The sequence below is a fragment of the Streptomyces sp. NPDC015661 genome (assembly GCF_043077765.1).
Lineage (GTDB): Bacteria > Actinomycetota > Actinomycetes > Streptomycetales > Streptomycetaceae > Streptomyces.
Window position 1 is genome coordinate 1 of sequence record NZ_JBIBST010000025.1, and the last position, 55075, is coordinate 55075.

The following is a 55075-nucleotide window of genomic DNA, read 5'->3' on the forward strand; positions in this document are numbered from 1 at the left end:
GCCGAACGCCTTCACGTCCCGCTTCCCCTCGACCGCGCCGAACGCCTTCACGTCCCGCTTCCCCTCGACCGCGCCGAACGCCTTCACGTCCCGCTTCCCCTCGACCGCGCCGAACGCCTTCACGTCCCGCTCCCCGTCGACCGCGCCGAACGCCTTCACGTCCCGCTCCCCCGCGGCCGCGCCGGGCCGACGCGCTGTACGCCTTCGAAGACCGCCTCGACGAGGAGGGCGAGCGCGGCGACGAGGAAGGCTCCGGCGACGACCTGCGGGGTGGACGCGAGGTTGAATCCGGCGGTGATGATCCGGCCGAGCCCGCCACCGCCGGCGAGCGCGGCCACGGTCGCGGTGGCGACGAGCTGGACGGCGGCGATCCGTACGCCGGTGAGGATCATCGGCAGGGCCAGCGGCAGTTCGGCCCGGGCCAGGGTCTGGCGGCCCGTCATGCCCATGCCCCGGGCGGCCCGTACGACGTCGGCGTCGACGCCCCGCATCCCGACGTAGGCGTTGGTGAGGAGCGGGGGCACGGCGAACAGGACCAGGGCGATGATCGTCGGCCACTGCCCGTACGGGCCGAGCGGGCTGAGCAGCAGCAGGACGAGGACGGCGAAGGTGGGGATCGCCCGGCCCGCGTTGGCGAGGTTCACGGCGAGCGCGCCGCCCTTGCCGAGGTGCCCCAGGACGAGGGCGACGGGCAGGGCGATCAGGCCGCTGAGGGCGAGACAGACGCCGGTGAGGAAGAGGTGCTCGCCGAGCCGGTGCAGGACGCCGTTCTCGCCGGACCAGTTCGCGGCGGTGGTGAGCCAGGACCACGCGTCGGCGAGGGTGCTCACGCACGCCCCCGGGTCCAGGGGGTGAGGAGCCGCTGCGTGCCGAGGAGGAGCAGGTCGGCGGCGACGGCGATGACGACGCAGAGCACGGAGGCGGTGAGGACCTGGGCCTTGAAGTAGGTGTTCATGCCCGCGTAGATGAGGTTGCCGAGGCCGCCGTGGCCGACGATCGCGCCGATGGTGACGAGGGAGACGGCGGAGACGGTGGCGAGCCGCAGGCCCGCCATGGCGGCGGGCAGCGCGAGGGGCAGTTCGACGGCGAGGAGCAGCCGGACCGGGCCGTATCCGAGGCCGCGCGCGGCCTGCCGGGTCTCCTCGGGGACGGCACGGAGCCCGGCCAGGACGTTCCGTACGAGGAGGGTCAGGGAGTACAGGACGAGCCCGGCCACCACGAGGGTGGCGGACAGCCCGTACACCGGCAGGAGCAGCGAGAACATCGCGAGCGCCGGGATCGTGTACAGGAGCGTGGTGAGCCCGAGGACGGGTCCGGCCGCCCACCGCCAGCGGCGCGCGGCCACCGCGAGGGGCAGGGCGACCAGCACGGCGAGGGCGAGCGCGGCGCCGGCCAGCTGGAGGTGCTGGACGACGGCGTCGCCGAGGATCTCGCGCCGGGTGGAGAGGTAGTCGCCGCAGATCCACTCGTTGCGGGCGAGGCAGTCGTCGGGCGGCGCGGTCACGCCCCCATTCGAGACCGTGGGCGGCCCCCGCGCACCCCGGCCGGGCCGTTCGGGGACGGGAACGCCGTACCGGTCAGCCGTTCGAGAGGACCGCGATGACGTTGCCGGCCGGGTCGGTGAACCAGGCGATGGCGGGGCCGTGCGTGTCGCGCACGATGCCCTTCTCGTCGGCCTCGAAGCCCTCGTAGCGTTCGAACGTCACCCCGCGCCCCACCAGCTCGTCGACGGCGCGGTCGATGTCGTCGACCTCGAAGTTGAGGATCGTGTAGGAGGCGGGGGTGTGGTTCTCCTTGGGATAGACGAAGATCCGCGCCCCGCCGGGCAGGACGAGGTTCAGCATCCGCATCTCCTCGGGGCCGGTCTCCTCCGCCCGCAGGCCGAGGACGTCGCCGTAGAAGCGGCGCGCGGCGTCGAGGTCGTCGACCGAGAAGCCGCTGTACGCCGTGGTCTCGCCGAACATGGCGTGCTCCCTTCCGGGGGCCCGTGCCCGGGCACCCCTTCCAGGATCCTCCGGCTGCGCCCGCCCGTCCGCTCAGGGGGCGATCGGCAGCTGCCGCTTGTGCTCGGTGAGCTCGTAGCGGCGGACGATCGTGGCGTACGCGGCCTCCGCGACCGGCTTCCCCTCCAGGAAGTCGTCGATGTCGTCGTAGGTGACGCCCAGCGCGTCCTCGTCGGCCTTGCCCGGGTCGAGGGTCTCCAGGTCGGCCGTGGGGGTCTTCCACACCAGCGAGGCCGGGGCGCCGAGCTCGTCGGCGATCGCGCGGACGCGCCGCTTGGTGAGGCCGGTCAGCGGGACGACGTCGGCGGCGCCGTCGCCGAACTTGGTGAAGAAGCCGGAGACGGCCTCTGCGGCGTGGTCGGTGCCGACGACGAGCCCGTCGTGGGCGCCGGCGACCGCGTACTGGGCGATCATCCGCTGCCGGGCCTTGATGTTGCCCTGCACGAAGTCCTGGTGGTGGGCGTCGCGGAAGGTCGTCCCGCCGGCGAGGCAGGCCTCCAGGGCCGCGTCGCTGGCCGCCTTGACGTCCACGGTGAGGACCCGGTCGGCGCGGATGAAGCCGAGGGCGGTCTGCGCGTCCTGCTCGTCGGCCTGGACGCCGTACGGCAGGCGCATCGCGTAGAAGGTGGCTTCGTGGCCGGCGGCGCGGGCCCGCTCCACGGCGAGCTGGCAGAGCCGGCCGGCGGTCGTGGAGTCGACGCCGCCGCTGATGCCGAGGACGAGGGAGCGAAGCCCGGTGGAGGTGAGCCGCTCGGTGAGGAAGGCCACCCGGCGCTCGATCTCGGCCTTCGGGTCGAAGGTCTCGGCGACCTGGAGGTCCCGGGCGATCTGCAGCTGGAGGGCGGTGGACGCCGGGTCGGTCACGAAGGTCTCCTCGTCAGGGTCGGTCGGCTGTGTACCCGCTGGTACGGGGTGCACAGGGGTCGACTCTACGCGTCGCCCGACCCGGCGACGGACGCCTCGGGGGTGCACAGCACCTCGACCCGCTGGACGAGGTTGTTCGCGAAGCCGCCGCGGTTCCACGGCGCGGTGAGCGGCTGCACGTTCCCCTCGGCGTCGGTGGCCCGCACGGTCAGGTGGCGCAGTCCCGGGGTCGCCGTCCAGGTGGCGCGCCAGGCGGACCAGGCCCAGGGGTGAGCGGGGTCCCGTTCGACCTCGGCGTCGGTCCAGGCCGCCCCGCCGTCCTCGCTGACCTCGACGCGGGTGACCGGGCCGTGCCCGGACCAGGCGCGCCCGGCGAGCGCCACGGGCCCGGGGCGCACGACGCGGGTCCTGGACATGAAGTCGGGGAAGCCCGGCGGCACCATCAGGGCCCGGGGCGCGATGAGGGTGACGGGCTCTCCCGGTTCGTCGGCCTCCCGGCGCAGGCGGTAGGACACGCTCTGCTGGAAGCCGGTGTACGGGGTGTCGTCGAGCGTGATGTCGTGGAGCCACTTCACGTGCGCCATGCCGTACCAGCCGGGGACGACGAGCCGGAGCGGGCTGCCGTGCTGGGGCGGCAGGGGCGCCCCGTTCATGGCGTACGCGACGAGGACGTCCCGCGCCGGGTCGGCGGCGGTCGTCAGGGGCAGGCTGCGGCGGTAGTCCTGCTCGACGCCCCGCTCGACCCCGTGGTCGGCGCCGGTGAACACGGCCTCGGCCGCGTCCTCGGCGATGCCGGCCTCCGCGAGGAGGGCGGCCAGCGGGACGCCGGTCCAGTCGGCGGTGCCGACGGCCTCGACCAGCCAGGGCTGGCTGACGGGCCGGGGGGCGAGCCGGGCCCGGCCGTTGCCCGCGCACTCCAGGGTGACCCGGCGGGTGACGGCGGGCCGGTCGCGGAGCGCCGCCATGTCGAGGGCGAGCGGCTTCAGGACCCGGCCGCCGACGGTGAGCCGCCAGCCCTCCGCGTCGGTGGCGGGGATGTCGTAGTGGACGAGGACGTAGTGGAGTCCGGGCGGGGTGACCTCGTACCGCAGGGCCTCCAGGGGCAGCCCGTGGTTGCGGGTGGCGAGGGCGAGCTCCTGCCCGGTGACGCCCTCGTCGGGGCCGGCCACGCGCCCCGGTGTGCTGATGTCGCTCAGACCACTCAGGGAACCGTGCATGTCCTCATCGTCCGCCCGGGCGCCGGGCCCGGCACGTCGGGCTCCGCCGGGCCCCGGGCCGCGCGCCGCGCGGCCGGTTCCGTCAGGTCTGCCGGGGGCCGCGCAGGGCCCGGTCGAGGCCGTCCTGCGGGGGGCCGGTGAGGGCCCGTACGAAGATCTCCTCGTAGGCGGGTTCGCCGATGGTCGCGCGGGCCGTGTCGGTGTACTTCTCGTGCAGGGCCCGCAGACCGGGCAGGCCGCGCCGGGGCTGGCCGGTGGAGCGCCAGTACGCCTCGCCCGTGCCGCTCACGTCGGCCGCGCGCTCGCCGTCCCCGGCGGCCGCGAGGGCGGTCGCGAGGACGTCGAGGCCGAGGGCGACGCCGAGGCTCGCGCCGAGGCCGCGGGTGCCTTCGAGCATGGCGCGGGCGTGGCGGGAGGCGGCCGCCGGGTCGCCTTCCAGGAGTCCGGTGAGGGCGAGCTGGTAGGCGAGGGCGGTGCGGGTCCAGTGTTCGTCGAGCTCCTCGCAGAGGGCGCGGAGGTGCAGCGCCCGTTCCCGGGCCTCGGCGAGCCGGCCGAGGCCGGTGAGGGCGAAGACCCGGACGAGGTGGCAGCGGAGCCGGGCGGCGGAGTCGGCGGGGCCGCCGGGGGCGGCGTCGAGGACGTGGCCCACGAGGACGTACGCGGCCATCGGCCGGCCGGTGGTCAGGGCGAGGAGCCCGGCGAGGGCGGCGGCGTCGAGGGTGAGGTCGCCGGGCCGGTCCCGGCCACCACGAGGGGCGTCCTCGTGCTCGGTGTACTCCGTGAAGCGGGCCTCGCGGGCGCAGCGCTCGCTGACCTCCTGGGCCGGGCCGAACTCGCCCTGGAGGACCAGGGTGACGCCGAGGGCCCACAGCGCGCGGGCCCGGACGCGGCCGCGGGCCTCGCCGAGGAGGAGGGCCTGTTCGAGGCCGTCGCGGGCCTCGCGGAGCCGGCCGCGGCAGGACCAGGCGAAGGCGACGGAGCCCACGAGGTCGAGGGCGGCGTCGGGGTCGGTGCGCAGCAGCCGGTCCAGGGCGGTGCGCAGGTCGGTGTGGTGGGCGTCGACGGTCCGGTACCAGCGCAGCTGGCGGGCGCCGTGCCATTCGGTCTCCGCCCGGCGGGCCAGGGCCCGGAAGTGGGCGGCGTGCCGGTCGGCGACCGTTCCGGTCTCGCCTGTCCGGTCCAGCCAGGTCGCCCCGTACTCGCGGATGGTGTCGAGCATGCGGTGGCGTCCGGCGGCGTCGGGCGGACGGACCACGGAGGAGCGGACGAGTCCGTCGAGCGCGCCGGGCAGGGTCGCGCGGTCCAGGGGGCCGCCGGCACAGACGGCGGTCGCGGAGGCGAGGTCGAAGGGGCCGCGGAAGACGGAGAGCCGGGCCCAGAGGAGGCGTTCGAGGGGGGTGCTGAGCTCGTGGCTCCAGCCGATGGCGGCGCGCAGGGTCCGGTGGCGGCTGGGCCAGACCCGCTCGGGGTGGGCCAGCAGGTCGAAGCGGGCTTCCGGCGGGGCGTCGAGACGGGTGCCGAGCTGGTCGCGGACGGCTTCGGCGCCCTGGAGGCGGATCTGCGCGGCGGCGAGTTCCAGGGCGAGCGGGATGCCCTCCAGGCGCACGCAGATCTCGCCGGCGGGCCCGGCGGCGGGGAAGTCCTCCCCCGCGGCCCGGCGGAGCAGTTCCAGGGCGTCGCCGCCGGCGGGCGGCAGCGGGTCGAGGGCGACGATCCGCTCCCCCGCGACGCCGAGGGGGCGCCGGCTGGTGGCGAGGACGGTGAGTCCGGGGGCGGCGGCGAGGAGTTCGGTGACGAGCCGGGCGCAGGGTTCCGCGAGGTGCTCGCAGGAGTCGAGGACGAGGAGCAGCCGGTCCTCGGCGAGCCGGCGGCAGAGTCCGGTGGTGGCCATGCCGGGGGTGTGGTCGGCGAGGTCGACGGAGTCGGCGACGAGCGCGACGAGGAGCCGGTCGCCGTCGAGCTGGCTCAGGTCGGTCCACCAGGCGCCGTCCGGGTGGCGGTCGGCGGCGCGGTGCGCGGCGCGCAGCGCGAGCCGGGTCTTCCCGACTCCCCCGACGCCGGTCACGGTGACGAGGCGGTGCTCCGCCAACGCGGCGGATATGCGCTCCAGTTCCGTGCGGCGTCCCACGAAACCGGGGTTCTCGTCCGGCAGATGTCCACGCACGGGAGCAGTCTCCCTCATGCCCGCCCCGAACGGACCTGCGGAACCGGTTCGTTACGCGGCCGAGGGAATCCCGGGGCGGGGGCGCGGCCGTAATTCGTTTGACCCGGTCACGGACCGGCGCTGCACTGTGCCGGGGCGCCACGGACGGTGGTGCCCGTACGAACGGGGAGGCAGCAGTACCGATGGAGATCCGTCCCACCACCGACCAGGACCTCGGCGTCTTCGTCGACACGCTCCACACCGCGTTCGGGCGCTTCCCGGAAACCCCGGCCGAGGACGGCAGCGGGGTCTGGTGGTCGGCGATCGAGATGGACCGGGGTCTGCTCGCCGTGGCGGAGGACGGGAAGCCCGTCGGCACCGCCGCCGCGTACTCCTTCGAGCTCACGCTCCCCGGTGAGGCGGTCGTCCCGGTGGGCGGCGTGACCGCCGTCGGCGTGCTGCCCTCGCACCGGCGCCGGGGCGTGCTCAGCGCGATGATGCGGCATCAGCTCACCGAGCTGCGGGCCCGCGGGGAGTTCCTCTCGGTGCTGCTCGCCTCCGAGGCGCCGATCTACGGCAGGTTCGGGTACGGCCCCGCGACCTACACGGGGCGGCTGACGGTGCAGCGTCACCAGGGCGCCCTCGACGTTCCCCGGGCGCCCGGGACGGACGGCGCGGACACCGGCTCGGTCGAGGTGCTGCGGCGCGCCGAGTGCGGCGAGATCCTGGAGGAGGTCTACGACCGGTACCGCCGCGCGCAGCCCGGCGCGCTGTCCCGGCCGCGCGGCTGGTGGGCCCGGGGCGCGGGGCAGCCGCCGGTGGCGCCGGCTCCGCGGTACGTCGCCGTCCACCGGGATGCCGACGGAGTCCCGGACGGGTACGCCACGTACTCGCTCGGCGATGCCGAGACCCTGACGGTCGACGAGACGATCGCCACCGACGACGCCGTCTTCACGGCCCTGGCCCGGTTCCTGCTCGGGCACGACCTGGTCGCCCAGGTCGTGTTCAAGCACGTCCCGTCGGGTCATCCGCTGCGCTGGCGGTTCGCGGACTTCCGTGCCGCTCAGGCGGGCGGCGACACCGACTGGCTCTGGGTGCGGCTGCTCGACGTGCCGGGGGCGCTGACCGCGCGCGGCTGGTGCGCGGACGGCGAGCTCGTCCTCGACGTCGACGACCCGTTCCTCGGCGAGCGCGGCCGTCATCTGCTGACCGTCCGGGACGGCAAGGCCGAGTGCGTGCCGACGGACCGGGAACCGGACCTGTCGCTCGACGTGCGGGACCTGGGCGCGGTCTACCTCGGCGGCACCGCCCCGAGCACGCTCGTGCGCGCCGGGCACGTCCGGGCCCACCGGCCGGGCGCGGCGGTGCTCGCGGACGCCCTCTTCCGCGGCGAGCGCTCCCCGCACTGCCTGCACTGGTTCTGACACCGGTTCCGACCGTGTGCGGAAGGGGGTTCACCCTCCCTTGACGGTCACGTCGACGGAGTGCCACCCCTGGGCCCCGTCGGGCATGGTGCCGGTGCGCTCTTCCGGCTGGGTGGTGCCGGTGCCGTCGGTGGCGCGGACGGTGAGGGTGTGGTCGCCGGGGGTGGCGGACCAGGGGTGGACCCACTGGCGCCAGGTGTCGCCGCCGTCCTCCGCCGCGAGCCGCGCTTCCTGCCACGGTCCGTCGTCGATCCGCACCTCGACCCGGCGGATGCCGCGGTGCTGGGCCCAGGCGACCCCGGCGATCATCACGGTGCCGGCGGCGGGGCGGGCGAAGGCGCGCGGGGTGTCGATGCGGGACTGTGTCTTGACGGGTGCCTGCGCCGCCCAGCCGCGCGGGACCCAGTAGGCGTCGTACGCGTCGAAGGTCGTGAGTTCGATCGACTCGATCCACTTGCAGGCGGAGACGTATCCGTACAGGCCGGGGACGAGCATGCGGACGGGGAAGCCGTGGGTGAAGGGCAGGGGTTCGCCGTTCATCCCGAAGGCGAGGAGGGCGTCGCGGCCGTCCATGACGGTTTCGACGGGGGTGCCGATGGTCATGCCGTCGACGGAGCGGGCGACCAGCTGGTCGGCGGGGCCGCCCTCGGAGGGCGGGCGGACGCCGGCCTCGCGGAGCAGGTCGGCGAGCCGGACACCGAGCCAGCGGGCGTTGCCGATGTACGGGCCGCCGACCGGGTTGGAGACGCAGTTCAGGGTGATGTCCCGTTCCAGCACCGGCCGGGCCATCAGCTCCCGCAGGGTGACGGTGCGCTCCTCGCGGACTCCGCTGCCGTGGATGCGGAGGTGCCAGTGGTCGGCGTCGACCTTGGGGACGACGAGTGCGGTGTCGACGCGGTAGAAGTCGCGGTTCGGGGTGACGAAGGGGCTGATGCCGGGGACGTCGAGCTGCGCTCCGGCGGGCACGGCCGGGGCGGGGGACGTGGGCCGGGGCAGCCGCAGGGCCGCGCGGGAGGTGGCGGCGTTCTCCTGTACGGGGCTGCCGACCGCGCGGCCGAGGGCGGCGGCCCCGGTGGCGGCGAGGCCGGTGGAGGCGGCGACGACGAGGAACCCGCGCCGGTCCGCCCGGGCGACTCCGGGCCCGGGGGCGAGGAGGCGGCCGGTCAGGACGTACAGGAGGAGCGCGCCGGCGGCGCCTCCGACGAGGGAGGGCACGGCGTCCATGGCGGACTCGGAGTCGGGCCGGGTGACGGCGGCGAGGGCCCCGAGGACGCCGAAGGCGGCGACGGCCGCCGCGCCGAGCAGCCGGTGGCGGAGCGCGAGGAGCCCGACGCCGAGGGCGAGGACGGCGAGGATGAGCAGGATGCCGAGCTGGAGGACGGTCTTGTCGCTCTCGCCGAAGACGCGGATGGCCCATTCCTTGATCGCGGCCGGGGTCCGGTCGACGACGGTGCCGCCGACGGCCACGACGGGGCCCGCCTCGGGGCGTACCCAGAAGGAGACGACGTCCGCGACGGCCAGGGAGACGTACGCGGAGACCAGTCCGCCGAGCGCGGCGAGGAGGCGGTCGGTGCGGGTGGGTTCGGGGTGCTGTTCGGGGTGCGGCTCGCGCGTGGCCCTGGTGGCGTTCATGGTGGGTGTTTCGGCACGCCGGGGCGCGCGGATGGGCGCCTTCACCCGGATGGGTCTCAGTGGGTGTCCGGGTGGTCGCCCGGCACCGCCAGTTCCTCCACCGCCTCCACGCCGACGACCGCGCCGGTGGACTTCTTGCCGCGCCGCAGGCGGCGTTCGAGCCAGGAGGCGAAGGTGGTGAGGGCGAAGTTGAGGGCGACGAAGATGACGGCGACGACGGTGAAGCAGGCGATGGTGTTGGCGCCGTAGTTGGCGCTCATGGGGCGGACGGAGGCGAGCAGTTCGGAGAAGCCGAGCATCGCGCCGCCGAGGGCGGTGTCCTTGACGATGACGACGAGCTGGCTGACGAGGGCGGGCAGCATGGCGGTGACGGACTGCGGCAGGAGGACGTACATCATGGTCTGGCCCTTGCGCATGCCGATGGCCTTGGCCGCGTCCGTCTGGCCGGCGGGGAGGGCGAGGATGCCGGCGCGGACGACCTCGGCGAGCACGGAGGCGTTGTAGAGGACGAGGCCGGTGACGACCGCGTAGAGGGGCCGGGTGTCCGGGCTGATCTCGGTGAACTCGGCGTAGGCGGCGTTCGCGAAGAGCATCAGGATCAGGACGGGGATCGCCCGGAAGAACTCGACGACGGATCCGGCCGCGGAGCGGACGGCGAAGTGGTCGGAGAGCCGGAGGATGCCGAGGAACGCGCCGAGCGGCAGGGCGATGACCATGGCGAGTGCGGCGGCGATCACGGTGTTCTTCAGGGCGGGCAGGATGTACGTCTCCCAGACGCGGGGGTCGGTGAAGAAGGGCGCCCACTTGGACCATTCGAGCTGGTTCTTGGCGGCGAGACTCGCCACGACCCACCACACGACGGCGGCGAGCGCGATCACGAAGAGCAGGGTCCACAGGAGGTTGCGCCGTCTGGCGCGTGGGCCGGGGACGTCATAGAGGACGGTGGGCTTGTCCTTCACCGTTTCACCGCCACCTTCTTGGCCACCCAGCCGAAGAAGAGGCCGGTGGGCAGGGTGAGACAAATGAAGCCGAAGGCGAAGATCGTGGAGATGAGGATGAGCTGGGCCTCGTTCTCGATCATCTCGCGCATCAGCAGCGCCGCTTCGGCGACGCCGATGGTGGCGGCCACGGTGGTGTTCTTGGTGAGGGCGATGAGGACGTTGGTGAGCGGGCCGACGACGGAGCGGAAGGCCTGCGGGAGCACGATCAGGCGCAGCACCTGGGGGAAGTTGAGGCCGATGGCGCGGGCGGCCTCGACCTGCCCGAGGGGGACGGTGTTGATGCCGGAGCGGAGGGCCTCGCAGACGAAGGCGCTGGTGTAGGCGGTGAGGCCGAGGATGGCGAGCCGGAAGTTGATCGTGGTGAAGCGGTCGGCGCCGAGGCTGACTCCGAGGGTCTGGAAGAGGCCGAGCGAGGTGAAGACGATGATGACGGTGAGGGGGATGTTGCGGACGATGTTGACGTAGGCGGTGCCGAAGCCCCGCATGAGGGGGACGGGGCTGACGCGCATCGCGGCCAGCAGCGTCCCCCAGACGAGGGAGCCGATCGCGGAGTAGACGGTGAGCTGCACCGTCACCCAGAAGGCTCCGAGCAGGTCGTACCCCTGGAGGAAGTCGAACACGGCGGCCTGCTCACTGAACGATGACGCCGATCTTCGGGGCGGGTTCGTTCTGGTAGCCGGACGGACCGAGGTTCTTGTCGACCGCGGCCTGCCAGGAGCCGTCGGCGACCATCTTCTCCAGGGCCGTGTTGATCTTGGCCTTGAGTTCGCTGCCCTTCTGGACGCCGATGCCGTAGTTCTCGTTGCTCATCTTGAAGCCGCCGAGCTTGAACTTGCCCTTGAACTCGGGCTGCGCGGCGTATCCGGCGAGGATCGCGTCGTCGGTGGTGAGGGCGTCGATGACACCGTTCTCCAGGCCGGTCAGGCACTCGGAGTAGCCGCCGTACTCCTGGAGCTGGGCGTCGGGGGCGATCTTCTCCTTCACGTTCTGCGCGGAGGTGGAGCCGGTGACCGAGCAGAGCTTCTTGTTGTTCAGGTCGGACGGCTTCTTGATCGAGTCGTCATCGGCCCGGATCAGGACGTCCTGGTGGGCGAGGAGGTAGGGACCCGCGAAGTCGACCTTCTCCAACCGCTTGTCGTTGATCGAGTACGAAGCCGCGATGAAGTCCACGTCGCCGCGCTGGAGCAGCGTCTCCCGGTCGGCACTCTTCGCCTCCTTCCAGACGATGTCCTTCGGGTCGTGGCCGAGCTGCTTGGCGATGTACGTCGCCACGGCGACGTCGAAGCCGGTGTAGGTGCCGTCGGGGGTCTTCAGGCCGATGCCGGGCTGGTCGTATTTGATGCCGATGGTGATCTTGTCGCCGTTGTCGCGGAGCGCCCCGCCGGCCGCGCCGTTGGCGAATCCGGCGGAGGTGAAGGAGAGGACGACGGCCGCGGCGGCGGCGACGGTGGCCCTGCTGGTCCTGAGCGTGTTCATGAGGATCACCTCTGAGGGCTGAACAGGTCAGTGGTGGAGGATCTTGGACAGGAAGTCCTTGGCGCGCTCGCTGCGCGGGTTGGTGAAGAACTCGTCCGGGGAGGTCTCCTCGACGATCCGGCCGTCGGCCATGAAGACCACGCGGTTGGCGGCGGAACGGGCGAAGCCCATCTCGTGGGTGACGACCACCATCGTCATGCCGTCCCGGGCCAGTTGCTGCATGACCTCCAGTACCTCGTTGATCATCTCGGGGTCGAGTGCGGAGGTCGGCTCGTCGAAGAGCATCACCTTCGGTTCCATGGCGAGGGCGCGGGCGATCGCCACGCGCTGCTGCTGGCCCCCGGAGAGCTGGGCCGGGTACTTGTCGGCCTGGGAGGCGACGCCGACCCGGTCGAGGAGGGCGCGGGCCCTCTCCTCGGCCTTCTTCCTCTCTTTCTTGCGGACCTTGATCTGCCCGAGGGTCACGTTGTCGAGGACGGTCTTGTGCGCGAAGAGGTTGAAGGACTGGAAGACCATGCCCACATCGGCCCGCAGGGCCGCCAGCTCGCGTCCTTCCGCGGGCAACGGCCGCCCGTCGACGACGATCTCGCCCGCGTCGATGGTCTCCAGGCGGTTGATCGCCCGGCACAGCGTCGACTTCCCCGAGCCGGAGGGCCCGATGACGACGACGACCTCGCCGCGGTGGATCGTGAGGTCGATGGACCGGAGGACGTGCAGGGGGCCGAAGTGCTTGTCGACCCCGCGCAGCACGACGAGCTCGTCGCCGCCGTCCGGGACGGGCATGGCACCCTCCAGGGTCACGCCCCCGCTGGCCCCCTCCTCACGTTCATGCTCCGCCCTCGGCCCGGCGTGCGCATTCCGGACGGAGGGTGTACGGAGGGTGTCGGCGGGTCCACCCTTCGTGTCGGCACCCGGTCGGCGGGTCCGGATCCTGCGTCCGGGGGCGGGCGGGCCCACACTGGGGGTGGGAGCCGAGTGTGCGAGGAGGGTCCGCCATGAGCAGAGCCGCGCCCAAGGTCAGCACGTTGCCCCCGGAGCACCGGGAGCGCCTGATGGCCTTCGCCGAGGACGTGTACTTCGAGTCCGGCCACCGTCTGTTCGAGGAGCAGCAGCACGCCGACCGGTTCTGGATCGTGAAGACGGGCGCGGTGACCCTCGACGCGAAGGTGCCGGGCCGGGGGGCGCCCGTGATCGAGACGCTGCGCCACGGGGAGCTGGTCGGGCTCTCCTGGATGTTCCCGCCGTACCTGTGCCAGTCGGGGGCCGAGGCGATGACGCCGGTCAGGGCGTACGAGTTCGACGCCCCGGCCGTCCGGTCGATGTGCCACTCCGACCCGGAGTTCGGCGCCTCGGTGCTGTTCTGGGTGGGGTCGATCCTCGCCCACCGCCTCCATGTGACCCGGGTCCGTCTCCTCGACCTGTACGCCCCGCACGGCAGCGGCGTCCTGGCCTGACCCCGCCCGTCCCGCGCGCCGTGACCGCGTGCGGGACGGGCCGCGGGCGGCGGCCCGGTGCCCGGGCGGTACGGTGGAGGCGCAGCACCGCACGACCCCGTACGCGCCCGAGCACCATCCCGTACGCACACTCCGGCGAGGAGCGGCGAGGCCCGCATGAGCGACCCGAGGACCGCGCGCGAGGCGATCGCCCTCGTCACCGACGAGTTCAGCGAACTCCCCTTCGCCGAAGGCCCTCTGACCGGCGACGGGCCGATCGGCTGGCCCGGCTACTCGGCCGCGCACGCGCGTGCCGCCGAGCGGACCGGCGAGACCGAGTCGGTGGTGTGCGGAACGGGCGTCGTGGGCGGGGTGACGGCGGTCCTGATCTCCTTCGAGTTCCGGTTCCTCGGCGGGTCCCTCGGGGAGAGGACCGGTGCGCGGGCCGCTGCCGCCCACGCCCTCGCCCGGGAGCGCCGGCTGCCCGTGGTCGTCCTCCCCGCGACCGGCGGCAGCCGGATGCACGAGGGCATGCGCGCCCTCCTCCAACTCCAGTACCTGGCCCGCGAGTCCGAGCTCACCCGGGCCGCGGGGCTGGCGCAGATCGCCGTCCTGCGCGATCCGACCACGGGCGGCGGCTGGGCGACGCTCGGCGCCGGCTCCGATGTCGTCCTGGCCCTGCCCGGCGCCCAGGTCGGCTTCGCCGGTTCGCGGGTACGGCCGCCGGACGCGGACCCCGCCGCGTACACCGCCGAGGCGCAGCTCGCCCACGGTCACCTCGACGCGATCGTGCCGTCCGCCGCGCTGCGCGAGACCCTCGGCCGCTGGCTGTCGCTGCTCGTCCGCCCCGCCGAAGGCCCGGTCCCGCCGCCGTACGCGCTCGGCGCGGGGGCGCCGCCCGCCGCGAGCGGCCGGGAGGCCGTGGCGCGCGCCCGGCACCCCGAGCGGCCCCGGGCCGCCGCGTACCTCGACGCCCACTTCACCCTGCGCGAGGAGATCTCCGGCGACCGCTGCGGGGGCGTCGACCCGGGCATGCGGTGCGGCTTCGGGCGGCTCCCCGACGGCCGTACCGTCGCCTACGCGGCCCAGTGCGGCACCGCCACCCGCCCGGCCGGCTTCCGCACGGCGGCCCGCCTCGTGCGGCTGGCCGGCCGGCTCGGCATTCCGGTGCTCACCCTGATCGACACCCCCGGCGCCGCGAACGACCCGGCGGCGGAACGGGCGGGCGCGGGCCCGGCCATCGCCGAGCTGTTCGGCGCGGTCGCCTCCGCCCGTACCCCGCTCACCTCACTGCTCGTCGGCGAGGGCGGTTCGGGCGGCGCCCTCGCCCTCGCCGCCCCGGGCAACACCTGGGCCACGCCGGACAGCTACTTCTCCGTCATCGCGCCGGAATCGGCAGCCGCCATCCTCAAGCGCGCCCCCGAGGAGTCGGCGACCACCGCCGACCAGCTCCGCCTGCGCCCCCGTGACCTGGTGGACCTGGGCGTCGTCAGGGGCGTCGTGGAAGGAGCACCCGAGGGTTCTCAGTGACCCCCGAGGGCCCGCTTCAGCTCGGCCTTGTCCATCGAGGAGCGGCCGTGGATGTTGCGGCGCCGGGCCTCGGCGTACAGCTGGTCGTAGGTCGGACCCTCCGAGCCGCTGTGCGAACGCTTGCCGCCGCGGCGCGCGGAGGACATGTCCTGCGTGGAACTCCTGCTCGCGGTCTTCGACTCGCCCGCCCGCGCCCGCTCCTTGTTGACCGTGCGCGCGGCGATCTCCTCCGCCCGCTTCCTGCTCTCGCCCCGGTCCAGTGCGCTCTCCTTGATGTGCTCGTACTGCCGCTCCCGCTTGGCGTTCGATCCGCGCGGCATGATCCGCTCCTCTCCGTCCGGAGACGACTGCCCCCACGTGCGGCGGCTGCCCGCCCCGGCCGGATCTAATCCGGTCCGCGCGTCGTCCCGCGGGGCGGGCCGCTGACCTCCAGCCAGACGACCTTGCCCACGGCACCCGGGCCCTTGTCCCGGCTGCCCCAGTCGCCGGCCAGCCGGTCCAGGACCATCAGTCCGTGCCCGCCGGGCAGAGCCGGAGACCGGGCCGCCCGTACGCGCGGATGGTCCGGGCTGGCGTCGGACACCTCCACGCGCAGCCGGCCGTCCCCGTGCCGCAGGACGAACTCCTCCGGTCCTCCGGCGTGCAGACAGGCATTCGTGACCACCTCCGAGACGAGCAGCAGGACGTCCTCGACCCGCTCCTCCGCCTCCTCGCCGTCCGCCGGGAGCCACCCCCAGTCGGCCAGCGCCTGCGCCGTGAAGTCCCGGCACCGCGAGACGACCCCGCGCGTCCCGTGCAGCACGAGCCTGCGGACCTGGTGCGGGGGCAGGGCGTCGCCGTCGTCACCGCCTCCCACTCGCCCACCTCCTCACACCCAGTTTCGGACACCTGGCCACAATCGACCTCCGCTGGGGGCGTGACCAGGGCGTTCATGATCCCGATCGGGTGAACGACGGGCGCGTGCCCCGTCCCGCGGGGCCCGTGGACGGGAGCATACGGGAGACATTTCCACCCCTTCCGGAAAGGCCGCTGCCGTGCGCCGTGCCCTGATCGTCGTCGATGTACAGAAGGACTTCTGCGAGGGCGGCAACGTCCCCGTGAAGGGCGGGGCCGGACGGGCCGTCGCCATCGCCGAACTCGTCCGGGACGCCGACGGGCGGTACGCGCACGTGGTCGCCACCCGCGACCACCACATCGACCCGGGCGGCCACTTCTCCGACGAGCCGGACTTCGAGAACTCCTTCCCGGTGCACTGCGTCGTCGGCTCCGAAGGAGGCGAGTTCCACCCGGACTTCGCCCCCGTCGTCACCGAGGGCAAGGTCGACGAGGTCTTCTTCAAGGGCGCCCGCTCGGCCTCGAAGAGCGGCTTCGAAGGCGCCACCGAACACGGCACACCGCTGGGCACCTGGCTGCGCGAGCGGGAGGTCGGCGGGGTGGACGTGGTCGGCATCGCGACGGACCACTGTGTGAAGGCGACGGCGCTGGACGGCGTGCGGGCGGGGTTCGACGTGGCGGTCCTGCTCGACTACACGGCGGGGGTGTCGGCGGCCACGACGGACGTCGCACTCGACGAACTCCGCACGGCGGGCGTCAAGCTCACGGGCACCCCGGTGGTCCTCGCCTGACATCCGCCCTGCCGATGGGCGCCGCCCCGCCCTGCCGATGGGCGCCGCCCCGCACTCCGCGGGGCGGCACCTGACGACTAGCGGGGCTGGATCCCGCCGGCGTAGACGTGGTCCGGGGTGACGACGGACGTGATCGCCCGGGCGAGCAGCGTCGACGGCTCCTGGCCCTGGCTGGTGATATCCGTGTTGATCATGATGACCAGCGTGGCGTCCCGCTCCGGCAGGTACACCGTCACCGTCTCGTACCCCGGGATCGACCCGTTGTGCCCGATCCAGCCGTTGGCGTCGAAGATGCCGAGGCCGTAGCTGAGGCCGGGGAAGCCCGTGGGGAGCGTCCTGAGGCGCTGCTCCTGCGTCTCGGGGCTCAGCAGCTCCCCGGTGGCGAGGATCTTCGCCCAGCGCCGCAGGTCGTGCTGGTCGGAGATCATCGCCCCGGCCGCCCAGGCCCAGCTGGGGTTCCAGTCCGTGCTGTCCACGACGGCGCCGCTGAGCGTCTGGTTCGTGTAACCGCGGGGGTGCGGTTCGGGGAACTCGGGGCCGGAGGGGAGGAACGTGTGGCGCAGGTGGGCCGGCCGGAGCACGCGGTTGCGGAGGAACTGGTCCAGGGGCTGTCCGCTGACCTTCTCGACCACCAGGCCGAGGAGGACCAGGTTGCTGTTCGAGTACTCGAACTTCGCGCCCGGCTTGAAGGTGTTCTTGTGCTTGAAGCCGTACGCGAGCGCCTCCTCCGGGGTGAAGTACCGCTCCGGCTCGCTGAGCAGGTCGTGGATGAAGTCCGGGTCGGAGGTGTACGGGAAGAGGCCGCTGCGCATCTCGGCGAGGTGGCGCAGGGTGATCCGGCGGCCGTTCGGCACGCCGTGGACGTACCGGGAGATGGGGTCGTCGAGGCGGATCCGGTGGTCGTCGAGGAGCTTCAGGAGCGCGGTGACCGTGAAGGTCTTGGTCTCGCTGCCGATGCGGATGTAGCCGTCGGTGGACATCGGCTCGCCGGTGGACTTGTCGGCGACGCCGGTCGCCCGGACGTAGCTGCCCCGGCCCGGCATCCACAGGCCGACGGCGACGCCGGGGATGCCGGCCTGCTTGCGGACGTCCTCGATGGCCTTGTCGAGCCGGGCGGTGAGCTCGGGGCCGAGTCCGCCCGGCGGGCAGTCGTCCTCGCCGTGCCGCTGCACGCCGGCGACCGCGGCCGCGGCGTGGACGGCGGTGGCCGGCGTCGCCGTCACCGGCGCGAGGACGGACGCGACGAGCAGCGTCGCGGCGAACAGCCGTCGGGTGGGGATACGTCTCATGTGGGGGGCGCCTCTTCCGGGTCACGGGAGCTTCGGGACGGCCACATCACCACCGAGGGCCGGGGCGGCGGCCCTCCCTCCCGTACGGGGGGCCGCGAGTCCACCCGTACGGGGCCACGCGCGTAACCGGGACGGCCCCAGGCGCCGGATAATGACAGCCCCGACGACATGGAGACGAAGGACCGATGACGCTCAACGAGGGTGGGCGCGTGCGCCTGACGGTGGATCTCCGGCTGGCCGGGCAGCTCGTCCCGGCGGGCGAGGCCCCGCCGGAGGCGGGAGCCGGGTTCCTGGCGCTGGCCGCCGGCGTCGAGGGCACGGTCGAGCGGGTGGACGAGGACCGGCCGCAGAGCCAGGAGGTCCGCGAGTACGAGCGCCTCAAGTCCCTCCTGGACGACTTCGGGCACCAGATGCCCCCGGGCAGCAGGCAGCAACTGGAGGAGCAGGTCGGCTCCCTGGAGCCGGCGTGGACCGCGTACCAGGAGCGCGGGCTGCGTCTGACGGTCCGCGTCCGCTTCGACAACGGGTTCGTCATCGACGACGCCCCGGGGGACCTGTTCCTCTCCGTCTGAACCCTCTTTTTGCGGTCTTCGCAAATTTCTTTGCCGATGAACCTCCCCCGGTCCGAGTCTGGGCAGCCTCGGAACTCGTCGAAGGGGGACCTCCTGTGGTCACGACATCCCTGACCGCCCCACCCGCCCCGCTGAGCGCACGCCGGCGCTGGACGGTGCTCGCGGTCTGCGCGCTCAGCATGTTCCTGGTGGGGGTCGACGCCACCATCGTCAATGTGGGACTGCCGGAGATCGGCCGGGGCCTGGACGTGGGCACCCGCGGTCTCGAGTGGGTCGTCGACGCCTACACCGTGGTCATGGCCAGTCTGCTCATCGTCTCCGGCGCCCTGGCCGACCGCCTCGGGCGCCGCCGGGTCTTCCGGACCGGGCTGCTCGTCTTCGGCCTGGCCTCCCTCGTGTGCGCCCTCGCCCCCTCCCTCGGCGTGCTCGTCGCCGCCCGTGCCGTCCAGGGGATCGGGGCCTCGATGCTGAGTCCGGTGGCCCTGGCGATCGTGGTGAACGCGATGCCCGACCCCCGGGAACGGGCCCGCGCGATCGGCGTGTGGGCCTCGGTCTTCGGGCTGAGCATGGCGGCGGGACCGGTCACGGGCGGGGCGCTCATCGCCGCGTTCGGCTGGCGTTCGGTGTTCTGGATCAACGCGCCGGTGGTGGTCCTCGCGCTCGTCCTGGTCGCCCTGTTCGTACCGGAGTCCCGCGGGGAGCGCGCCCGCCGCCTCGACCTGCCGGGGCAGATCCTCCTCACCCTGGTGCTCTGTCTCACCGTCGGTCTCCTGATCGAAGGCCCCCGCATCGGCTGGACCTCGCCCACGGCCGTCTCCGGTTACGTCCTCACCGCTGCGGCGGCCGCCGGCTTCGTACGCGTCGAACTCCGGCGCGACGAGCCGCTGATGGACCTCGGGCTCTTCCGCCGGCCTCCGTTCGTCACGGCGGTGCTCGGCGCGACGGCGGTCTTCGTCGCCCTGAACGTGACCCTGCTGCTCAGCACCCTCTACCTCCAGCACGGCCGCGGCTGGACACCGCTCGCGGCCGGCGCCACGACGCTGCCCATGGCGCTCGGGGCGACCCTGTGCGCGCCCTGGTCCGGCGCCCTGGTGGGCCGGATCGGGCCGCGGCGGCCGCTGATCCTCGCGGGCGGGTTCACCGCCGCCGGCGGTCTGTGCCTGGTGGGACTGGACGCGGACACGAGCGTGGCGCTGATCCTCCTCGCCTTCCTCCTGATCGGCATCGGCTTCGGTTTCGCCAACGCGCCCCTGACCAACACCGCGGTCGGCGGACTGCCGCCGTCCAGGGCCGGAGTCGCCGGGGCGATCACGTCCACCTCGCGCCAGGTCGGCGTGGCGGTCGGCATCGCGCTCGCCGGCGGCCTGGTCACGGGCGCGGGCCCCACGGAGCTCGCCGCGGCGACCCGTCCGGGCTGGCTGATCGTGGCGGCCTGCGGCCTCTTCCTGCTCGTCGCGGCCCGCGCGGCCGCGCCGAAGCCCGCCGGGGCCCGCTAGGTTCCGCCGCGGAGGCGCGGCCAACGGGGTGTCCTTCCCCGGTCCTTCCCCGGTCCTTCCCCAGTCCTTGCCGCGCCCTTGCCGTCCGTTGTACGGGGACTGTACGGGGGTTGTACCGCGCCTCGCGAGAGTGGCCGTACCCGAACGCACCGGCGTCCGGGGGACGTTCACTCGACGCAGGAGTCTCTGATGAAGCGCATGTCCCGTACCCGCGCCACCCTCGCCGGCGGTCTCGCCGTCGCGGCCCTCGGCACCCTCACCGTCGGGGTCGGCGCGGCGCAGGCCGGTGAGAAGGACCACCGGCGCGGCAAGGCCACCGAGCGGGAGATCGCCGGCCTCTTCGACCGGTGGAACGCGGCACTGCGCTCCGGCGACCCGGAGCGGGTCACCGACCTGTACGCCGAGGACGCCGTGCTCCTGCCGACGGCCTCCCCGCGGATCCGCACCGACCACGCCGGGATAGCCGACTACTTCGCGCACTTCCTGCAGAAGAAGCCGAGGGGCGAGAAGATCCGTACGGAGATCAACGTCCTCGACGCGGACTCGGCGATCGACGCCGGTCTCTACCGCTTCCACCTCACCGACCCGAAGACCGGCGTCACCAAGCCGGTCGACGCGCGCTACACCTACGTGTACGAGAAGCGCGACGGCCGGTGGCTGATCGTCAACCACCACTCCTCGGTGCTCCCGGCCGAGGGCTGATCCAGCGGGGCCCCTCGGCCCCGGTCCTCAGCACGATCCGTACGCACAGTCCGCCGTCGGGCGCGTCCTTCAGGGTCACCCCGCCGCCGTCGTCCGTGACCAGCTGCTTGACGATGGCGAGGCCCAGGCCGGAGCCGGAGCGCCCGGTCAGTCCCTGGCCGCGCCAGAACCTGTCGAAGGCACGGGCCTGTTCGGCGGCGGACATGCCGGGGCCCTGGTCGAGGACCTCCAGGACCACGTCCTCCGGGCCGCCGGTCCCGATGCGTACGGTGATCGTCCCCCGGTCCGGGGAGACCTCCAGGGCGTTGGAGAGCACGTTGTCGAGGACCTGGTCGAGGTTGCCGGGCCCGGCGAGCACCCGCGGCAGGTCCTCGGGGGCGCCGGTGAGGACGATGGTCACCCCGCGTTCGTCGGCGGCCGGCCGCCAGACCTTCAGCCGCTCCTCGACCAGCTCGCGCAGCGCCAGCGGTTCGGGCGCGGACACCTTGGCCTCGGCGCGGGCGAGCACGAGGAGGCCGCTGACCAGGCGGCTCATCCGTACGACCTCGGCGGTGGCCTGGTCGACGTCCTCGCGGACGAACTCGTCGTCGACGCCGTCCGCGATGTTGTCGAGCGAGAGGCGCAGCGCCGTCAGCGGGGTCCGCAGCTGGTGCGAGGCGTCCGCGACGAAGATGCGCTGCGAGGCGACGAGGGTGTCGAGGCGTTCGGCTCCCTGGTTGAGCGTCCGGGCCAGGGTCTGCGTCTCGTGCGGGCCGGTGACGGGCGAGCGGGCGGTGAGGTCGCCGTCGCCGAACCGGCTGGCCATGTCGTTGAGCTGGCGCAGCGGCTTGGTGAGCAGCCGGGCGACGATCGCGCCGAGACCGGCGGCGACCGCGAGCACGCCGACGGCGAGGATCGCCCGGAAGCCCCAGATCCGCCACAGCCGGTCGCTCAGGTCGGCGGTGGCGTACCGGATGCGGACGGCGCCGACGATCCGCTGCGCCGGGGCGGACTCCCCCGGTCTGTCGGCCACGGGTGCCGCGCTCCGGGCGTACACGGGCACGGTGACGACCAGTTCGGGTCCCCAGACGAGCCGGGACCCCCAGTCGACGGTGGTCCGGCCCTGCTTCAGTGCCGCGTCGAACGCCGGGTCGTCCGGGTGCGCCGGCAGCGGCAGCGGCTCCATCGCGCTCCGCGTGTCGGCGGCCACCACCTCCACCCTCCCGGGCGTCTCGTCCGCGTACGCCCCGACCATCCGGGCGAGCGCCTGCCGGGCGGGCGCGTCGCCGTCCCCGAGGAGCAGCGCCATGGTGGTGGCCTCGCGGCGTACGGACTCCTCGGTGTCGCCGCGCAGTTGGGCGGTGAGCGTGAACGCGACCGGCACGGTGAAGGCGGCGAGCGCCACGGCGACCAGGGCCACGTAGCTGACGATGAGGCGTCTGATCACGGGCGGCCCACGGGCTCCACGACCAGACGGAAGCCCACGCCGCGGACCGCCTCGACGGTCACGGCCCCGGCGAGCTTGCGGCGCAGCGCCGCCACGTGGACGTCGAGGGTCTTGGTCGGCCCGAACCAGTTGGCGTCCCAGACGGCTTCCATGATCTGTTCGCGGGACATCAGCGCGCCCGGCTCCTCCGTGAGGAACGCGAGCAGGTCGTACTCCTTGGGCGTGAGCGCCACTTCGGAGTCGTCCAGCCAGACGCGCGCCGCCTTGCGGTCGACGGTCAGCCGGGCACCGTACCGCTGGGGTCCGGTGGGCTGCTCCGCCGGCCGTGCCCTGCGCATCACGGCCCTGATCCGGGCGATGACCTCGCGCACCCCGAAGGGCTTGGAGACGTAGTCGTCGGCGCCGATCTCCAGGCCGACGACCCGGTCGGTCTCGTCGCTGCGGGCACTGATCACGATGATCGGCACGTCGCCGCGCCGGCGCAGCGCCCGGCAGACGTCGAGCCCGTCGGTGTCGGGCAGGCCGAGATCGAGCAGGACCAGGTCGTACGGGGTGGTGACGGCGAGCCCGGCCGTCCCCGTGGTGACCCACTCCACCTCGAAGCCGTAGCGCAGCAGCCCGCGCCGCAGGGACTCCGCGACCGGCTCGTCGTCTTCCACCAGCAGTACACGCACGGGGGCAACCCTAGTTCGGGTTCCGTACGCCGGTTCACCATCAGGAGGCTCCCCGGGACTCTCGCAACACCCCTAGTAGTAGTGGCGCATGATCTCGTCGGCCCAGGCGGGCTGGGTGGTCGGTCCCTGGGGGCCGAACTCCGTCATGTACGGCTTGATGTCGAGGACCGGGGTGCCGTCGACCGCGTCGAGGCCCCGGACATGGAGGTCCAGGCCGTCCGTGCGGATCAGGCGGCAGCGGGAGACGCCGAGGCGGTTGGGGCGGTTCTTGCCGCGCTGGGCGAAGATCCCCACCAGCGGCCACTCCTTGTTGCCGCGCGGATGCCGGGCGCCGGTCTGGACGGCGTCGGGGCTCACCCGGTCGAAGTGGTAGACGATCTCCAGGTGCGAGAAGGCGTCGAGTCCGACCAGCGCCTCGGGGCCGAAGGCCTCCGCGTCGAGGCGGACGATCGACTCGACCTCGCCCCACTCGTCGTCCCGCACCTCGCCCCGCCCGCCGACGACATGTCCCACGGGCTGTGAGACGACCGTGCTCGGGGTGGGCTCCTTGTACTCCTGCGCCATGGACTTCCTCGTCTCTCGTGGTCGTGGCCGCACCCCTGGCGGGGCGCGCCCGGGGCACGCTACCCCGGCCGAGGAACCGTCAGATGCCGGGCCCGTAGCCCGGATCCGGCTGCCGCGGGTGCCACCAGGAGGCCAGGCCCCACAGCGCGAGGCCCGCGACGGCGACGCAGACGAGCGCCGCCGTCCAGGGCGGGAGCCGCCGGACGGCCGCCGCCCAGGTCAGCGGCGGGAGGACGAGACCGGCGAAGAGGATGAGCGGCAGCTCGACGAGGATCACGCCCCAGTCGCGGGCGTGTGCCTCGAAGCCGCCTTCGATGCTGTACGCGGCCCGGGGCAGGGCGAAGGCGGCCGCGACCGCGACGCCGGCGACGGCGAGCAGGCAGCCGACGGCGCTCTCGGCCCGGTCCCGCGATTCCTGTGTCGGGTTCTCGCTCATGCCCGGGACGGACGCCGGGCGCCGCCGCCCGGTTCCGCACGCCGGGACGGACGCCGGGCGCCGCCGCCCGGTTCCGCACGCCGGAACGGTCACCGGGGCAGGACGATCGCGGTCAGCACCAGCCCTTCGCGCACGAGCCAGCGTCCGGTGAAGTGGTCGTGCCGTCCCCGGCCGGTCACCGGGCCGGGGACGAGGAGCCGTGCGGTGAAGGTTCCCGTGTGGCGGCCGGGCGGGCCGGGGGCCGGTTCGAAGTCGACCGACGCCTCGTCGAATCCGAGTTCGCTCCGGTTCAGCGGGTACCAGGTCTTGAAGACGCTCTCCTTGGCGCTGAACAGCAGCCGGTCCCAGGGGACGCCCGGCGTGCGGGCGGTCAGGGCGTCCAGGTGGCGCCGCTCCCCGGGCAGGGAGACGCCGTCGAGGACCCCGTCGGGCAGGGGCGCGGCCGGTTCCGCGTCGATGCCGAGCGACAGCACGTCCGCCGTCCTGGCCAGGGCGGCGGCCCGGTATCCGGCGCAGTGGGTCATGCTCCCGGCCACGCCGTGCGGCCAGCGCGGCTCCCCGCGCACACCGGGCGTGAGGGGGGTCTCGGGCAGGCCGAGGCGGCGCAGCGCGAGCCGTGCGCACAGCCGTACGGTGGCGAACTCGCGCTGCCGCCCCACGACGGCGCGCGCGACGGAGGCGGCCTCGTCGGGGAAGAGCGTGACGGGCTCCGCGTCGTCGCTCCGCCAGGCGGAGGCGACCGCGTCCGGGAGCAGTTCGGCGATCATTCGGCGCGCTCCGCGGCTTCCTCGGTGGCGCGCTCCCACGCTCTCCAGACCTCTCTCGGCACCCGGCCGCGGTCCGGCACCTCGAAGCCCTGGGCCCTGGCCCAGACGCGGAGTTCGTTCGTGGGCATCCCTCCGGGGCGCATGACCGGCAGCGCGGGGGCCGCCGGGGGCGGGGTGGTCCGGTCCCGGCGCTCCGTGCCGTGCACGCGCGTCCGGACGCCGCCCTCGGGGGCGAGCGGCAGCCCGGCCCCGTCCTGCTGCGCGCGGGCGGGCCCTTCGGCGTGCGCCTCGCTCCAGGAGGTGTGCGGCGGGACGGTGGGAGTGATCGGTTCGGGCATGGCCGCGACAGTACCCGCCCCGTCCGACAGTGCCGCCGGACGGCCGTCCCGCTCGCCGACGCGGCGGAGGCGGGTGACGATGGCTTACGGGGATCCGCCGGGGGCAAGTCAGCGCTGGAGGCACGCGTGGCGCACCGCACCACCACCGACGTCCTGATCGTGGGCGCGGGCCCGGTCGGCCTGAGCGCGGCCGCCGAACTGCGCCGGCACGGTGTGCACTGCCGGCTGGTCGACCGTCTGCCGGCCCGTCTTCCGTACGCCAAGGCGGTGGGGATCCAGCCGCGCACCCTGGAGCTCTGGGACCGGATGGGCCTGGTCCGGGCCGTCCTGGAGGCCGCGGTGCCGCTGCGCGGCCAGCTGAACTACGTCGACGGCCGCGAGCAGGACCGCATCGAGCTGTCGATGCCGCCCGAGGTGCCCTACGGCTTCGCCGCCCTGCCCCAGTACGAGACGGAACGGCTCCTGGAGGAGTACGTCGCCCGTCTGGGGACGGTCGTCGAGCGCGGCACCGGGCTGGAGTCGTTCACCCAGGACCGGGACGGTGTCACGGCGCGGCTGCGCACGGCCTCCGGGGCCGCCGAGGAGCTGCGGGTGCCGTACCTGATCGGCTGCGACGGCGCGCACAGCGTCGTACGGAAGACGCTGGGCCTGTCGTTCGCGGGCGGCGCGTTCCAGGAGGAGTTCATGCTGGGCGACGTCGTGGCCGACTGGGACATGCCCTCCGGCTACGGGGTCCGTTCGACCCGCCTGGGCGCCGACGGCTCCCCCGGCGATGTGCTGGTGTGCATCCCGCTGCCGGGGGCGGGGCGCTACCGCATGTCGATGAAGCTCCCGCCGGAGCTCTCCCCGTCCCGGGAAGCGGCCGCGCGGGACGGTGTGGCACACGGTCCCGAGGCCGGCCGGGTCCCCTCGCTCGCCGACCTCCAGGCCGTCGTCGACCGTCTCGCGCCGCGCCCGGCGCGGCTCTCGGACCTGCGCTGGTCCTCGGTCTTCCGCATCAGCCACCGCATCGTCGACCGTTACGGCCGGGGCCGGGTCTTCGTGGCGGGCGACGCGGCGCACATCCATCCGCCGACCGGCGCCCAGGGCATGAACACCGGGGTGCAGGACGCCTGCAACCTGGCCTGGAAGCTCGCCCTCGTGGTGCGGGGCGAGGCGGGGCCCGAGCTGCTCGGCACGTACGACGCCGAGCGCCGACCGATCGGCGAGGAGGTCGTCGGCCGGACCGTGCGGCACGCCGTGCGGGGCATCGAGGCCGACCCCGAGGACCGGCGGACGCTGCTCCTGCGCGAGGCGCAGCTCCTGGTGAGCCACCGGGACGGTCCGCTCTCCGGCGTCCGGTACGGCCCCGACGAGGCGCCCCAGCCGGGCGACCGGGCCCCGGACTGCGCGGGCCTCGCCACCCCGATCGCCGCCTATCCCCTGCGTCTTCTCGACGTGCTGCGGGGGCGGCCGGGGCATGTGGTGCTGCTGTACGGCTCCGACGGGGCCGCGCTGGCCGGGGCCGCCGCGGTGGCACGGACGGCCGGCCTCCCGGCCGTGGCGATCCTCGCGGCCGGCGCGGAGGGCGCGGACGGGTCCGCCGGCGGGGGTGCCGCCCCCGGGGCGGGAGCCGGAGCCGCCGGGCCCGCGGACCCGTCCGTGCCCGTGTACCGCGATGCCGCCGGGGAGTTCGCTCGGCTCTATCTCCCCGGCGGCGCGACCGGTTTCGTCGTCCGGCCCGACGGGCAGCTCGGCGCCCGTTTCCCGCTGTCGGGTACCGCCGCCGCCCTGAGCGGTTATCTCAGGGCCCTGTCCGTGCGGCGGGACACCCCGCTACGGGACCCAGTGGTTGCCTGAGGCCGTGATCATGACCTGGAGCTGGATGCTGGCCGAGAAGTAGCTGCTCGTGTCTACGGGGGTCGCCACCATCTTGTTCCACAGGGCGTCCAGCCAGGCCTGGCTGCCCGGGTCGGTCATCGCCGCCACCGCGAAGGGGGCGAAGAAGGCGGCCTCGCTGCCCGAGGAGATCTGGGTGCCGTTGAGCTTGTAGCCGATGGCGATCTTGTTCGGGTCGCCGCCGGTCTTCGTCTTGATCCAGCCGTTGAGCTTCCGGGCGGCGGCGAGGGAGGTGGCGTCACCGCTGGTCACCGCGTCGTCGCCGATGCGCCACGGGGTACGGCAGGCGTTCCACCAGTACGAGCCGTCGTTGGGGTCCTCCAGGACCTGGCCGGGGGCCGGCCTGGGCGTGGTGTTGGTGTCGACGACGAAGTCGGGCAGGAGTCCGGTGCCGGAGGCGTAGGTGGACTGGAGGCGGGAGATCTGCGTCTGGTGGGCGCTGCGCACGGCGTCCCAGGTGGTGTCGCCGGAGGCCGCGCGGAAGGCGCGGAAGTGGTCGGTCATCCAGTCCGACGTACGGGAGATGTAGTAGTACTGGTCGCCCGAGCTGCTCCAGTCGCCCAGCTTCAGGAGCTTGGTCGTCGGGTTGACCTCGTCCTTCTTGATGGCGGCGATGTGTTTGAGCGCGAGGTCCTTGTAGTTGTAGGTGCCGCCGCTGCCCCACTGCCGGTCGGCGAGAAGCAGGCCGTAGGCCACGTCCATGTCGCCGTCGGTGGCGCCGTCGCCGCCGTTGACGCTCTTGCAGGCGGTGTCCTGTTCGGCGGCGAGGAGGTTCGGGTTGACCGAGGACGGGTGGTCGATCTTCCACTTGACGAGGCCGTCGAAGATCTTCTTGGCGTCCGGGTCGGCGCCCGCCATGGTGGCGGTGACCACCATGCCGTAGCCCTGCGCCTCGGCGACGTAGGGGTGGTCGGCGTCGGGCGAGATGATCTGGTACCAGCCGTTGCCGCAGTTCTGCCGGACGAAGGCGGCCTTCCACTTGTTGTAGTAGTCGACGACCTTCTGGTCGAGGGCCGACTGCGTGCCGGAGGGCTTCAGGATGCCGGCGGCGTAGGGCTTGAGGTGGCTGCCGAAGGGGACCGCCGGTCCGCCGCCGCCCCCGCCGGTGCCGGTGGGCGCGCCGTACACCTCGAACTCCCAGAGGGAGTAGCCGTACGGGGTGCCGCGGCCGGTGCCGTACATCCGGACGTAGCGGCCGCTGCCGGAGACGGTGAGGTCGTCGGTCGCCCCGTCACCGGCGGTGGTGGAGTAGACGTCGGTCCAGGTCGACCCGTCGGCGGAGGTCTGGATGCGGTACGTCTTGCCGTACGCGGCCTCCCAGTTGAGCTTCACCCGGGAGATCGTGTGGTTCGCCCCGAGGTCGATCCGTATCCACTGCGGGTCGACCCCTTCGACGCTCGCCCAGCGGGTGGCCGTGCTGCCGTCCACCGCGAGACCGGGGCCGAAGGCCGAGGTCTCGACGGACGAGGCCGTCGCCTGCTTTCCGGCGGACACCAGGCCGTCGGCGGCCTGCGCCTGCGGCATGACCGTCAGGGGCAACGCCAGCAGACCCGCAAGCCCGAGAAGCGAGACGCTTCGTCGACGCATGTCAACTCCCTTTCCCTCCATGGCCAATCGTTAGGAAATATTCCTAACCATTGGTCGGGGAGAGTAGAGAGGCCGCCCGCCCGGCGCAAGACCCCCTGCACCGGGGAAGTCAGGTGCGTGCGGCCCTGAGTGCCGTGTGGACGGACCAGACCACCGAGACCAGAGGGACCGCCACGACCGCGCCCACGACGCCCGCGGCGATGGAACCCGCGACCACCGAGATGGCCACCACCAGCGGGTGGAGCCGCACCGCCCAGCTCATGACGAGGGGGTGCAGCAGATGCCCCTCGATCTGACCGATGATCACGATCAGGGCGACGACGATGCCCGCCACCAGCGGGCCCTTCGAGGCGAGCGCCACGACGGCGGCGATCGCGAGGGCGATCGGCGAGCCGATCAGCGGGATGAAGGCGGCGAGGAATTCCAGGAGGGCGAGCGGTACGGCGAGGGGGACCCCGAGGGCCCAGAGGGCGATGCCGACGAGCACCGCGTTCGTCGCGGCGACCAGGACGATGCCGTGCGTGTAGCCGGTGAAGGTGCTCCAGGCCGCTCGCCCGCCGATGGCGACGCGGTCGCGCACCGAACGCGGGAGCTGCTCCTGGAACCAGGACCAGTGCCGGTCTCCCGAGTGGATGAAGAACACCGCGGAGAACAAGCCGAGGACCAGCGTGGCGAGGACGGTGACGACGCGCCCGGCTCCGCTCACCGCCGTGCTGAGCAGGGCGGATCGGTGACTGGAGAGGTAGTCGCCGATCTTGGACTGCACGCCGGAGAGTGCGTCCGGGGCGAGGCCGAACGGCGGCCCCTGCAGCCAGCGTTCGATCCGTCCGATGCCCTCCCGGAACTCGCGCACCAGTGTCGTCTGCTCCCCCGCGACCGCCTCGCCGACCAGCACGAGCACTCCGAGAACGAGCACGATGCTGACGAGCATGGTGAGGGCGACCGCGAGCGACCGGGGCAGGCCCCGGGCGACCAGGTCGGCGACGGGGCGGAGCAGCGCGGTGATCACCAGGCCGAGGAAGAGGGCCACACCGATCTCGTGGAAGCGGCCGAGCACCGCGAACAGGCTGTAGACGAGGAGGCCCACGGCGAGCAGCCGCCACGCGTAGGCGGCGGCCGTACGGAGGAAGGGGCTGACCGTCGGGGGGGTGGCTGGCTGCATGGCCATCGACGTACCACCGCAGCTTCACGGGGCCACGCCCGCGGCGGCGGATTCGCCCGACCCGGTCCCGCCATTCGGCCGTCCGGTGTGCAGAATGGTCCACGATTCCGGCGTCTTCACTTTCGGGGGAACGTGACGTGTCCAGACTGAACCGGTGGTGCCTCGTCCTCGCCGTGACCGCACCTCTCGCACTCGCCGGCTGCAGCAGCCCACCGCCGCCGCTGGAGTTCGGCTCGGCCCGGCCCTCGGGCCCGAAGCTGGCCGCGCAGCCGGCCGCGAACGGCTCGCTGCCGCTCGCGCAGTGGCCGAACGCCTGCGAGGTGCTGAGCGACACGGAACTCAAGGCGATCCTCCCGCAGGCCGCCGATGTCGAGCGGGACCCGGTGAAGGTGACGATCATCGACTTCAACCCGCTGTCGGAGTCCGATCCCGGCACCACCGGTGACGTCCCGGCGGGCGGCTGCGAGTTCGCGTTCGGACTGCCGTCCGCGTACGAGAGCGAGCACAACAGCAGCGTCAAGGTCACCTTCACCGCGATCGCCGATCCGGCCCTGGTCGAGCGGAACTACGCCGAGGACCTCGCGTCCGCGCGCAAGCGGGCGGGCGAGGGCACGTACAAGAAGGAGTTCCGGGACCTCGGCACCTCGCTCGGAACCGACGGCTGCTTCCTGCCCGACGTCTCCGACGGGCCGACCTGCCACCAGGGCCCGTACCAGTTCGAGGTGAGCGGCATGTCCACCGCGGACGGTGTCGGCGAGTACCCGCAGTCGGAGCGGAACTGGAGCGAGAAGGTGCTCACGCAGGTCGTCCGGACCCTGGGTCCCCGCATGCGATGACGGTCACCGGGCCGGTGCCGGCGACCGCGGCGACGGCCGCCCGGTCGCGGTCGGTCCATTCCAGGAACCGCAGTCCCTCCCGACCGCCGGCCTTGAAGCGGGCCTCTCCGCGCACCCAGAGGCGGAGCAACGCCGCTTCGGGGTCGGGTCCGGCCACCGCCTCCCGCAGCTCGGCCGCGGGCAGGAGCCGGCGGAGTACGGGCAGGGGGCCGGGCCTGCGGGCCGCGGGCTCCACGTCGACGCCGACCGGGCCGGGGCCGACGGCCGCCGCCACGAGACCGTCGGCGTGGCTGAGGCTGACGCCGAGTTCCGGGTGTCCGCTCAGGTACGGGCGGCCGTGCCCGTACCGGCGGCACGCGGGGCAGTACTGCTCCGGTCCCGTCGCCTCCGGAGGGAGCCCGGTGAACCGGGCGGCGCACATCCGGACGAGGAGGCGGGCCGCCAGGACGTCGTCGCGGCGGCCCGGCACGCGTATCCGGTCGAGCCGCCGTCGTTCCCAGGGCGCGAGCAGCCCCTCGTCCAGTGCGGGGTGGTCCAGGACCTCCCGGGTGGTCGCCACGACGGCAAGGAGGGGCGGTCGGTCACGTGGCGGCACTCAGGAAGCGCTCCTGGACGCGGCCGATGGTGCGGAAGTCGTCGATGGTGACCTCCTGGAGGTCGATGGAGCTGCCGGAGAGCTCCTCCAGGAGGTCGATGAACTCCAGGAAGTCCATGGAGTCGATGAGCCGGGCCTCGATGAGGTCCTCGTCGGTGTCGATCGGCCCGTCGAGACCGGGGTTCTTCTCGTGGAGCCACGCGGCGATGGGGTCCATGGGGTGGGTCGCTCCTTGCTGGGCGGAGGGTGCGGGAGTACGGGGACGGCCGGGCCCGACGGGGATGGCCGGACGAACTTGGGGGGCGTCTTGCCGATCAGGCCGGGCTCGCGGCGCGCAGCCGGTCGAGGGCCTGCTCGGGCGTGCCGTGGGCGAGGATCATCGCGTGCACCCAGCGCTCGACGCCGAAGGCGACGCAGGCGCTGTACGCGGGGCCCGCGGAGCCCGCGCGGATGTCGAGGCGCTCGCCGAAGAAGTTGCGGTGGCGGTTCACGGAGGCGATGGCCGTGCCGTCGGGGGCGCTGAACTCGTGCTTGACGGGGTCGAGCGCCATGAGCCGGGCGCGGGAGCCGCCCTTGTCGTAGAAGGGGTCGTCGGCCACGGCCCGGGAGAGGTCGAGTCCGAGGCGTCCGGCGAGGTCGAGGATGAACTCGGCGCCCTGTTCCAGGTGTTCGAGGGAGCCCTGCTTGGTGCCGAGGTAGAGGACTTCGCGCATGTGGAAGCCCCACAGGCGGCGCAGCCCGTCGTAGTGGGTCTCGTTGCGGAAGCAGCGGCCGGCCGCGGAGAGCCGCAGTCCGTCCTCGCCGACGTCCCGGCCCTCCAGGGAGAGCAGCAGGCCGTAGCAGGTGGCGGAGGGCAGGAGGTGGCCGGTCGGCCGGAGCGGCAGTTCGCCGGGCGACTCCCCCGTGGCGAGGCCGTCGAGCGCGTCGGGTGCGAAGCGTCCGGCGGAGACGCCGAGATGGGGGAAGTTGCGGAAGAAGTCGAGGCGCGCGAGGCCCTCGACGGAGAGCAGTGGCGGGCCCACCACCTCGGGTGCGGAGAGCCGGGCGGCGAGGCCGGTGAGCAGCTCGTCCAGGCCGTGGAGCAGGGCGGTGCGGACAGGGTCCAGGGTGATGAGGCCCGGACCCGGGCTCTTCAGTCCGCCGTCCGGCAGGACGGTGGTGCTGGGTGTGCTCATGGAAAACCGCTCCCTCTGGGCGTGGGCGAACAGTCAAGGCGTGGGGTCCTCGTCGACCACGGCACGGCGAAGAAGCCGCCTGATGCTCCATCAGGGACCGGACTGCGCATGGGGACCCTAAGCCAGCCCGCCGATGGTTGTCTAGACCAAAGCCGCCGAGCGGCGGGGGCGATGTCCAGCCGATCGGACCCTTAACTCCTCATATCGAGGAGGCACTTGACAGAAGCGATGGTCTAAACCAATTCTTCTGAACGACGTGGCCGACTGACCTCCGGCCACCGCCTCTGGAGGGACTCCATGACGACACCCGCTCCGCCCCGCACCGTCCGCCGCCCCTATCTGCACCGGGCGGCGTCGGACCTGCCGTACTTCAGCGCGGACGGCGAGTCGTACCTCGCCGCGACCACCCTGCGGGAGCTGAAGAAGTCGCGGCCGCTGCGGGTGCTGTCCGAGGAGGACTTCGCCCACTGGCAGACGTACGGCTACGTCGTCGTCCGCGAGGCGATCCCGGCCGGGGCGGCGCGCCGCCTGCTCGACTTCACCTGGGACTTCCAGGGTCTCGACCCCGACCGCCCGGACAGCTGGTACGAGGACCGGCCGTTCCGCTCCGAGCTGGACCAGCAGCTCCACGTGTACGGCTTCGTGGAGGCGTACCACCACCAGCTCCTCTGGGACAGCCGCCAGGCGCAGCGCGTCTACGACGCCTTCGTGGACGTCTGGGACTGCGAGGAGCTGTGGGTCACCCAGGACCGGCTCAACCTCAACCCGCCCAACGTCCGCAACCGCGACCGCGCCCTGATCGAACCCACCGACCGGGGCTTCGACATCGAGCTGCACTGGGACATCGACACCACGCTCGGCGTGCCTCCGCAGCGGGTGCAGGGGATCATCGCGCTCAACGACACGCGCCCGGAGTCCGGCGGCTTCCAGTGCTGCCCGGAGCTCTTCCGGCGGTTCGAGGAGTGGAAGCTCGGCCAGCCGGCCGACCGGGATCCGATCCGCCCCGCCGTGGACCGGACCGAGTTCCCCGTCGTCCGCCCCGATCTGCGCCCCGGCGACCTGCTGATCTGGAACGGCCTCCTCGCCCACGGCGTCGCCCGCAACAGCTCCGCGGACCAGGTGCGGGCGGTCCAGTACCTGTCGATGATGCCGGCCCTGGAGGAGCACGCGAAGCTGCGGAAGTCCCGCGTCGAGTCCTGGCGGCACCTGCGCACCCCGCGCTGGAACCGCACCCTGGTCGGCGACCCCGTCCTCCACGAGTCCAGGCGCTACCCCACGGCCACCCTGAACGAGCTCGGCAGCCGTCTCCTCGGGCTGACCTCCTGGAGCGACACGGCCACGGACGCGGACGAGGAGCCGGTGTGCGCCGCGTCTGCCTGACCCTGCCCACCCACCGCGCCTGCCCCGACACGATCCGGGCGGTCGCGGAGGAAGCCGCCCACGGCGCCCGTCACTTCGGCGTCGAGGTGCACCTGCTGATCCTGGACTCGTCCGCGCCCCCGGTGCTCGCCGAGCACCGGCAGGCGGTGGCGGCGCTCCCCCGCGTACCCGGCGTGGTCGTCCACCACCTCGACGAGGCCGCGCAGCGGGCCTTCCTGCGCGAGGTCATCACCCGGTCCGGCGGCGCCGAACCGGACCGGATGCTCGGTCTGATGCTGCCGTCCCGGGTGTCCTACGGCGCCTGCACCAACCGCGCCTTCCTCTTCGCGGAGGCGCTCGGCTGCGCGTCCGTGCACCGCAGGGACTCCGACAGCCGCTACCAGCAGCTGGACGGGAAGCCGGTCTTCCCCCTGCACCACGAGCTCACGGCCCTGGGCCGGCCCGCCGCCGAGGTGGCGGGCCTCGTGTCCCGCAGCAGACTCGACCCCGCGTACGCCCACCGGCCGGTGGCACTGGTCGGCGGCTCCTTCGTCGGCGAGATGTCCGTGGACGTCGCGGAGATCCGCCGGCTCGACCCGCTCGTCTACGAGGACGTCATCGGCCTGTCCCTACCGGACGGCTGTCCGGAGATCTGGCGCAGGAACCTGATCGCCGAGTCGTTCCGTGGCGCCGGGACCGCCGCGTACACCGGCGACCTCACCACGCTCACCACCGTCAGCCCCACCCGCGTCGACATGTGCAACATCGCCCTCGCCCGCGAGGTGTACGGCCGGGTGCCGCTGCCACCCGCCACCGACACCATCGGCAGCGACTACTTCCTGCTCCACCTGGTCCACGACGCCCGGCTGCCCGGCGTGCTCCACAACCGGCACATCGTCAACTTCCACACCGGCGAACGGCGTTCCGACAGCGGCTTCCTCGCCTACCAGCTGCGGTTCGCGAAGTTCCTGCTCGCGACCCCGCAGCTGCACTCCGTGTACGCCGGGACGGCGGCGGCCGGCGAGTCGCTGCTCGACACCGGCGGCGGACTCCGCGCCGGCGCCGTCGCCGCCCTCGTCCGGGAGAGCGCGCGCGTCGACCGGGTGGAGAACACCGAGCGCCTCGACGTCGTCGACCGCTCCTACCGCAAGCTCGGCGGCCGCTACGCCGAGGCGGCGGACTTCCTCGCCGCCCGCCGCGAGCGGCTCGTCGACGAAGTCCGGGAGGACATGGCCGAGTTCGCCCTGCTGATCGACGCCTGGGCGGCCCTGGTCCGCGCGACCGCGTCGAAGGGCTTCGCATGACGAAGACGTACACCGTCACCGTCCGCTACGCGGGCGGGGAGCAGCGCCGGGGCCCGGTCACGATGGGCCAGGCCAACATGATCCGCTGCATGCTGCGGGACGAGCCCGAGCACATCAACATCCACGCCGTGTGGCCCGTGCCCGAGGGAACGGGGACGGAGTCGGCGATCGACGCGCTGCGCGCCCTGGTGGTGCGGCACGAGGCACTGCGCACCACCTTCCCCCACGCGCCGGGCGAGGCGCCGCGCGAGCAAGTCGTCGCGTCCGAGGGTGAGTTCACGGTCACGGTCGTCGACCACGAGGAGCGTCCCCCGGAGGGGCACGCCGACGACGTGGCCCGGCGGGACCGCGTGGGCCGCTTCCACCTGGACCGGGACTTCGGCCTGCGGATCTCCCTCGTCGCCGTCGAGGGCGTGCCGCTGTTCCTCGCGCTCGCGGCGAGCCACGCCGTGACGGACATCAGCGCCCTCTCCGTCCTGGAGGAGGACTGGCGCGAGCTGCTCACCGGCCGGACGCTCCCCGCCGTGACGGCCTTCACCCCGCTCGACCTGGCCGCCGAGGAGTCGACCCCGGGCGGGCTGCGCCGGTCCGCGGCGTCCCTGCGGCACTGGGAGCGGATCATCCGCACCGGCCCCCAGGCGATGTTCGCGGAGCCGGGTGCCGTGGGCGCCGAGGTCGAGGCGGCGCAGCTGACGCTCCGCTCGCTGCGGGGCGCCCGGGCGCTCGCCCGCGTGGCGGAGCGCACCGGAGGCCTGCCGTCCACGGTGCTGCTGACGGCCTGGTGCGCGCTGATCGCCCACCGTACGGGGCAGTCCTCCTGCGTCGCCGCCGTCCCGACCTCGAACCGGTTCCTGCCGCGGCTCGCCCGCTCGGTGAACACGGTGTCCCAGGACGCGCTGCTCTCCCTGGACGTCGGGGTGCCGTCCTTCGACGCCCTCCTGCGGAAGGCGTGGGGAGCGGCACTGAACGCCTACCGGCACAGCCAGTTCGACGCGGTGCGTCTCTGGGAGATGATCGACGCCGTCACGTACGAGCGGGGCAGCCGCTTCGCCCGCGACGTCGTCTTCAACGACGTCAGCACGCTCCCGCCGGCCGGACCCACGGGCGAGACCGAGGGGCCCGAGCTGGAGGTGGTACGCGGTCCGGTCCAGGTGCTGCCGGCCCGCGTCCTGACCTTCGTCCACGAGACGGCGCCCGTGCTCCGGCTCGGGATGTGGGTCGATCCCGCGCTGTTCGCGCCGGACGAGGCCGAGGGCTTCCTCACCGGTCTGGTACGACTCCTGGAGGCGGCCGCGGCCGACGACGTGCCGCTGTCGGCGCTCACCGGGGTGACGGGTGTCCGGCCGGCCGAGCGGGGTGCCGACTGGACGCGGGTGGACGGCTGCTGGGTGTCGCCGCGCGAGGTCGCGGACACCCTGAGCGGGGCGCTGGGAGGCGTACCCGCGCACGTGGTGCCGGAAGGGGAGGGCCTCTCGGCGTTCCTCGCGGCCGGCGACTCCCCGCTCACGCCCGCGCGTGCGCACGCCGCGCTCGTGGAGGCCCTCCCCGGGCGTCCCGGCGTGCTGGCCCCGCGCCGGTACGTGATCGTGCGGGACGCGCCGACGCGGACCGATCAGACCGACGACTGGCTCCGGCAGCGGATTCTCATGGAAGGGGCCGGCCGGGACCGGCAGGGGTGACATGACGACGAATGACACGACCGTCCAGCGGGAGCAGAACTCCCTTCCCAGCCCGTGGCGTTCGCGGCGCTTCCGGCTGTTCTTCGCGGCCCGCAGCACCTCGCTCCTCGCCGACGGCATGCTGATGGTCTCGCTCACGACCGCCGTGCTCGGCGCGGGATACGGGGCGGCTGGCGTGGGCTACGCGCTGGCCGCGTGGATGACGCCGATCGTCCTGCTGGTGCTGTTCGGCGGAGTGCTCGCCGACCGGTTCACCCCGCAGGTGATGATGGTCGGCGCCGACGTGGTGCGCATGGTGGCCATGCTGGCGCTCGCGGTGCTCCTCGCCGCCGGCGACATGCGGTTGTGGCACATGATGGCGCTGCTCGCGCTGAGCGGCGCCGCGACCGCCATGTTCCAGCCGGGTCTGGCGAGCCTGGTGCCCCGGGTCGCCGAGGACATCCAGCGGGCCAACGCGCTGCTCCGCGTCTCCGAGTCGATCTGCACCCTGCTCGGCCCCGGTCTCTCCGGCCTGCTCGTGGCGTACTGGGACGTCGCCGGGTCCTTCGTGGTCATCGCCGCCGCGTACGCGTGCAGCGCGCTCGGCCTGGCGCCGCTGCGGACGCTCTGCACGGCCCGGGACGAGAGCGACGAGCCGATCCTGCGGCGCCTCGCCACCGGATGGCACGAGTTCCGGTCCCGTTCCTGGCTGTGGGGGGTCATCGCCGTGTGGGCCGTCTACGGCCTGTTCGTCTTCGGCCCCGCCCTGCCGCTGGGCGCGGCGCTGCTCACCGAGCAGCACGGCGCGAGCGGTTACGGCTGGATCGCCTCCGCCGACGGCGCCGGGACGATCGTCGGCGGACTGCTCGGCATGCGGGTCCGGCCGCGCCGTCCGCTCGTCGCGGGCGCGTGCGCCATGTTCTTCTTCTCCCTCAACCCCCTGGCACCCGCCCTCGGGTGGTCGTTCACGGTCACGGCGGTGACCGGGGTCGTGGCCGGCTGCGGGTTCGCCTTCTGGGGCGTCATGTGGGCGACGAGCGTGCAGTCGCACATCCCCCTGGCCGTCCTGAGCCGTGTCTCGGCCTACGACGTCGCCGGTTCCATCATGGTCATCCCGCTGGGCCGCGCCCTGTCCGGCCCGGCCGCCGACGGCGTGGGCGCCGACCGCGTCCTGCTCTTCTCCTCGGTCATGGGCCTCGTGCTGATCGCCGTCATGCTCTCCGTACCGGCCGTCCGTGCCCTGCGCCGGGCACCGGAGTGAAACTGCTGTGCGATTGTCGGTCGCGCGTGATAGTCACTACGTCCACGGGGCGGGTGATCACTGGCCGCCCCGTTCGCACACAGCAAGGGGTGGGGACATGGCGTTGCTCCGTGGATGGGGGCTCACGCTGGGGAAATGGGCGGGCCGGCCGGCAGCGCGGCTGGACAAGGACTCCGGGGATCCGGACGTCCGCCGCGTCCGCGAGGCCGCCGCGGCGGCGGACTGGGCCACGGTGCGGGAGGTGCTCGAGGCACGCCCCGAGAGCGAGGGCCGCACGGAGCTCCTGTGGGCCGTGGGTGACACCGCGGGGGTGGAGCGGTGGATCACCCAGGTCCTCGAAGCGGAGCCGGAGGCGGCGCTGCCCCGGCTCGTGGCCGGAATCCGCCACCTCAGCTGGGGGTGGGAGGCGCGGACCGGCGCCCGCGCCAAGGACGTCACGCGCGCGCAGTTCGAGCTGTTCCACTCGCGGCTGCGCACGGCCGAGGAGTGGCTGTACGAGGCGGCCGAGCGCGAACCGCTGTGGTCCTCGCCCTGGTACGGCCTCCAGGTCACCGGGCGCGGCCTCGAAGTGGGCCAGGTCGTCGCGCGGCGCCGCTTCGAGGCGACGGTGCGGCGCGACCCGCGGCACCTGGAGGCCCACCAGCAGCAGTTGCAGCAGGTCTGCGACAAGTGGGGCGGTTCCCACGAGGAGATGCACGCCTTCGCGCGGGCGTCCGCGTTCGGCGCCCCGGGCGGCACGCTCCTGGGGCAGCTCGTCGCCGTCGCGCACATCGAGGAGTGGCTCTCCCTCGACGCGGGCGCGGACGCCGCGTACATGCGCCGGCCCGAGGTGACGAAGTCCCTGCGGGAGGCGGCCGAGCACTCCTACCTGCACCCGGACTTCGTGCGGCGGGGCGCCTGGCTCCAGGTCCTCAACACCTTCGCGATGGCCTTCTCGCTGGCCGGGGAGCGGGACGCCGCCCGGGAGTGCTTCCGCGCCACCGAGGGGCGCGTCACCGAGTTCCCCTGGTACTACCTGGACGGCTCCGACCCTGCCGCGGCGTACAGCAAGCAGCGTTCGTCGGCCGGCCGCTGAGCCGGGACGCCCCCTCCCGCCGCCGCGCGGCCGGCCGGGTCCCTCCGGTCCCGAGACCGCAGACGCTCCCCGGCCGGGAAACCGCCGGCCCTCCCGTACCCCTTCCTTCCGCTTCCCGCCCGCGTCCTTCCCGGGCCGGGCGCACCCACCGAAAGACTCCGTCAGGTGCACCCTTCCGAGTCCGCCCACACGTTCCAGGTCGACCTGCGCGGTCTGGTCGACCTGCTCTCCCACCACCTCTACTCCAGCCCCCGCGTCTACCTGCGCGAGCTGCTGCAGAACGCCGTGGACGCCATCACCGCCCGGCAGGCACTCACGCCCGGAGCCCCCGGCACCATCACGGTCCGCACCGGTGAGACCCTCACCGTCACCGACACCGGCGTCGGTCTGACCGAGGCCGATGTCCACCGGTTCCTCGCGACCATCGGGCGCAGCTCCAAGCGCACCGCCGACGGCGCCCTGGACGGCGCGGGTCTCGACGCCGCCCGCGGGGAGTTCATCGGCCAGTTCGGCATCGGTCTGCTCGCCTGCTTCGTCGTGGCCGACGAGATCACCGTGGTGAGCCGGTCCGCGGCCGACCCGTCGGCGCCCGCCGTCGAGTGGCGCGGCCACTCCGACGGCCGCTACACCATCCGGACCCTGCCGGCCTCGGCCGTGCCCGAGCCGGGCACCACGGTCCGCCTCACCCCGCGCGCCGACAACGCCGAGTGGACGAGCCCGGAGCAGGTCGTGTCGCTGGCCCGCCACTACGGCGGTCTGCTGCGGCACGAGGTCACCGTCGTCGGCCCCCGGGGCGAGACCCACCGGATCAACGAGGCGCCGCCGTGGGAGCGGGAGCACCGCTCCCCGCTGGCGCGCCGCGAGGCCCTCACCGCGTACTGCCGCGACCTCTTCGGCTTCACACCGCTCGACAGCGTCGAGCTCGACCTGCCGGCGGCCGGTCTTCGCGGTGTCGCGTACGTGCTTCCGACGGCCGTGAGCCCGGCGCAGCGCGCGGGGCACCGGGTGCACCTCAAGGGCATGCTGCTCACCGACCAGGCGCCCGAACTGCTCCCCGAGTGGGCGTTCTTCGTCCGCTGCGTGGTCGACACGACCAGTCTGCGGCCGACCGCGTCCCGGGAGGCGCTGTACGAGGACGGCACGCTGTCCGCCGTACGGGATGCGCTGGGCGACCGGATCCGGGACTGGCTCACCGGGCTCGCCGCCAGCGACCCGTCGCTCCTGCACCGCTTCATCGACACCCACCATTTGGCGGTCAAGGCGCTCGCCCGCTACGACGACGAGCTGCTGCGCATCGTGCTGCCGTGGCTGCCGTTCGAGACCACCGACGGCAACGTCACCCTGGAGGAGTTCGTACGGACGCACCCGACGGTCCTGGTCACGCGCAGCGTCGAGGAGTTCCGTCAGGTCGCGCCGATCGCCGCCGCCGCGGGTCTGGGCGTCGTCAACGGCGGCTACACCTACGACCGGGACCTGGTGCACCGGCTGCCCGAGATCCGTCCGGGCACGACGGTCACGGACCTCGACCCGGCCACGGTCACCGCCCATCTCGACGCCGTCGACCCGACCGCCGAACTGCGCGCCGCGGCCTTCCTCGCCATCGCCCGCGAGACGATCGCGGTGCACGACTGCGACGTCGTCCTGCGCGACTTCCAGCCCGTCACCGCGCCCGCCCTGCTCCTGGACAACCGCGAGGCGCGCCACGAGCGGACCAGGTCCGGCCTGGCCGCCGACAGCGACGGACTGTGGGCCGACATCCTCGGCTCGCTGCGCCAGGAGACCCCGCGCGCCCAGCTCGTCCTGAACCACCTCAACCCGCTGGTCCGGCAGGCGATCACCATCGCCGAACGCGGCCTTGCCGTGACGACCGCCGAGGCCCTCTACGGCCAGGCGCTGCTGCTCAGCCGCCGGCCGCTGCGGGCGAGCGAGAGCGCGCTGCTCAACCGGGCCTTCATCGGTCTGCTCACCCACGCCATGCACCACCCCGGCCCGGACGCCCCCGGCACCGAGCCCCGGAAGGAACTGTAGAGATGCTGGACACCCCCGAGGCCGTCGTCGAGGCGCTGCGCGAGAACCACGGCCGTCCCCACGGGCTGCAGCGGACCGTCACCGCCGAGGAGCTCGTCGAGGCCGCCGAGTCCTTCGAGAAGCCCGACACGCTCGTGACGGCCCTCCTGGAACTGATGACGGCGTACGTGTTCACCGGCGAGCACCGCAAGGCGCCCGTCGCCTTCGCCCGGCTGCTCAAGCTGTGGGACTCCGCCCCCGAGTCGTTCAGCCAGTGGGAGGCCCACCAGGTCTTCTGGTGCTTCAAGTGGGTGACGACCTCCCTGCTCCAGGTGCCCGAGATGCCCCTGGCCACCGTCCACGGCTGGGTCGGCCAGATGCGCGAGCGGTACGAGAAGGCCGGGCACGGCATGCAGCCGGTGGCCGCGATGCGCTACCACGTCGCGGTCCACACCGGTCTGGGCACCGCCGACGCCTACGACCTGTGGGCCACCCGCCCCCGGACCGAGCTGAGCGACTGCGAGGCCTGCGAGACCCGGCACCTCGCCCGGCGCCAGGTGGCGGCGGGCGACGACGCCGGCGCCCTGGACACCTGGCAGCCGGTCTTCGGACACCTCCAGACCTGCGCCGAGGAGCCGCAGGCCAGCCAGGCGCAGGCGCTGCTGCCGCTGCTCCGCCTCGGCCGCGCGGACGAGGCCCGCTCGCACCACCTCACCGGCTACCGGCGGGTGCGCGGGAACACCGGCATGCAGGAGGAGGTCGGCCTGCACCTGGAGTTCTGCGCGCTCTCCCGCAACGAGGGGCGCGGCCTGGAGATCCTCGCGGAGAACCGCCCGCTGTTCGAGGCGGACGGCGGCCCGCTGGCCCACCTGGAGTTCCTCACCGGTGTCGAGGTGCTGCTCGCCCGGCTCGTCGAGGACGGGCACACGGACACCCCCGTGGCCGGCCCGCCCGGCCGGAACTGGACGGCGGGCGGGCTCCTCGCCCACGTCCGCGCCGAGGCGGACCGGCTCACCGCCGCCTTCGACGCGCGCAACGGCACCTCGGCCGTCGGCGACCGGCGCGGTGCGCGCCTCGCCCGCCGCCCGCTGCTCGACGAGCCGCTCCCGCTGGGCCTGCGGGCGTCCGCCGTCCGTGCCCCGGCGGCGTCGGCCGCGCCGGCCCCGGCGCCCGCCGCGGCCGGCGGGCCGGAGATTCCCGGGGACTTCGTGGAGCTGGTGCGCGAGGCGCGGCGCATGGCGCGCGTGGGGCATCCCGGCGACGACCGGCTCTGGTCGCGTGTCGAGGAGCGGCTCGCCGACGGGTCCGCCGCCCACGACGACCGGCTCGGCCCCGAGGACCTGCTGCGGGCCGAGCTCGCCGACCAGCGGGCGTTCGCGCTCAGCCGGGAGGACCGGGACGCCGAGGCGATCGCCGAGCTGGAGCGGGCGGCCGTCCTCTACGAGGGCGCCGGGATGCCCTGGCAGGCGCTGTCCGCGCGCAGCCGCGCCCTCGCGTGGGCGGCCGCGTCCGACGTGACGGAGGGCGCGGCGCCGCAGGACGCCGAGGCGGTCCGGTCCGGTCTGGACGAGATCCTGCGCGCGGCGGAGCGGCTCATGACCGAGGCCCCGCTCACGGGCGGGGAGCTCGGGGAGGGCGGGGCCGTGGCCGGCGACGAGGCGGCGCTCGACCGCCGGCTCGCGTACCTCGCCGTGCTGTACTCCCGCACGTTCGCCGCGTATCAGGCGCTGGTGCGGACGTTCCCGGAGGTCTCCGACGCCGCCCTGGAGCGCTTCGAGGAGTGCGCCGGCACGATGCGCGCCGAGGCGGAGCGGCTTTCGCTCCCCCACCACGTGGCCAACGTGCGTCAGTTCGTCGCCGAGGTCGCGGGCCGGCGCGGTGACCTGGCCGGCACCGAGGCGGAGCTGCGGGCCGCTCTGGTGGACAACGAGGCGGCGGAGCGCCCCTGGCGCAATGGGCGGCCACGCGCCCTGCTCGCCCAGTTCCTCCTCGCCCGGGAGGAGCCGGCGGAGGCGGCGGAGCTGCTCCACCGGGCGATCGCGGACGCCGTGCGGTACGACGACGCCGCCTTCCCGATGGCGCCGACGTACAGCCTGCTCGGCCACGCGGCCGGGCACCTCGGGGACACCGCGGGCGCCGTGCGCCATCTGTCGGAGGCGGCCGCGCGGTTCGACCAGGACGGGGCCGCCGACGAGGCCACCGAGGTACGGCTCCAGCTCGCCGACGTCCTGGGCCGCTCGGGGCAGCGGGCGGACGCCGTCGCCGTACTGGAGTCCGTGCTCGCCGACGAGGCGGCCGCCTCGATCGGCGAACGGCCGCTGGCCCAGGCGCGGCTGAACCTCGCGCGCGGGCTGCGGGAGCTGGAGGAGCACCTGGCCGCGGCCGAGGAGCTCCTGCGGCTCGCGGACACCGTCGCCGGGTGGGAGGACCGCGGTCCGATCCTGACCCTGGTGGCGGCCGAGGCGGCGATCACGCTCGCGCTGGCCGACCGCTGGGACGCGGCGGACACCGCGTACGAACGCGCTCTCGCCGCGCACGCGGAGGCGCCGCATGCGCATCTGATCACGCACATGGCGCGCGAGTTCGCGCGGCTCACCATGGCGGCCCGGGACGCCGAGGGGCTCGACGCGGCCCTGGAGCACCTGGCGCGGGCGGACGCGGTGATCGGCGCCGTGCCGGAGGACACCGAGGGCTTCGCGTCCTGGTACGAGAGCGGCGAGGTGCACTACCGCCGGGCCCGCGTCCTGGCGGAGGCGGAGCGTTTCGAGGAGGCCCTCGCCGAGGCGGAGGCCGCGATCGCCGCCCATGAGCGGGGCGGGGACGCGGGAGAGGTGCCGCGGGCCGAGGCCGTGCGGATCGCCGCCCTGATCGAGGGGAACGGTCTCGGCCGGACCCAGGAGGCGGCCGCCCGGCTGACCGCGGGGGCCGCGCGCTGCCGGAAGGCGGACCTCACGGAGGCCGCCGAGATCCTCGACGCCCTGAGGCAGGACTACCGGTCCCGCGCGGGGAGCTGACCGCCCCGGGCCCGCCCGCCCCGGCAGCGGGGCGGGCGGGCAAGGCACCCCCTAGGGCCCGGTGAACACCATCGCGAGGGCCACCAGGGTGAGCAGCCCCAGGTACGCGCACGCGTGGACGCGGTCCGGGATCCGGGGCGGGCGGCGGCGCAGCACGGCGATGACCGGCAGGGCTCCGAGGAGCAGCGCCCCCGCCGCGTACGGGTCGACGAGGCCCACCAGGCCGGTGCCGCCGACGGTGGAGACCGGGGGCGGGGAGCCGGCGAGGGAGACCGCGACGGCGGGGAGCGCGACGGCGAGGGTGAGGGGGTTGGCGAGCGCGGTCGCCACCCGCATGGGGTGACCGGCCCGGCGCAGCGCGGGGACGGTCATCACGCTGCCGCCGACGCCGAGGAAGGCGGCGACCGCGCCGATCGGGGCGCCGGCGCCGGCCGGCAGCGGCCGCGGGGCCCGCACCGGCTCGGTGCTTGGCCCGCTCGCGGCGCGGAGGAATCCGGGCCGGAGCAGCATGTCGAGGGCGGTCAGGGCGGTGTAGGCGACGAACGCCCAGCGGGCCAGGGCCGGCGGGGCGAAGCGGGAGGCGTACGCCCCGGCGCAGGCGCCCGCCGCGAGCAGGGGCAGCAGCGCGCCGCTGCCGCGCAGGGCGAGGAGCACGGGCCGTGGGGTGACGGCCGTGGCGAAGGCGGCGTTCGCGAGCATCACCAGGGCCGAGGTGGCGGTGGCCACCGGGACGGCCGCAGCCCCGAGGGCGGCGTCCGCCCACACCACGACCGGGACCGCCACGAACCCGCCGCCGAACCCGAACAAGACCGTCGTCGCTCCGGTGAGGAGCCCGATCGCCATCAGCATCACCACGTCCATGGGTCAAGATCACCAGGCGGCCGGGGGTTCCCGCATGCGATGGTCGGCAGGATTCCTTCGTGTCTCGGCCAGTACGGTGGTCCGGTGAAGAACATCCCGCTGGACGAGGTCGACCATCTCGACCGCGCCGTCCTGCCGATCGGCACCGACTATCCCGCCGGGCACGTCCTGGAGTGGCACGAGCACCGGCGGGCGCAGTTCCTCTACGGGGCGACCGGCGTCATGGTCGTCGAGACCGCCGACGGCACGTGGACGGTGCCGCCCGAGCGGGCCGTCCTGATCCCGGCCGCGACCCCGCACCGGGTCCGGATGCTCGGGGTGAGCACGCGCAGTCTGTACGTGGAGCCGGGCGCCGTCCCGTGGTGGCCGGCGCGCTGCACGGTCGTGGACGTGCCGCCGCTGCTGCGCGAACTGCTGCTCGCGGCGGTGGAGTTCACGGCCGACTACAGCCTGTCGGGGCGGGAGGGCGCCATCGCGACGCTGCTCCTGCACGAGATCGCCGCGCGCTCCCCGCTCCCCTTCCACGTCGGGATCCCCGTCTCCGCGGACCTCGCGGCGCTGTGCCGGGAGTATCTGGCCGCGCCGGACGCCACGGTGACCAACACCGACTGGGCGGCCGTGACCGCGCTGAGCGAGCGGGCGTTCACCCGGCGGTTCCGTGCGGAGACGGGCGAGAGCCCCGCCGTCTGGCGGTCCCGCGCCCGGCTCCTGGCGGCCGTCGCCCTGCTGCGCACCGCGACGGTCAGCGAGGTCTCCGGCCGCCTGGGGTACGCCTCCCCGGCGGCGTTCACGGCTGCCTTCACGCGCACCTTCGGCACACCGCCGTCCCGCTTCACGGCGGCCCGGGCCACCGCGGTCCGGGGCTGACGTCAGCGGGGGTTGCCCGCGTGGGTGAGGGTCTCCCAGGCGACGAAGAGGTTGTTCGTGCCCGCGGGCCGGCCGGCCTCGGTGAGCTTCTGGGTGTTCGTCATCGCGTACCCCAGGCGGCCGTGCAGCGCGTTGAAGCCGACCTCGGTGACGGGTCCGAGGTGGTCCTTGAGGGTGCCGCCGCAGAGCCAGGAGGGGACGGGCTCGCCGAGTTCGTACTTGGCCTGGAGGCCGAGGGCGTGGCGCAGCCGGTCGGCGACCTCGGGATAGAGGTCCTGGCCCTGGATCCGGCTCGTCTCGGCGATGTGCGAGATCGCGGAGAGACCGTAGCCGGTGTGGGTGAGGTCGCGGCAGGTCTCCTGGGTGAGCCCGTCGACGAAGGTGGTCTGCCCCTGCCAGTAGCGGACGATCTCGTCGCGGGTGTCGAGCCCGCTGCCCGGCGCGGCCTTCGGCAGGGCGCCGTCGCTCGTGAGGTAGATGTACGCGGGGACCCGGCCGCGGAACTTGGTGACGGCCTTGTCGTAGGCGGCGCGGTCCTCCAGGAAGACGGCGATGCCGATCGCCGCCTCGGTCATGCTGAGTTCCCAGTTGCCGTTGGACTGGGAGCCGTTGGTCACCTCGGGCAGGTAGACGTTCCTCAGCATGCCCGCGAAGCGGTCGACGCGGGTCTGCGGCCAGCCGGTGTAGGTGTACCGGATGATCTCGGCGGCCCGCGGCCAGGAGGAGCCGGCCCAGCCCGTCTGGAGGGGCGCGTTGGAGTTGGTGTGGTCGGTGATCACCGCGGACCAGGCGTCCATGATCTCGATCGCCTTCTCGGCGTACCGGCTGTCGCGCGTGACGTACCAGGCGAGGGAGAGCGTGTACGCGGCGAGGGCGTCCTCGCGTTCGTCGGTGCAGCCGTAGTTGGGGTTCGAGTACGAGCCGCACTCGACGACCGCCCGGGGCTTCGGGACGCGGGCGAGGGAGGCGTACTTGCTCGCCAGCATCTGGTCGTAGGCACCCTTCCAGGGCTGCGCCCCGGCGGTGACCTGTTCCCGGGTGAAGTCGAGCTGTCCCCGGGAGACCAGGACGCCGGGGTGGACGAACGTGGTCGGGGCGGCTTCGGCGCGGCCGCCTCCGGGTGCGGCGACCAGGGCGGCCAGGAGGCCGGCGAGGAGCAGGGGGGCGGTGAACCATCGAGTCATGGAGTTACCCCTTCTTCACGTATGTGAACGGACGAGGGTTGTCGAGGGGGGAACCTAAAGGTCTGCACCAGAGGCGTCAAGACGGCCCGTTCACACCGAAGTCCCTCCATGGGTCACTCACGGGACCCGTCACGCGCGGGCCGGTCGTTCATGTCCGTGAATCACCCGGAAACGATCGCGGTGGCCCGTGTCGTGGGAGCGGGCCCGCCTTCCGTACGATTCCCCCCGTTGTCACTCTTACGTCTGAAGGAGATCCCCATGGCCCAGGTCACGCTGAAGGGCAGCCCCGTGCAGGTCAACGGCGCTCTGCCGGCCCCCGGCAGCCAGGCCCCCGACTTCACGCTCGTCGCCGAGGGGCTGGCGGACAAGTCGCTCAAGGACTTCGCCGGTCAGCGCAAGGTCCTCAACATCTTCCCGAGCGTCGACACCCCGACGTGCGCCTCCTCGGTCCGCGCGTTCAACGAGAAGGTCGGACAGCTGGACAACACGGTCGTCCTCTGCATCTCCGCCGACCTGCCCTTCGCGCAGGCCCGCTTCTGCGGCGCCGAGGGCCTCGAGAACGTCAAGAACCTCTCGACGCTCCGCGGCCGCGAGTTCCACACCAACTACGGCGTGGAGATCGCGGACGGGCCGCTGGCCGGCCTGACCGCCCGTGCCGTCGTCGTCCTCGACGAGAACGACACGGTGCTGCACGCCCAGCTCGTGGGCGAGATCGCCGACGAGCCGAGCTACGAGGACGCTCTCGCCGTCCTGAAGTAGTCCGCACCGCGGCAGAACACCGAGGAGCCCTCCACCGACACCGGTGGAGGGCTCCTCTCGTCGTTCCGTACTCAGGCGCAGCCCGGACAGAGGCCCCGGTACGTGACGTCCGCCGTCGACACCGTGAAACCGAACCGCTCCGCGGGCGGCAGCACGGCCAGGAGGTCCCCCGTCGGGTGGACGTCTCGGATGATCCCGCAGTTCGAGCAGACCAGGTGCTGGTGCGGATGGTGCGCGTTCGGGTCGTACCGCTTGGCCCGCCCGTCCGTGGAGAGCTCCACGACCTCCCCCAGGGCCACCAGCTCGCCGAGGGTGTTGTAGACCGTCGCCCGGGCGATCTCCGGCAGGCGCGCGACCGCGCGCGCGTGGACCTCGTCCGCCGTGAGGTGCACATGGTCCCCGGCCAGGACCTCCGCGACCACGCGGCGCTGGGACGTCATCCGCCAGCCACGCGCGCGCAGTCGCTCCAGCAGGTCACTCATGTCTCACCTCATCGGCATCGGCGAACTTGGCGTGCTTCTTGACTTGGACTACGTCCATCGTAGGATCGGTTTCGAAGATGGCCAAGGGACAGGAAGACTCCAGCACGGCGGGAGAAAGCACACGTGAGACCCGCGCGAGGCCCGTCCGCCGAACGCACTTCCTGAGCACTGTGTCCGCCAGGTCCGGAAGGATTCCCATGTCTGAGAACCACGAAGCAATCGCCACCGACGCGAAGGCGGAGGGCGCGGGCGGTTGTCCCGTCGCGCACGGGCGTGCCGCACATCCCACCCAGAGCGGCGGCAACACCCAGTGGTGGCCGAACCGGCTGAACCTGAAGATCCTCGCCAAGAACCCCGCCGTGGCCAACCCGCTCGGTGAGGAGTTCGACTACGCGAAGGCCTTCGAGAGCCTCGACCTGCCTGCCGTGAAGCAGGACATCGCCGAGGTCCTGACCACCTCCCAGGACTGGTGGCCCGCCGACTTCGGCCACTACGGCCCGTTCATGATCCGGATGGCCTGGCACAGCGCCGGCACCTACCGCATCAGCGACGGCCGCGGCGGCGCCGGCGCCGGCCAGCAGCGGTTCGCGCCGCTCAACAGCTGGCCGGACAACGGCAACCTGGACAAGGCGCGCCGTCTGCTGTGGCCGGTGAAGAAGAAGTACGGCCAGAACATCTCCTGGGCCGACCTCATGATCCTCGCGGGCAACGTCGCCCTGGAGTCGATGGGCTTCGAGACCTTCGGCTTCGCCGGCGGCCGCGCGGACGTGTGGGAGCCCGACGAGGACGTCTACTGGGGCCCGGAGACCACCTGGCTCGGCGACGAGCGCTACACCGGCGACCGCGAGCTGGAGAACCCGCTCGGCGCGGTGCAGATGGGCCTCATCTACGTCAACCCGGAGGGCCCGAACGCCAACCCGGACCCGATCGCCGCGGCCCGCGACATCCGCGAGACCTTCCGCCGGATGGCGATGAACGACGAGGAGACCGTCGCCCTCATCGCGGGCGGCCACACCTTCGGCAAGACCCACGGCGCCGGCCCGGCCGACCACGTGGGCGCGGACCCGGAGGCCGCCTCCCTGGAGGAGCAGGGCTTCGGCTGGAAGAGCACCTTCCGCAGCGGCAAGGGCGCCGACGCCATCACCAGCGGCCTGGAGGTCACCTGGACCACCACGCCGACCCAGTGGGGCAACGGCTTCTTCAAGAACCTCTTCGAGTACGAGTACGAGCTGAGCAAGAGCCCGGCGGGCGCCCACCAGTGGGTCGCCAAGAACGCCGAGGCGATCATCCCGGACGCGTACGACCCGGAGAAGAAGCACCTCCCGACGATGCTCACCACCGACCTGTCGCTGCGCTTCGACCCGGTCTACGAGCAGATCTCGCGGCGCTTCTACGAGAACCCGGCCGAGTTCGCGGACGCCTTCGCCCGCGCCTGGTACAAGCTCACCCACCGCGACATGGGCCCGGTCGTGCGCTACCTCGGCCCCGAGGTCCCGTCCGAGGAGCTCCTCTGGCAGGACCCGCTGCCGGCGCGCACCGGCGAGCTCGTCGACGCCGCGGACATCGCCTCCCTCAAGGAGAAGATCCTCGGCTCGGACCTCACGGTCACCCAGCTGGTCTCCGCCGCCTGGGCCGCCGCCTCCTCCTTCCGCGGCAGCGACAAGCGCGGTGGCGCCAACGGCGGCCGCATCCGCCTGGAGCCGCAGCGCAACTGGGAGGTCAACAACCCGGACGAGCTGGCGCAGGTGCTGCGCGTCCTGGAGGGCGTCCAGGAGTCCTTCAACTCCGCGCAGAGCGGCGGCAAGCAGGTCTCCCTCGCCGACCTCGTCGTCCTCGCGGGCGTCGCGGCGGTCGAGAAGGCGGCCGCGGACGCGGGCCACTCCGTCGAGGTGCCGTTCACGCCCGGCCGTGTGGACGCCTCCCAGGAGCAGACGGACGTCGAGTCCTTCGCCGCCCTGGAGCCGGCCGCGGACGGCTTCCGCAACCACCTGGGCAAGGGCAACCGTCTCCCGGCCGAGTACCTGCTCATCGACCGGGCGAACCTGCTCACCCTGAGCGCGCCCGAGCTGACCGTCCTCGTCGGCGGCCTGCGCGTCCTCGGCGTCACCCAGCCGCAGTCCTCGCTCGGTGTCCTCACCGGGACCCCGGGCAAGCTGACGAACGACTTCTTCGCCAACCTGCTCGACCTGGGCACGGAGTGGAAGTCCACGTCCGCCGACCAGAACACCTTCGAGGGCCGTGACACGGCCACCGGCGCGGTCAAGTGGACGGGCAGCCGGGCCGACCTGGTCTTCGGCTCCAACAGCGAGCTCCGCGCGCTGGCCGAGGTCTACGCGAGCGACGACGCGAAGGCGAAGTTCGTTCAGGACTTCGTGTCGGCGTGGGACAAGGTGATGAACCTGGACCGGTTCGACATCGCCTGATCCTCACCGCGACTCCGGGGCCGGCCCGGGTGGCTTCCACGCCACCCGGGCCGGCCCTTCCCGTCGCCGACACCCGTCCCGTGTCGATGCCCTGACGCCGCATGAGACAACCGACGGGTGTCGTTCACCGTCCTCACGAAACGAGAGTGGCACCGGGGAGGCCGGGCGACCGGCCTCCTCCCGCTGCCCCGACGAGACCGATCGTGAGGAAGACCGCTTTGATACGTGTCACACGCGGCGTGACCACCGCCGCGGCGTTACTCGCGCTGACGGCGGCGTCGCCCTGGCCGGCGTCCGCACAGCCTTCACCCGGAACACCGCGGACCGAACCGTCCCCGTCGGCATCCCCGGGGAGCCGGCTCGGGGAGCTCACCCTCCCCGAGGGCTGGCAGGTCACCGGGACCGGTGCGGGCAGGCAGCTGGTCTGGACGGCGCCCGAACGCGTCCCCGCGGGCGACGCCCGGGTCGAGTTCCACGCCGGCGACCGGCTCCTCGGCCGCCCGCTCGCCCGGCCGGACGGGCGCTCCTTCGCCCTGCCCCTCGGGGCAATCCGGCTCGACGAGGGCACCGAACTGCGGGTGACGGCCGGCGGGCGGCGACTGGACGCGGCGGGCCGCGCCGGTGCCGCCACCGAACGCCCCCTCGCCCCCGCCGCCGTACCGCCGGCCCCGCTTCCCGCGAACCCGGTCGACCCCGGAGTCCCGGGCCGCTACCGGACCGTCAGCGGCGAGTACGCCCTCAGCTCCGTGCGCCTGCCCGGCCTCCCGCAGCCCGTCGAGATGCGCGCCACCGTCGTCGGCCCGGCCGGAGCGCCGGGCAAGCGGCCGGTCGCCCTCTTCCTGCACGGCCGCCACGACACCTGCTACACCCCCGGGACGGAGGACCTCCGGATCACCTGGCCGTGCCCGGCGGGCACCCGGCCGATCCCCAGTGAGCAGGGCTATCTGCGCACCCAGCGGCTGCTGGCCTCCCAGGGGTACGTGACGGTGTCCATCGCCGCGAACGGCATCAACGGACAGGACGGCGACCTGGAGGACGCAGGCGCCCAGGCCCGCTCCTCCCTGGTCCGGCTGCACCTCGCCCGCTGGGCGGACTGGTCCGCGCACCGGGCCTCGGCCCCGGCGGCCGTACGGAAGACCGCGCCCGCCGACCTCTCGCGGGTGCTCCTGGTCGGCCACTCCCGCGGCGGCGAGGGCGTCAACCGGGCCGCCCTCGACAGCCTGAACCCACCGCCCGCCGCCCAGGACGGCTACCGGGGCCCCGTACGGTGGAAGATCCGCGGCAACGTCCTCATCGGGCCCACGCTGTTCGGCCAGAACCCGGCCCCCGACGTGCCCTCCACGACCATCCTGCCCGGCTGTGACGGCGACGTGTCCGACCTCCAGGGCCAGATCTACGTCGACGGCACCCGCGGGGTCAGCAAGGGCGCCGCCCTGCACAGCGCGGCCTACGTCGTCGGCGCCAACCACAACTTCTTCAACAGCGAGTGGACTCCGGGGCAGGCGAAGGCACCGGCCATGGACGACTTCTCGTCCGACGACGGGGTCGACCCCGTCTGCTCCCCCGGCACCGCGACCCGGCTGACGGCCACACAGCAGCAGGCCGCCGGCGCCACCTACATCGCGGCCTCCGCCCGGCTGTTCGTCGGGGGTGACGACGCGGTCCGGCCGCTGCTCGACGGCACCGGCCGCCGCGCGCCCTCGGCGGGACCGGCGCGGGTCCTCACCCACGCCGTCGGCGCGCACCGCACCCCGGCGTTCGTGCCGGGTTCCTCGGTCACCGTCTCCGGCGGCGGCCGGCTGTGCGCCCAGATCGACCCGGACGCCGCCCGCGCCTGCCTCGCGCCCGAGGAGGGGTCGTCGCCGCACTTCGCCCACTGGGAGGCTTCTCCCGAACCGGGGCGCGACGCCGTGGCGGTGAAGTGGACGGGCACGGGAAGCCCGGTCGCGGTCCGCTCGGCGCGGCCGGTCTCCCTCGCGGGCGCCGAGTCCCTGGCGCTGCGCGTGATCGTCCCGCCGAACAGCACCGGCACCGAACTGGACGTCGCCGTGACCGACGCCTCGGGCCGCCGCGCGGCCCTGGGCCGCACCCGCGTCGACGGCCTGCCCGGCAGCCCGCGAACCGCCGCGTACTGGAGCCGTGAGGTCCGCGTACCACTGGCCGCTGCGGCCCGGGCGGGCGTGGACCTGAAGCGGATCGGCACGCTCGAACTGACCCCGCGCGGCGGCGCCGGCAGCGCCTGGCTGATGGACGCGTGGGGCTGGCGCCCCGGCACCCCGGCGGTGCACCCCGCCCCGCTCACGCGCGTCGACCTCGGCCGCCTGACCGTCGCGGAGGGGAACTCCGGGGTCCGGACCTACCGGGTGCCGGTGACGGTCTCCGGACGGGGCAGCGGGCAGGTCCGCCTGTTCGTGCCCGTGCCGGGCACCGACCAGGTCACGTCCCGCACCGTGACGGTGCGTCCGGGACGCCATGACATCGACGTGCCGGTCGAGGTGCGGGGCAACACGCGCTTCGGCTACGACGTGTGGCACGACGCCTTCGTCAAGGCGGTGCGCGGCACCGTCGTGGGAGCGCACAGGGGCGGCGTGACCGCGCGGAACGACGACGCCATGCCCACCGTGCGCCCGACGCCCGTCGCCGACGACGTGACCGAGGGCTCGGCGCTGAGCTGGAAGGTGACGCTCTCCGCTCCGGCCGATGCCGACATCTCGGGCGAGATCCGACTCAAGCCGGTGACCGACGGCCCGGAGCTCTCCACGGCGGACGTCGACCCGGCCTGGCTGGAGGCGCAGTTCGGCAGTGTGCCGAATCCCGCCCGGCCGCTGTCCGGGCTGATGGAGGACGGCACGAGCCTGTGGTTCTCCGTCCCCGCCGGCGAGACGACCGCACAGGTGACCGTCCCCACCGTCCGGGACGAGCCGGCGGAGCCGACGGAGTCCCTCAGGGCCCAGCTGTTCACGTACGACGAGAGGTGGGAGCCGGTGCCGGGCCCGGAGTTCACGGGCAGGGTGCGGGACGCGGCGTGATCTGACACGCCGGCCCCTGGAAATGGCGCCATGTGGCACCAGCTGGTGCCACATGGCGCCATTTCGCATCACCGGTCACGGACACGCATATCTGACGCCACACGCAATCACCATGACGCCAGCACATTCTTGCAGGTCAGAGATGATTCAGACGGGGGCGGCCCGCGTGACACCACCGCAACGCTTGCGCATGGCGCCATAGTGGTGCCATGATGACGTCATGGACCTCACCCCGTATGTCGACAACCTCCGCCGCGAACTCGCGGTGGCCGCCGAGGCCGGCGGCGACGAGGCACGCGAGCTGGCCGAGCGGCTCACCGCTCCCCTGGAGTCGGCGGCCCGGCTGACCATGCTCAACGTGCTCTCCGCCGCGACGGACGAGATCACCCGTGAACTCGCTCCCGGCTCGGTCGACGTACGGCTCCGGGGCCTCGACCCCGACTTCGTGGTGACGCTCCCGCCCAGCGCCGGCGCCCCCGCGGAGCCGGACACCACCGTCGAACCGCTGCCGGCACCGGCTCCCGCCGAGGGCGACGAGGGTGGCACCGCCCGTGTCAACCTGCGCCTGCCGGCCCACCTCAAGACCCGCGCCGAGGAGGCCGCGGCCCGCGAGGGCCTGTCGGTCAACGCGTGGCTCGTCCGGGCCGTGTCGGCGGCGGTCGGCGGCGGCACCCGGCCGCGCGCTCCGGAGAAGTCCCAGACCGTCGGACAGAGCATCACGGGCTGGGTGCGCTGACCGCGCCCAGCCCCCACCACCTCACCCACATCACGTCCCACCTGCCGGGACGACCTGAAGAGTCAAGAGGACGGGACAGCCATGGCTTCTTTCGACACCCCCGAACCGATCTCGGTCACCGCCTACGTCTACGCCGGCTCCATCCAGTTCATCGCGAGCGACCGCGTCGACACCGCCGTCGAGGTGCGGCCCCGGTCCCCCAGGAAGGACCTGGACGTACGGGCGGCCGACCATACCGAGGTCGGCTACGCCGGCGGCGTCCTGACCATCACCACGCCCAAGGCCAATCTGCTCGGGCGCGGCGGCATGGTCGACGTGACGGTGGAACTGCCCACCGGATCGCGCATCGACATGACGGGCGCCGGGTCCAGCCTGATCGGCGAGGGTCGGTTCGGCGAGGTGCGGGCGAAGACCTCCGCAGGCGACGTCCGCCTCGACACCACCGGCCCCCTGCACCTGACCGCCTCGCACGGTCAGACCACCGTGGAACGGGTCGAGGGCGCGGCCGAGATCACCAGTAGCTCGGGCAACCTGCGCGTCGGCTTCGTCGACGGCCACGCCGTCCTCAAGAACTCGCACGGCGCCACGACCGTCGGCACCGTGACCGGCGAACTGCGCGTCAGCGGCGCCAACGGCAGCATCGACATCATGCGCGCCGAGTCGTCGGTCACCGGCACCGCCACCAACGGCACCCTTCGCATCGCCGAGGTCTCCCGTGGCGAGGTCCAGCTGGAGACCTCCAACGGCTCCATCGAGATCGGCATCCGCTCGGGCACCGCCGCCTGGCTGGACGTCAACTCCAACCGCGGGCACGTGCGCAACACGCTCGCCGCGTCCGAGGCCCCGGAGGAGACCGAGGAGACCGTCAAGATCCGCGCGAGGAGCAACTGGGGAAACATCGACATCCGCCGCGCCAAGGCCTGAGCACCACCGCCCGAACAGCCCCCCCCTTCCTTCACCCTTCCCCAGGAGGGCCCCATGCCTTCTTCTGTCATGCCCATGCCTATTCAGACGGACGGCCGCCCGTCACCGGCCGCCATCTCCGCCACCGGTCTCCGCAAGTCCTACGGCGACAAGGTCGTACTCGACGGGATCGACCTGCACATCCCGACCGGAACGGTCTTCGCGCTGCTCGGCCCGAACGGCGCGGGCAAGACGACGGCCGTGAAGATCCTGTCCACGCTGATCACCGCCGACGGCGGGCAGGCCCG

At 73.4% G+C, this 55075-nt stretch carries 51 protein-coding genes; 23 read left to right on the plus strand and 28 right to left on the minus strand.

Translation table 11 applies throughout. The annotated features are described in order from the left end of the window. Positions 1–155: 155 nt before the first annotated feature. The 6 genes from ACF07V_RS38255 to ACF07V_RS38280 form a co-directional block, all read right to left on the minus strand. Positions 156–830 (minus strand): ABC transporter permease, encoded by a 675-nt coding sequence (locus tag ACF07V_RS38255; RefSeq protein ID WP_392160732.1) that lies wholly within the window; start codon positions 828–830, stop codon positions 156–158. After that, positions 827–1504 carry an ABC transporter permease gene (locus tag ACF07V_RS38260; protein WP_392160734.1) on the minus strand — a complete coding sequence of 226 codons (678 nt, stop codon included), beginning with the start codon at positions 1502–1504 and terminating at the stop codon, positions 827–829. The genes ACF07V_RS38255 and ACF07V_RS38260 overlap by 4 nt, the downstream gene beginning before the upstream one ends. A 73-nt stretch (positions 1505–1577) precedes the next feature. Continuing rightward, on the minus strand, positions 1578–1964 hold the full coding sequence (locus ACF07V_RS38265) for a VOC family protein (RefSeq protein WP_392160736.1): 387 nt from the start codon (positions 1962–1964) through the stop codon (positions 1578–1580). Between the two features lie 72 nt (positions 1965–2036). Further along, positions 2037–2867: an ammonia-dependent NAD(+) synthetase gene (gene nadE, locus ACF07V_RS38270; protein ID WP_392160738.1), complete on the minus strand. Its 831-nt coding sequence runs from the start codon at positions 2865–2867 to the stop codon at positions 2037–2039. Positions 2868–2932: 65 nt separating this feature from the next. Then, complete coding sequence (locus tag ACF07V_RS38275; RefSeq protein ID WP_392160740.1) at positions 2933–4084, minus strand: sulfite oxidase; 1152 nt, start codon at positions 4082–4084, stop codon at positions 2933–2935. An 82-nt stretch (positions 4085–4166) separates the two neighbouring features. Then, complete coding sequence (locus tag ACF07V_RS38280; RefSeq protein WP_392160742.1) at positions 4167–6266, minus strand: ATP-binding protein; 2100 nt, start codon at positions 6264–6266, stop codon at positions 4167–4169. Between the two features lie 164 nt (positions 6267–6430). Between ACF07V_RS38280 and ACF07V_RS38285 the strand changes: the two genes are divergently transcribed. Next, positions 6431–7651: a GNAT family N-acetyltransferase gene (locus ACF07V_RS38285; protein ID WP_392160744.1), complete on the plus strand. Its 1221-nt coding sequence runs from the start codon at positions 6431–6433 to the stop codon at positions 7649–7651. Between the two features lie 30 nt (positions 7652–7681). Here the strand turns inward: ACF07V_RS38285 and ACF07V_RS38290 are convergent, their stop codons facing one another. From ACF07V_RS38290 to ACF07V_RS38310, 5 genes are read right to left on the minus strand one after another with little or no spacing between them, the layout of a single operon-like run. Next, the gene (locus ACF07V_RS38290; protein ID WP_392160746.1) at positions 7682–9283 is read right to left on the minus strand and encodes a molybdopterin-dependent oxidoreductase; all 1602 of its coding nucleotides are present in this window, start codon (positions 9281–9283) and stop codon (positions 7682–7684) included. Positions 9284–9339: 56 nt separating this feature from the next. Next, positions 9340–10242: an amino acid ABC transporter permease gene (locus ACF07V_RS38295; RefSeq protein WP_392160748.1), complete on the minus strand. Its 903-nt coding sequence runs from the start codon at positions 10240–10242 to the stop codon at positions 9340–9342. After that, complete coding sequence (locus ACF07V_RS38300; protein WP_392160750.1) at positions 10239–10904, minus strand: amino acid ABC transporter permease; 666 nt, start codon at positions 10902–10904, stop codon at positions 10239–10241. The genes ACF07V_RS38295 and ACF07V_RS38300 overlap by 4 nt, the downstream gene beginning before the upstream one ends. A 10-nt stretch (positions 10905–10914) precedes the next feature. Next, a complete protein-coding gene (locus ACF07V_RS38305; protein ID WP_392160752.1) occupies positions 10915–11760 on the minus strand; it encodes a glutamate ABC transporter substrate-binding protein in 846 nt (281 codons plus the stop codon). A gap of 27 nt (positions 11761–11787) precedes the next feature. Further along, complete coding sequence (locus ACF07V_RS38310) at positions 11788–12543, minus strand: amino acid ABC transporter ATP-binding protein (protein ID WP_392160754.1); 756 nt, start codon at positions 12541–12543, stop codon at positions 11788–11790. 212 nt (positions 12544–12755) lie between these two features. On the opposite strand from ACF07V_RS38310, the gene ACF07V_RS38315 reads away from it, so the two are divergent. Further along, positions 12756–13214 carry a Crp/Fnr family transcriptional regulator gene (locus ACF07V_RS38315; protein WP_392160756.1) on the plus strand — a complete coding sequence of 153 codons (459 nt, stop codon included), beginning with the start codon at positions 12756–12758 and terminating at the stop codon, positions 13212–13214. Between the two features lie 156 nt (positions 13215–13370). After that, positions 13371–14723: a carboxyl transferase domain-containing protein gene (locus ACF07V_RS38320; RefSeq protein WP_392160758.1), complete on the plus strand. Its 1353-nt coding sequence runs from the start codon at positions 13371–13373 to the stop codon at positions 14721–14723. Here ACF07V_RS38320 and ACF07V_RS38325 read toward each other — a convergent pair. Both ACF07V_RS38325 and ACF07V_RS38330 read right to left on the minus strand, forming a co-directional pair. Continuing rightward, positions 14717–15043, minus strand: coding sequence for a plasmid stabilization protein (locus ACF07V_RS38325; RefSeq protein ID WP_392160760.1), 327 nt, complete (start codon positions 15041–15043; stop codon positions 14717–14719). The genes ACF07V_RS38320 and ACF07V_RS38325 overlap by 7 nt on opposite strands. Before the next feature lie 65 nt (positions 15044–15108). Further along, positions 15109–15579: an ATP-binding protein gene (locus ACF07V_RS38330; protein WP_392160762.1), complete on the minus strand. Its 471-nt coding sequence runs from the start codon at positions 15577–15579 to the stop codon at positions 15109–15111. 178 nt (positions 15580–15757) lie between these two features. On the opposite strand from ACF07V_RS38330, the gene ACF07V_RS38335 reads away from it, so the two are divergent. Then, positions 15758–16348, plus strand: a complete 591-nt coding sequence (locus ACF07V_RS38335; protein ID WP_392160764.1) for an isochorismatase family protein — start codon at positions 15758–15760, stop codon at positions 16346–16348. Positions 16349–16425: 77 nt separating this feature from the next. Here the strand turns inward: ACF07V_RS38335 and ACF07V_RS38340 are convergent, their stop codons facing one another. Continuing rightward, positions 16426–17637, minus strand: coding sequence for a serine hydrolase domain-containing protein (locus ACF07V_RS38340; RefSeq protein WP_392160766.1), 1212 nt, complete (start codon positions 17635–17637; stop codon positions 16426–16428). 185 nt (positions 17638–17822) lie between these two features. Between ACF07V_RS38340 and ACF07V_RS38345 the strand changes: the two genes are divergently transcribed. The 3 genes from ACF07V_RS38345 (at position 17823) to ACF07V_RS38355 (ending at position 20407) form a co-directional block, all read left to right on the plus strand. Beyond that, entirely contained in the window at positions 17823–18209 is a 387-nt protein-coding gene (locus ACF07V_RS38345; RefSeq protein WP_392160768.1) for a hypothetical protein, read from the plus strand. A gap of 95 nt (positions 18210–18304) precedes the next feature. After that, positions 18305–19705, plus strand: a complete 1401-nt coding sequence (locus tag ACF07V_RS38350; RefSeq protein WP_392160769.1) for an MFS transporter — start codon at positions 18305–18307, stop codon at positions 19703–19705. A gap of 189 nt (positions 19706–19894) precedes the next feature. Next, on the plus strand, positions 19895–20407 hold the full coding sequence (locus tag ACF07V_RS38355) for an SgcJ/EcaC family oxidoreductase (protein ID WP_392160771.1): 513 nt from the start codon (positions 19895–19897) through the stop codon (positions 20405–20407). Here ACF07V_RS38355 and ACF07V_RS38360 read toward each other — a convergent pair. From ACF07V_RS38360 to ACF07V_RS38385, 6 genes are all read right to left on the minus strand, one after another. After that, on the minus strand, positions 20370–21833 hold the full coding sequence (locus ACF07V_RS38360) for a sensor histidine kinase (protein ID WP_392160773.1): 1464 nt from the start codon (positions 21831–21833) through the stop codon (positions 20370–20372). The two genes, ACF07V_RS38355 and ACF07V_RS38360, sit on opposite strands and share 38 nt — an antisense overlap. Beyond that, the gene (locus ACF07V_RS38365; protein ID WP_392160775.1) at positions 21830–22507 is read right to left on the minus strand and encodes a response regulator transcription factor; all 678 of its coding nucleotides are present in this window, start codon (positions 22505–22507) and stop codon (positions 21830–21832) included. Before ACF07V_RS38365 ends, ACF07V_RS38360 begins: the two co-directional genes overlap by 4 nt. Before the next feature lie 72 nt (positions 22508–22579). Beyond that, entirely contained in the window at positions 22580–23071 is a 492-nt protein-coding gene (locus tag ACF07V_RS38370; protein WP_392160777.1) for an SAM-dependent methyltransferase, read from the minus strand. Positions 23072–23150: 79 nt separating this feature from the next. After that, positions 23151–23507, minus strand: coding sequence for a hypothetical protein (locus ACF07V_RS38375; protein ID WP_392160778.1), 357 nt, complete (start codon positions 23505–23507; stop codon positions 23151–23153). Between the two features lie 89 nt (positions 23508–23596). Next, a complete protein-coding gene (locus ACF07V_RS38380; RefSeq protein ID WP_392160780.1) occupies positions 23597–24274 on the minus strand; it encodes a 4'-phosphopantetheinyl transferase in 678 nt (225 codons plus the stop codon). Further along, a complete protein-coding gene (locus ACF07V_RS38385) occupies positions 24271–24612 on the minus strand; it encodes a histone-like nucleoid-structuring protein Lsr2 (RefSeq protein ID WP_392160782.1) in 342 nt (113 codons plus the stop codon). Before ACF07V_RS38385 ends, ACF07V_RS38380 begins: the two co-directional genes overlap by 4 nt. A gap of 126 nt (positions 24613–24738) precedes the next feature. Here ACF07V_RS38385 and ACF07V_RS38390 point away from each other — a divergent pair, with 126 nt between their 5' ends. Further along, positions 24739–26451 carry an FAD-dependent monooxygenase gene (locus tag ACF07V_RS38390; protein WP_392160784.1) on the plus strand — a complete coding sequence of 571 codons (1713 nt, stop codon included), beginning with the start codon at positions 24739–24741 and terminating at the stop codon, positions 26449–26451. Here ACF07V_RS38390 and ACF07V_RS38395 read toward each other — a convergent pair. Further along, positions 26428–28077, minus strand: coding sequence for a glycosyl hydrolase family 8 (locus ACF07V_RS38395; protein ID WP_392160786.1), 1650 nt, complete (start codon positions 28075–28077; stop codon positions 26428–26430). The genes ACF07V_RS38390 and ACF07V_RS38395 overlap by 24 nt on opposite strands. A gap of 109 nt (positions 28078–28186) precedes the next feature. Then, entirely contained in the window at positions 28187–29239 is a 1053-nt protein-coding gene (locus tag ACF07V_RS38400; protein ID WP_392160788.1) for an AI-2E family transporter, read from the minus strand. 137 nt (positions 29240–29376) lie between these two features. Between ACF07V_RS38400 and ACF07V_RS38405 the strand changes: the two genes are divergently transcribed. Beyond that, the gene (locus ACF07V_RS38405; RefSeq protein ID WP_392160790.1) at positions 29377–30075 is read left to right on the plus strand and encodes a hypothetical protein; all 699 of its coding nucleotides are present in this window, start codon (positions 29377–29379) and stop codon (positions 30073–30075) included. On the opposite strand, the gene ACF07V_RS38410 is transcribed toward ACF07V_RS38405, so the two are convergent. The 3 genes from ACF07V_RS38410 to ACF07V_RS38420 all read right to left on the minus strand — a co-directional run bounded on the left by ACF07V_RS38410 (position 30035) and on the right by ACF07V_RS38420 (position 31845). Further along, complete coding sequence (locus tag ACF07V_RS38410) at positions 30035–30670, minus strand: 4'-phosphopantetheinyl transferase family protein (RefSeq protein ID WP_392160792.1); 636 nt, start codon at positions 30668–30670, stop codon at positions 30035–30037. The genes ACF07V_RS38405 and ACF07V_RS38410 overlap by 41 nt on opposite strands. Then, entirely contained in the window at positions 30657–30887 is a 231-nt protein-coding gene (locus ACF07V_RS38415; protein WP_392160794.1) for an acyl carrier protein, read from the minus strand. Before ACF07V_RS38415 ends, ACF07V_RS38410 begins: the two co-directional genes overlap by 14 nt. A 97-nt stretch (positions 30888–30984) precedes the next feature. Continuing rightward, positions 30985–31845 carry a hypothetical protein gene (locus ACF07V_RS38420; protein WP_392160796.1) on the minus strand — a complete coding sequence of 287 codons (861 nt, stop codon included), beginning with the start codon at positions 31843–31845 and terminating at the stop codon, positions 30985–30987. Between the two features lie 297 nt (positions 31846–32142). On the opposite strand from ACF07V_RS38420, the gene ACF07V_RS38425 reads away from it, so the two are divergent. The 7 genes from ACF07V_RS38425 (at position 32143) to ACF07V_RS38455 (ending at position 43523) form a co-directional block, all read left to right on the plus strand. Next, positions 32143–33225 (plus strand): phytanoyl-CoA dioxygenase family protein, encoded by a 1083-nt coding sequence (locus ACF07V_RS38425; protein ID WP_392160797.1) that lies wholly within the window; start codon positions 32143–32145, stop codon positions 33223–33225. After that, positions 33207–34508: a DUF6271 family protein gene (locus tag ACF07V_RS38430; protein ID WP_392160799.1), complete on the plus strand. Its 1302-nt coding sequence runs from the start codon at positions 33207–33209 to the stop codon at positions 34506–34508. Before ACF07V_RS38425 ends, ACF07V_RS38430 begins: the two co-directional genes overlap by 19 nt. Then, a complete protein-coding gene (locus tag ACF07V_RS38435) occupies positions 34505–36187 on the plus strand; it encodes a condensation domain-containing protein (protein WP_392160801.1) in 1683 nt (560 codons plus the stop codon). The genes ACF07V_RS38430 and ACF07V_RS38435 overlap by 4 nt, the downstream gene beginning before the upstream one ends. A 1-nt stretch (position 36188) precedes the next feature. Continuing rightward, positions 36189–37427 (plus strand): MFS transporter, encoded by a 1239-nt coding sequence (locus ACF07V_RS38440; RefSeq protein ID WP_392160803.1) that lies wholly within the window; start codon positions 36189–36191, stop codon positions 37425–37427. 97 nt (positions 37428–37524) lie between these two features. Next, complete coding sequence (locus ACF07V_RS38445; protein ID WP_392160805.1) at positions 37525–38502, plus strand: hypothetical protein; 978 nt, start codon at positions 37525–37527, stop codon at positions 38500–38502. Positions 38503–38667: 165 nt separating this feature from the next. After that, on the plus strand, positions 38668–40530 hold the full coding sequence (locus tag ACF07V_RS38450) for an HSP90 family protein (protein WP_392160807.1): 1863 nt from the start codon (positions 38668–38670) through the stop codon (positions 40528–40530). Between the two features lie 2 nt (positions 40531–40532). Beyond that, on the plus strand, positions 40533–43523 hold the full coding sequence (locus ACF07V_RS38455; RefSeq protein ID WP_392160808.1) for a hypothetical protein: 2991 nt from the start codon (positions 40533–40535) through the stop codon (positions 43521–43523). A gap of 51 nt (positions 43524–43574) precedes the next feature. Here ACF07V_RS38455 and ACF07V_RS38460 read toward each other — a convergent pair whose 3' ends face one another. Next, positions 43575–44384 carry a TSUP family transporter gene (locus tag ACF07V_RS38460; RefSeq protein WP_392160810.1) on the minus strand — a complete coding sequence of 270 codons (810 nt, stop codon included), beginning with the start codon at positions 44382–44384 and terminating at the stop codon, positions 43575–43577. A gap of 84 nt (positions 44385–44468) precedes the next feature. Between ACF07V_RS38460 and ACF07V_RS38465 the strand changes: the two genes are divergently transcribed. Next, the gene (locus ACF07V_RS38465) at positions 44469–45251 is read left to right on the plus strand and encodes an AraC family transcriptional regulator (RefSeq protein WP_392160812.1); all 783 of its coding nucleotides are present in this window, start codon (positions 44469–44471) and stop codon (positions 45249–45251) included. Between the two features lie 2 nt (positions 45252–45253). On the opposite strand, the gene ACF07V_RS38470 is transcribed toward ACF07V_RS38465, so the two are convergent. Next, a complete protein-coding gene (locus ACF07V_RS38470) occupies positions 45254–46435 on the minus strand; it encodes an alginate lyase family protein (protein WP_392160813.1) in 1182 nt (393 codons plus the stop codon). Positions 46436–46693: 258 nt separating this feature from the next. Between ACF07V_RS38470 and tpx the strand changes: the two genes are divergently transcribed. Next, positions 46694–47194: a thiol peroxidase gene (gene tpx / locus ACF07V_RS38475; protein ID WP_392160815.1), complete on the plus strand. Its 501-nt coding sequence runs from the start codon at positions 46694–46696 to the stop codon at positions 47192–47194. A gap of 71 nt (positions 47195–47265) precedes the next feature. On the opposite strand, the gene ACF07V_RS38480 is transcribed toward tpx, so the two are convergent. Further along, a complete protein-coding gene (locus tag ACF07V_RS38480) occupies positions 47266–47676 on the minus strand; it encodes a Fur family transcriptional regulator (protein WP_392160817.1) in 411 nt (136 codons plus the stop codon). A gap of 197 nt (positions 47677–47873) precedes the next feature. Between ACF07V_RS38480 and katG the strand changes: the two genes are divergently transcribed. The 5 genes from katG to ACF07V_RS38505 all read left to right on the plus strand — a co-directional run. Beyond that, positions 47874–50099: a catalase/peroxidase HPI gene (gene katG / locus ACF07V_RS38485; RefSeq protein WP_392160819.1), complete on the plus strand. Its 2226-nt coding sequence runs from the start codon at positions 47874–47876 to the stop codon at positions 50097–50099. A 218-nt stretch (positions 50100–50317) separates the two neighbouring features. Further along, positions 50318–53128 (plus strand): hypothetical protein, encoded by a 2811-nt coding sequence (locus tag ACF07V_RS38490; protein ID WP_392160821.1) that lies wholly within the window; start codon positions 50318–50320, stop codon positions 53126–53128. A gap of 220 nt (positions 53129–53348) precedes the next feature. After that, a complete protein-coding gene (locus ACF07V_RS38495; RefSeq protein ID WP_392160823.1) occupies positions 53349–53864 on the plus strand; it encodes a toxin-antitoxin system HicB family antitoxin in 516 nt (171 codons plus the stop codon). An 81-nt stretch (positions 53865–53945) separates the two neighbouring features. Continuing rightward, positions 53946–54788, plus strand: a complete 843-nt coding sequence (locus ACF07V_RS38500; RefSeq protein ID WP_392160824.1) for a DUF4097 domain-containing protein — start codon at positions 53946–53948, stop codon at positions 54786–54788. 54 nt (positions 54789–54842) lie between these two features. After that, positions 54843–55075 (plus strand): ATP-binding cassette domain-containing protein (locus tag ACF07V_RS38505; protein ID WP_392160826.1); only part of this gene is annotated, 233 nt, incomplete at its 3' end.

What these genes read in the sequence shown, in the direction of transcription:
- ACF07V_RS38265 (WP_392160736.1), bottom strand. Translation starts at nt 1,964, where the DNA reads ATGTTCGGCGAGACCACGGCGTACAGCGGCTTCTCGGTCGACGACCTC.
- ACF07V_RS38275 (WP_392160740.1), bottom strand. Translation starts at nt 4,084, where the DNA reads ATGCACGGTTCCCTGAGTGGTCTGAGCGACATCAGCACACCGGGGCGC.
- ACF07V_RS38280 (WP_392160742.1), bottom strand. Translation starts at nt 6,266, where the DNA reads ATGAGGGAGACTGCTCCCGTGCGTGGACATCTGCCGGACGAGAACCCC.
- ACF07V_RS38285 (WP_392160744.1), top strand. Translation starts at nt 6,431, where the DNA reads ATGGAGATCCGTCCCACCACCGACCAGGACCTCGGCGTCTTCGTCGAC.
- ACF07V_RS38290 (WP_392160746.1), bottom strand. Translation starts at nt 9,283, where the DNA reads ATGAACGCCACCAGGGCCACGCGCGAGCCGCACCCCGAACAGCACCCC.
- ACF07V_RS38305 (WP_392160752.1), bottom strand. Translation starts at nt 11,760, where the DNA reads ATGAACACGCTCAGGACCAGCAGGGCCACCGTCGCCGCCGCCGCGGCC.
- ACF07V_RS38310 (WP_392160754.1), bottom strand. Translation starts at nt 12,543, where the DNA reads ATGCCCGTCCCGGACGGCGGCGACGAGCTCGTCGTGCTGCGCGGGGTC.
- ACF07V_RS38315 (WP_392160756.1), top strand. Translation starts at nt 12,756, where the DNA reads ATGAGCAGAGCCGCGCCCAAGGTCAGCACGTTGCCCCCGGAGCACCGG.
- ACF07V_RS38320 (WP_392160758.1), top strand. Translation starts at nt 13,371, where the DNA reads ATGAGCGACCCGAGGACCGCGCGCGAGGCGATCGCCCTCGTCACCGAC.
- ACF07V_RS38325 (WP_392160760.1), bottom strand. Translation starts at nt 15,043, where the DNA reads ATGCCGCGCGGATCGAACGCCAAGCGGGAGCGGCAGTACGAGCACATC.
- ACF07V_RS38340 (WP_392160766.1), bottom strand. Translation starts at nt 17,637, where the DNA reads ATGAGACGTATCCCCACCCGACGGCTGTTCGCCGCGACGCTGCTCGTC.
- ACF07V_RS38345 (WP_392160768.1), top strand. Translation starts at nt 17,823, where the DNA reads ATGACGCTCAACGAGGGTGGGCGCGTGCGCCTGACGGTGGATCTCCGG.
- ACF07V_RS38355 (WP_392160771.1), top strand. Translation starts at nt 19,895, where the DNA reads ATGAAGCGCATGTCCCGTACCCGCGCCACCCTCGCCGGCGGTCTCGCC.
- ACF07V_RS38370 (WP_392160777.1), bottom strand. Translation starts at nt 23,071, where the DNA reads ATGGCGCAGGAGTACAAGGAGCCCACCCCGAGCACGGTCGTCTCACAG.
- ACF07V_RS38375 (WP_392160778.1), bottom strand. Translation starts at nt 23,507, where the DNA reads ATGAGCGAGAACCCGACACAGGAATCGCGGGACCGGGCCGAGAGCGCC.
- ACF07V_RS38380 (WP_392160780.1), bottom strand. Translation starts at nt 24,274, where the DNA reads ATGATCGCCGAACTGCTCCCGGACGCGGTCGCCTCCGCCTGGCGGAGC.
- ACF07V_RS38385 (WP_392160782.1), bottom strand. Translation starts at nt 24,612, where the DNA reads ATGCCCGAACCGATCACTCCCACCGTCCCGCCGCACACCTCCTGGAGC.
- ACF07V_RS38395 (WP_392160786.1), bottom strand. Translation starts at nt 28,077, where the DNA reads ATGCGTCGACGAAGCGTCTCGCTTCTCGGGCTTGCGGGTCTGCTGGCG.
- ACF07V_RS38400 (WP_392160788.1), bottom strand. Translation starts at nt 29,239, where the DNA reads ATGCAGCCAGCCACCCCCCCGACGGTCAGCCCCTTCCTCCGTACGGCC.
- ACF07V_RS38415 (WP_392160794.1), bottom strand. Translation starts at nt 30,887, where the DNA reads ATGGACCCCATCGCCGCGTGGCTCCACGAGAAGAACCCCGGTCTCGAC.
- ACF07V_RS38420 (WP_392160796.1), bottom strand. Translation starts at nt 31,845, where the DNA reads ATGAGCACACCCAGCACCACCGTCCTGCCGGACGGCGGACTGAAGAGC.
- ACF07V_RS38425 (WP_392160797.1), top strand. Translation starts at nt 32,143, where the DNA reads ATGACGACACCCGCTCCGCCCCGCACCGTCCGCCGCCCCTATCTGCAC.
- ACF07V_RS38435 (WP_392160801.1), top strand. Translation starts at nt 34,505, where the DNA reads ATGACGAAGACGTACACCGTCACCGTCCGCTACGCGGGCGGGGAGCAG.
- ACF07V_RS38440 (WP_392160803.1), top strand. Translation starts at nt 36,189, where the DNA reads ATGACGACGAATGACACGACCGTCCAGCGGGAGCAGAACTCCCTTCCC.
- ACF07V_RS38445 (WP_392160805.1), top strand. Translation starts at nt 37,525, where the DNA reads ATGGCGTTGCTCCGTGGATGGGGGCTCACGCTGGGGAAATGGGCGGGC.
- ACF07V_RS38455 (WP_392160808.1), top strand. Translation starts at nt 40,533, where the DNA reads ATGCTGGACACCCCCGAGGCCGTCGTCGAGGCGCTGCGCGAGAACCAC.
- ACF07V_RS38460 (WP_392160810.1), bottom strand. Translation starts at nt 44,384, where the DNA reads ATGGACGTGGTGATGCTGATGGCGATCGGGCTCCTCACCGGAGCGACG.
- ACF07V_RS38470 (WP_392160813.1), bottom strand. Translation starts at nt 46,435, where the DNA reads ATGACTCGATGGTTCACCGCCCCCCTGCTCCTCGCCGGCCTCCTGGCC.
- tpx (WP_392160815.1), top strand. Translation starts at nt 46,694, where the DNA reads ATGGCCCAGGTCACGCTGAAGGGCAGCCCCGTGCAGGTCAACGGCGCT.
- ACF07V_RS38480 (WP_392160817.1), bottom strand. Translation starts at nt 47,676, where the DNA reads ATGAGTGACCTGCTGGAGCGACTGCGCGCGCGTGGCTGGCGGATGACG.
- katG (WP_392160819.1), top strand. Translation starts at nt 47,874, where the DNA reads ATGTCTGAGAACCACGAAGCAATCGCCACCGACGCGAAGGCGGAGGGC.
- ACF07V_RS38495 (WP_392160823.1), top strand. Translation starts at nt 53,349, where the DNA reads ATGGACCTCACCCCGTATGTCGACAACCTCCGCCGCGAACTCGCGGTG.
- ACF07V_RS38500 (WP_392160824.1), top strand. Translation starts at nt 53,946, where the DNA reads ATGGCTTCTTTCGACACCCCCGAACCGATCTCGGTCACCGCCTACGTC.